Annotated in this window: 39 protein-coding genes (1 of these 39 running past the window's edge); 16 read left to right on the top strand and 23 right to left on the bottom strand. The window is 33.9% G+C overall.

Annotated features, from left to right (window positions below; translation table 11 throughout):
- Positions 1-249 (top strand): integrase core domain-containing protein (locus BM024_RS09600; RefSeq protein ID WP_143077752.1); only part of this gene is annotated, 249 nt, incomplete at its 5' end.
- 536 nt (positions 250-785) lie between these two features.
- Here BM024_RS09600 and BM024_RS09605 read toward each other — a convergent pair.
- The 7 genes from BM024_RS09605 to BM024_RS09635 form a co-directional block, all read right to left on the bottom strand.
- On the bottom strand, positions 786-2654 hold the full coding sequence (locus BM024_RS09605) for a tetratricopeptide repeat protein (RefSeq protein ID WP_090679657.1): 1869 nt from the start codon (positions 2652-2654) through the stop codon (positions 786-788).
- Between the two features lie 274 nt (positions 2655-2928).
- Complete coding sequence (locus BM024_RS09610) at positions 2929-8283, bottom strand: choice-of-anchor J domain-containing protein (protein ID WP_090679659.1); 5355 nt, start codon at positions 8281-8283, stop codon at positions 2929-2931.
- A 415-nt stretch (positions 8284-8698) separates the two neighbouring features.
- Positions 8699-9463, bottom strand: a complete 765-nt coding sequence (locus BM024_RS09615) for an N-acetyltransferase (RefSeq protein ID WP_090679661.1) — start codon at positions 9461-9463, stop codon at positions 8699-8701.
- 92 nt (positions 9464-9555) lie between these two features.
- Positions 9556-10479, bottom strand: coding sequence for a DMT family transporter (locus tag BM024_RS09620; RefSeq protein ID WP_090679663.1), 924 nt, complete (start codon positions 10477-10479; stop codon positions 9556-9558).
- Between the two features lie 568 nt (positions 10480-11047).
- A complete protein-coding gene (locus BM024_RS09625) occupies positions 11048-11890 on the bottom strand; it encodes a hypothetical protein (RefSeq protein WP_090679665.1) in 843 nt (280 codons plus the stop codon).
- A 44-nt stretch (positions 11891-11934) separates the two neighbouring features.
- Entirely contained in the window at positions 11935-12342 is a 408-nt protein-coding gene (locus BM024_RS09630; protein WP_090679666.1) for a DUF2752 domain-containing protein, read from the bottom strand.
- Between the two features lie 3 nt (positions 12343-12345).
- The gene (locus tag BM024_RS09635; protein ID WP_090679668.1) at positions 12346-12696 is read right to left on the bottom strand and encodes a CD225/dispanin family protein; all 351 of its coding nucleotides are present in this window, start codon (positions 12694-12696) and stop codon (positions 12346-12348) included.
- Between the two features lie 133 nt (positions 12697-12829).
- Here BM024_RS09635 and BM024_RS09640 point away from each other — a divergent pair, with 133 nt between their 5' ends.
- Both BM024_RS09640 and BM024_RS09645 read left to right on the top strand, forming a co-directional pair.
- Positions 12830-13696 (top strand): methylated-DNA--[protein]-cysteine S-methyltransferase, encoded by an 867-nt coding sequence (locus BM024_RS09640; protein WP_090679670.1) that lies wholly within the window; start codon positions 12830-12832, stop codon positions 13694-13696.
- Position 13697: 1 nt separating this feature from the next.
- The gene (locus tag BM024_RS09645) at positions 13698-14312 is read left to right on the top strand and encodes an alpha-ketoglutarate-dependent dioxygenase AlkB family protein (RefSeq protein WP_090679672.1); all 615 of its coding nucleotides are present in this window, start codon (positions 13698-13700) and stop codon (positions 14310-14312) included.
- 92 nt (positions 14313-14404) lie between these two features.
- Here BM024_RS09645 and BM024_RS09650 read toward each other — a convergent pair whose 3' ends face one another.
- Positions 14405-14986, bottom strand: a complete 582-nt coding sequence (locus BM024_RS09650; RefSeq protein WP_090679673.1) for a PhnA domain-containing protein — start codon at positions 14984-14986, stop codon at positions 14405-14407.
- 266 nt (positions 14987-15252) lie between these two features.
- Between BM024_RS09650 and BM024_RS09655 the strand changes: the two genes are divergently transcribed.
- Positions 15253-16920, top strand: coding sequence for a formate--tetrahydrofolate ligase (locus BM024_RS09655; protein WP_090679676.1), 1668 nt, complete (start codon positions 15253-15255; stop codon positions 16918-16920).
- A 48-nt stretch (positions 16921-16968) separates the two neighbouring features.
- Here BM024_RS09655 and BM024_RS09660 read toward each other — a convergent pair whose 3' ends face one another.
- Positions 16969-20016, bottom strand: coding sequence for an AAA family ATPase (locus tag BM024_RS09660; protein WP_090679678.1), 3048 nt, complete (start codon positions 20014-20016; stop codon positions 16969-16971).
- 51 nt (positions 20017-20067) lie between these two features.
- The gene (locus BM024_RS09665) at positions 20068-21282 is read right to left on the bottom strand and encodes a metallophosphoesterase family protein (RefSeq protein ID WP_090679832.1); all 1215 of its coding nucleotides are present in this window, start codon (positions 21280-21282) and stop codon (positions 20068-20070) included.
- A gap of 290 nt (positions 21283-21572) precedes the next feature.
- Between BM024_RS09665 and BM024_RS09670 the strand changes: the two genes are divergently transcribed.
- The 6 genes from BM024_RS09670 to BM024_RS09695 all read left to right on the top strand — a co-directional run bounded on the left by BM024_RS09670 (position 21573) and on the right by BM024_RS09695 (position 29964).
- On the top strand, positions 21573-22247 hold the full coding sequence (locus BM024_RS09670; protein WP_090679680.1) for a response regulator transcription factor: 675 nt from the start codon (positions 21573-21575) through the stop codon (positions 22245-22247).
- A gap of 4 nt (positions 22248-22251) precedes the next feature.
- Positions 22252-23601, top strand: coding sequence for a HAMP domain-containing sensor histidine kinase (locus BM024_RS09675; RefSeq protein WP_090679682.1), 1350 nt, complete (start codon positions 22252-22254; stop codon positions 23599-23601).
- A 105-nt stretch (positions 23602-23706) separates the two neighbouring features.
- Complete coding sequence (locus tag BM024_RS09680) at positions 23707-24987, top strand: TolC family protein (RefSeq protein WP_245753883.1); 1281 nt, start codon at positions 23707-23709, stop codon at positions 24985-24987.
- Between the two features lie 19 nt (positions 24988-25006).
- Positions 25007-26110 carry an efflux RND transporter periplasmic adaptor subunit gene (locus BM024_RS09685; protein ID WP_090679684.1) on the top strand — a complete coding sequence of 368 codons (1104 nt, stop codon included), beginning with the start codon at positions 25007-25009 and terminating at the stop codon, positions 26108-26110.
- Position 26111: 1 nt separating this feature from the next.
- Complete coding sequence (locus BM024_RS09690; protein ID WP_090679686.1) at positions 26112-29195, top strand: efflux RND transporter permease subunit; 3084 nt, start codon at positions 26112-26114, stop codon at positions 29193-29195.
- A 364-nt stretch (positions 29196-29559) separates the two neighbouring features.
- Positions 29560-29964: a hypothetical protein gene (locus tag BM024_RS09695; RefSeq protein WP_143077753.1), complete on the top strand. Its 405-nt coding sequence runs from the start codon at positions 29560-29562 to the stop codon at positions 29962-29964.
- Positions 29965-30052: 88 nt separating this feature from the next.
- Here BM024_RS09695 and BM024_RS09700 read toward each other — a convergent pair whose 3' ends face one another.
- The 3 genes from BM024_RS09700 to BM024_RS09710 all read right to left on the bottom strand — a co-directional run bounded on the left by BM024_RS09700 (position 30053) and on the right by BM024_RS09710 (position 34449).
- Complete coding sequence (locus tag BM024_RS09700; protein ID WP_090679689.1) at positions 30053-32089, bottom strand: dipeptidyl-peptidase 3 family protein; 2037 nt, start codon at positions 32087-32089, stop codon at positions 30053-30055.
- 84 nt (positions 32090-32173) lie between these two features.
- Positions 32174-33508, bottom strand: coding sequence for a peptide-N-glycosidase F-related protein (locus BM024_RS09705; protein WP_143077754.1), 1335 nt, complete (start codon positions 33506-33508; stop codon positions 32174-32176).
- Between the two features lie 188 nt (positions 33509-33696).
- Positions 33697-34449: an NYN domain-containing protein gene (locus BM024_RS09710; RefSeq protein WP_090679693.1), complete on the bottom strand. Its 753-nt coding sequence runs from the start codon at positions 34447-34449 to the stop codon at positions 33697-33699.
- A gap of 230 nt (positions 34450-34679) precedes the next feature.
- Between BM024_RS09710 and BM024_RS09715 the strand changes: the two genes are divergently transcribed.
- Entirely contained in the window at positions 34680-37082 is a 2403-nt protein-coding gene (locus tag BM024_RS09715; protein WP_090679695.1) for a TonB-dependent receptor, read from the top strand.
- 42 nt (positions 37083-37124) lie between these two features.
- Here the strand turns inward: BM024_RS09715 and BM024_RS09720 are convergent, their stop codons facing one another.
- The 4 genes from BM024_RS09720 to BM024_RS09735 form a co-directional block, all read right to left on the bottom strand.
- Complete coding sequence (locus BM024_RS09720; RefSeq protein WP_090679696.1) at positions 37125-38090, bottom strand: alpha/beta hydrolase; 966 nt, start codon at positions 38088-38090, stop codon at positions 37125-37127.
- 30 nt (positions 38091-38120) lie between these two features.
- Complete coding sequence (gene cls / locus BM024_RS09725; RefSeq protein WP_090679697.1) at positions 38121-39596, bottom strand: cardiolipin synthase; 1476 nt, start codon at positions 39594-39596, stop codon at positions 38121-38123.
- 58 nt (positions 39597-39654) lie between these two features.
- Positions 39655-40032, bottom strand: coding sequence for a nuclear transport factor 2 family protein (locus tag BM024_RS09730; protein ID WP_090679699.1), 378 nt, complete (start codon positions 40030-40032; stop codon positions 39655-39657).
- A gap of 838 nt (positions 40033-40870) precedes the next feature.
- A complete protein-coding gene (locus BM024_RS09735; RefSeq protein ID WP_090679701.1) occupies positions 40871-41479 on the bottom strand; it encodes a hypothetical protein in 609 nt (202 codons plus the stop codon).
- Positions 41480-42289: 810 nt separating this feature from the next.
- On the opposite strand from BM024_RS09735, the gene BM024_RS09740 reads away from it, so the two are divergent.
- From BM024_RS09740 to BM024_RS09760, 5 genes are all read left to right on the top strand, one after another.
- The gene (locus BM024_RS09740) at positions 42290-43018 is read left to right on the top strand and encodes a carboxypeptidase-like regulatory domain-containing protein (protein WP_143077755.1); all 729 of its coding nucleotides are present in this window, start codon (positions 42290-42292) and stop codon (positions 43016-43018) included.
- A 191-nt stretch (positions 43019-43209) separates the two neighbouring features.
- On the top strand, positions 43210-43929 hold the full coding sequence (locus tag BM024_RS09745; protein WP_090679704.1) for a carboxypeptidase-like regulatory domain-containing protein: 720 nt from the start codon (positions 43210-43212) through the stop codon (positions 43927-43929).
- 155 nt (positions 43930-44084) lie between these two features.
- The gene (locus BM024_RS09750; protein WP_090679706.1) at positions 44085-47120 is read left to right on the top strand and encodes a SusC/RagA family TonB-linked outer membrane protein; all 3036 of its coding nucleotides are present in this window, start codon (positions 44085-44087) and stop codon (positions 47118-47120) included.
- A 10-nt stretch (positions 47121-47130) separates the two neighbouring features.
- Positions 47131-48522, top strand: coding sequence for a RagB/SusD family nutrient uptake outer membrane protein (locus tag BM024_RS09755; RefSeq protein WP_090679708.1), 1392 nt, complete (start codon positions 47131-47133; stop codon positions 48520-48522).
- A complete protein-coding gene (locus BM024_RS09760; RefSeq protein ID WP_090679709.1) occupies positions 48512-51052 on the top strand; it encodes an alpha/beta hydrolase family protein in 2541 nt (846 codons plus the stop codon). The genes BM024_RS09755 and BM024_RS09760 overlap by 11 nt, the downstream gene beginning before the upstream one ends.
- Before the next feature lie 37 nt (positions 51053-51089).
- On the opposite strand, the gene BM024_RS09765 is transcribed toward BM024_RS09760, so the two are convergent.
- The 6 genes from BM024_RS09765 to BM024_RS09790 form a co-directional block, all read right to left on the bottom strand.
- Positions 51090-51446: a DUF6520 family protein gene (locus BM024_RS09765; protein ID WP_090679711.1), complete on the bottom strand. Its 357-nt coding sequence runs from the start codon at positions 51444-51446 to the stop codon at positions 51090-51092.
- 122 nt (positions 51447-51568) lie between these two features.
- Positions 51569-51925, bottom strand: coding sequence for a DUF6520 family protein (locus BM024_RS09770; RefSeq protein ID WP_090679713.1), 357 nt, complete (start codon positions 51923-51925; stop codon positions 51569-51571).
- Positions 51926-52029: 104 nt separating this feature from the next.
- Positions 52030-53487 carry a DoxX family protein gene (locus tag BM024_RS09775; protein WP_090679714.1) on the bottom strand — a complete coding sequence of 486 codons (1458 nt, stop codon included), beginning with the start codon at positions 53485-53487 and terminating at the stop codon, positions 52030-52032.
- 349 nt (positions 53488-53836) lie between these two features.
- Positions 53837-54916 (bottom strand): phytase, encoded by a 1080-nt coding sequence (locus BM024_RS09780; RefSeq protein ID WP_090679716.1) that lies wholly within the window; start codon positions 54914-54916, stop codon positions 53837-53839.
- A 2-nt stretch (positions 54917-54918) separates the two neighbouring features.
- The gene (locus BM024_RS09785; protein ID WP_090679836.1) at positions 54919-55914 is read right to left on the bottom strand and encodes a purple acid phosphatase family protein; all 996 of its coding nucleotides are present in this window, start codon (positions 55912-55914) and stop codon (positions 54919-54921) included.
- 26 nt (positions 55915-55940) lie between these two features.
- On the bottom strand, positions 55941-57671 hold the 3' portion of the coding sequence (locus BM024_RS09790) for a TonB-dependent receptor (protein WP_090679717.1). It continues 1101 nt past the right edge of the window; 1731 of the gene's 2832 nt are visible here — the last part of the coding sequence; its start codon lies beyond the right edge, outside the window — the gene reads right to left on this strand; its stop codon occupies positions 55941-55943.

A 57671-nucleotide genomic window follows, 5' to 3' on the forward strand; every position in this document is an offset into this window, starting at 1 on the left:
GCTGTAGCCGAGAGGGTCAATGGAATCATAAAAGGTGAATTTGATTTAAATTATTCAAATCTGGGATATCAAAAAACAAAACAGATACTAAAGGATAACATAGAGGCATATAATAGTCTTAGACCACATAATAGTTGTGACAATTTAACCCCGAACCAAGCTCATTTAGAAAAGGGTTTTTTAACCAAGAGATGGAAGAACTATTACAAGATAAAACAACTAAAAAAAGAAGATGTACAGCAATCTTAGGACTACTAAATTACATGTACAGTTATAAGCAGGATTAATAACAATAACTGTACAGCTATACTAGGACGAGACACCTCCATATATTTCATAGACTTTGAGTGGACCTTGAGTGGACTTTCAGTGGACCTTGAATGGACCCTGAGCACACTTTTACAAAAATACCCTAGCTTCGGCTATAAAGCTGACTTGGGTTTTAGCAGGGTATGTTCTATATATTATAACCGATAGCCTCCTTTATATAAAGAGGAACTTATTTGTTTTTCAAATGGTGGACTATAAAAAAACATTCTAAACGTACTCCTTATATATAGTAGCCGTTTTAGCATACACTTTGTAATAACTAAACCTAGTTAGTTTTTTTAAACGCACTCATAGATGGTGCGTCAAACAAGTACAAGGAAATACCTAGAATAAAACTCTATCAACAAAACCCTTAACCAATACGACTCTCTAATAATAAAATTCAAAACTCAAGCCACAATAAGTACCAGGATTAAAAAGATCAAACTACATAATTAATAACAAAACATATGAAATCACATATCACGTATTATCTCATCTAAACTATCTGAACGACTTAATCCCATCTTTTTACGAATATGATATCTTGTTCTTATTAAACTTTGATGACTTATATTTAAAAGATTTATAATTTCATCATTACTCATTTTAACCATAATGTAAATACAGACCCTAACTTCTGTTTTGGTCAACTCTGGATATCTAAAACGAAGTGTTTTCAAAAAGCCGGGATGTATCTTAATAAACACCTCTTTAAACTGCTCCCAATCTTTCTCTTGGTTTCGCTTACTGCGTATAATTTTCTGTAAGTCCACAACAACTCTTTCCGCATCAACATCCTTAATTATATCTTCAATTTCATTTAGCAAATCGTTTTTAGAAAGCAATTGTAAATTTATAGCTGTTAACTTTCTATTTTTAAGTTCAATTTCTAAATCGTATTGTTTAGATTGCAATAATCGCAGCTCTTTATTTGCTTCTTTCTCAAACTCATATTGTTGTATTTGTAATGTCTGTAAATCATTGTTAGACTTCAACTCTTGTTCGTATTGCTCTGATTGTAACTTTTGGATTTCTTGTTCTGCCTTAACCTTCTCTTCTAACCTTCTATTTTCAATTCTACTAATTTGATACGACTTATTTTTATGGCGATATAAAAACCAAATAAACACAGCAATAGACATAACTGAACCAATGCTAAACAAATAAATATAAAATTGTTTATTATGTTTTTCTTCTTCAATTACCTTTTCATACTCGAATTGCTTAAATTGATTCTCATATTTCATAGATTGAATCCTATTCTTCACTTCTTCGCCTTGTATACTATCTTTAATGCGATAGTAATGCTTTAGATAAGAATGTGCTTGTTCGAAATTTTTACGCTCCAGAAAAATATTTGAAATAACTTCTAAATTCTCATAATCCACCTGAAGGTCCTCCTGTGTCTCATATCCTTTGAGATAGTATTTTAATGCCTGACTATAATCTTCATCTTTGGCAAATATTGCTCCGTAATGCAACTGTATATGCTTTTGTAATTTTTCATTATCAAAATATGATGCTAATTCATTAGCTCTACTTAAATAGTCTTTTGAAATTCCAGAGTTTCCTTGAAGATGCTCTACATCTGACAAAAACATCAAAACAGTGATAGTCGAAAAAGTATCCTTTACGGATTCAAACGTCTCTAACGATACCAATAACTGTTTTCGAGCCTCATCGTACTTCTCTTGTTTTAAAAGTATTTTACTAACATTTGTATAATAAACAGCCTTATCTATCGGCTCATTTTTCTTACTAAATATCTCATAAGCTTTTTCATAATAATTAAGCGCTTGTTCGATATCATCTAATCTAAAATATATTCCAGCCAACTTGTTGTATACAGCTGCTAGTCCCCTTTTATTCTCACTCTTCTCAATAAGACTAGAAGCTTTTAAGAGGTAATCCATACTAAGAGGTAAATTTCTTTCAGCGGAATAGTAAACACCTAACTCATAATTAATCTGTGCTTTCAACTCTATATCTTGAGAATTAACAGAATAATCCGATGCCCTTTCTAAAAAAAACAGAATACTGTCTCTTTCTTTCCTATAATTTACCCTATCTCCAATTGCTCTATAAAGATTTGAATAAGCTAAATGCACTGAATCCTTTTTCTCCTTTTTCGTTTTTATATAAAACTTAGAAATTTCTATATCCGCACGATTCAGATCATATTTTAATAATGAATCTAAAACACCTATATACTCTTCATTAACACTCTTCTCCTTTTGATATTGAGTTTTATAAATAAAATAAGACACTAACGCCCCAACAGTACCAATTGCAACTATTAGAATTACAACTCTTTTTATTTGTTTTACTCTATTTAAATACATTTTATCCTCATTATTAAATTTCCTAGTAGGACTTTTTATTTTCCAAAAACCACATAACAGCGGTCTAATAGCTACCTATAGTACTATTCATATTAAAACAGAGCGTAATATACTATATTTTCCATGTTCAAAAGAATCTAACAAAAAAAGAGGCCCATCTAAAAGACAGCCTCTTTTCAACATTCAACCAATCTTAATATTAAAACGAATATGTAATTAAAATATGTTCAAAAACCTCATTCGTATCCTCTTAAAATATCATTTCGAAAACACATTATTTATTCACCTGTACCCATCCTGTTCTTTCTTTGTTATTAGCTATAACAATATAATAGTAAGTACCATCTGGTAAAACATTTCCATTCCTATCCTGTCCATTCCACTGATCGGTATACCCATACCCAAAAGTATAAACTTCAACTCCGTATCGATTGTAAATTTTTAAACTCATTACTCCATGTCCACTTAAATCAAAATTATCATTAAGTCCATCTCCGTTAGGTGAAATTCCTTTTTGTATTGGACAGTCTTCATAATCTATAGAAAAACTACTTTCATCTACACACAATCCATCTTCAGAACGAGCATACACATAAATTGTTCTAGGTTTTTCGATTTTTCTTCCAGGAAACAACTCATCACCCTTCCCATTTGGTTCGGTATAATATCTATTGAAATCTGAAAGAGGTTTTAATTCATACAATTCACACTTTAAAGTTCTATCTTCAAAATTATCAGCTATTATTTTAGCTGTAATTGTGACAGTAAACTTTGTCTCTTCAAAGCACCCCTCTTCATTATTCAATTGCAAGAAATAAATACTATTTTCTCCAACATTAGTCAATACATCTCCTTCTTTATACTTTTCCCCCATTCCCCCTGCTTGAGTAAAATAATCTCCATTCGCTGTAGGAAAAATATATTCTCCACATACTGCAACATCATTTATCTTTCCTGGTAAATCACCTGGACTAACAATAATAGGAATCGTAAACAGTTCTGAACAACCAGTTTTTTTATTTAATATTAGCATATATAAACTTGTGGATTCTGGTCTTTTTCCAAATGAATATTTCTTAGAATCTTCAATTTTATTCTCAGCTAAATCAGCATCTGCTTGGCTCTTATAATACTCAACTTCATAATCACTTCTTTCAACATCCTTAAACATATTTTCCTCAACCATAGTAAGATCAACAATAATATCATTTAGTGATTGTCTGCATATAACAATATCATCAGCCGAATGGACCATTTTCGAAATAGAAGGATACATTTCCACCAAAATTGTCCCTGATGATTCACATTCCAATTCCGCAAATCTCACTAAAACCTTATATTCTCCGGAATCAGTAACTACGAGATTCGAATCAGTCGCTCCTGGGACTATAACCCCATCTTTATACCACTCTATTTCTGTCTTTAACTCATCAGATAAAACAATTCCTGATTCAATAATCACAGAATCTCCCTCACATAGTGCATTATTTGTATCAATCAACAAATCGGCCCCTAAATCCAAATTACCGATATCAAAGCTTCCTCCTTTAAAAAACACCGCCGATGAATGGGCTACTACTGGACAAAAATCCATTACCGCAAGTTTAATATGATATTTTCTCCCTGGAATTACAGCAATTGTTTTAGATTTCATAGCCTCCGTAAACCCAATAAAATCGATTGGCGCCTCTAACGGATTATCAACCCCTTTATCATAGTGCTTCCAATAATATTCCTCATTTCTGCTATCACATGAAATCCCAGACTTCTTAGCATCTCTAATGGTATTCACGGCAACTGCTGTTTCGGTCCCCTCAACCTTTGCTAAGTTTTGACCTCTACCTGTTTTAGTATCTACCAACCATGCTGCGAAAAGAGCAGCATTGCTACAAGCGTAGGAACATCCCGAAGCATAACTATTCGATGCAAATAAGTAATCGAATTGTATTGAATCCTTTATAGGAATAAAATCAAATTCTAGTTGTGTAACCCTCATAACTGGGTTAGGGGAATAAGCCATAGGATGTCCACCCGCATCATTAATTGCTTCTTTCAAATCATCATCACCTCCCCATCTAAAATTATTGGTTCCTCTTTCACTAAATTGACCTCTGAATGGCCCAGGAACGAATTCTACCTCATTCGTAGACAACACTATTCCTTCTTCAAAAGGAAATATTGAATTTTCTTTACTAAAATACCCCAATGTATTCATAGTCTTTGTTGCTGCACTACCGTCCCCTACCTTATACTGCACATTACTCACTAGATTACACTCTGATTTAATCAAAACTGATTTCACCAATTCTTCTTCATTGTACTTTTCATTATTCGGACTCACTTTAATTGCCAAATCACCAGAAGCCGTGGTAATACATACATTAAACAAATAATCTGAAAAGGCTGTTGAACTTCCAAAACGCACATAGTATTTTTTACCTGGAACCAAATCTCTCAACATCCAATAATTACTTGCACTTTGTGAAAAACTTCCATAACAGCCTAAAGAATTAGTCATACTTACACAAGGCTGATCATATATTTCGGCATAAATACTTGGTACCGAACTACCTGAAATACTCCCAAAATCCATCAATTCCAATTTATGCGAAGAAGCAAGCGCAGTAAACTCAAACCAAGCATCTGTTTTACCAGCATATCCATTATTACAACTAGATTTAGGATTTGCTGAACTCGTAGCACCGTTAAGAGTTCCCGAAACAGTTTTTACACACTCTAATGTAGTATTTACAGGTATATTAATAGCCCCTGAACACTCGTCATTCCCAGCAACACTAGTTGCTGTGTTTAACGGTGTAGACCAATCACTTTTAGTTAATTTGTCCGAACACTTTCCTCTAACATAAATAGTATAAGGTACCCCTGGATTAAGACCAGTTATTGAAGTCTTAGGAGTTCCAGTAACAACTGTTGTTTTTAAAGGGATTGAAGTTTCATCTTTTCCATAATCCACAACTATAACCTCCCATTCATCAACACCTCCATTTTGTTGCCACTCAATATTTATGCTAGTTGAAGTCGTACCAGTTACGGTTACGTAATAAGGTTCTGGACAATTTTCTACCTTTTTTAAAGAAACATCATCTAAGTAAACATAACAAGAACTCATCGCATTAACATGCCATGCCAAATTCACATCTCCAGGAACTCCTTTGAAGAAAACCACTCCTTCTTTCCAATTCGCTTCTTTATAGATCTTAGTCGGTAAAAGGGTAGTGTTAAAATCTACAACATTCGTTCCATTAGAAGACAATAATATCTCAAAAGAACTATTTTGGGAAGCTATGGCACTAGTTTTATAATAATATTTTAAAACATAATCTTCTGCTTCCATTTTGAATGTAGGAGAAATTAACCAATCGTCATTTTGTTTTCCTGCAGCACCATAAAAATACATACACTGCTTACCTGTTTTCACACCACTAGTATAAGTACGCCATATATAACTACCTGTTGGTGAAGTAGAATCCCCATTTCCATCTACAATAGTCCAGCATCTATACGTTTTAACCGATTCTTCAAAACCTTCTTCAAACGGAATGTCATAAACACTACAGCTAGTAGTAAATCTAAAAGGACCTTGCCAAATACTTTTTTTCCCATTTGCACAATCTGTACGCACATAAAATTCATAGTCGGTATTTGGTTCTAAAGAATCACCATTAAACTCTTTAGATACAATATTCTCTTTTTTATTTGCTACAACACCAGCAGTCGCAGGTACTTTTCCACCTGTTTTTTGCACATAATATTCCCATCCTTTGGCTCCAAAATCATCTTCCCAATAAATGGTAGCTTCGTCTTTCTCCAAATCTTTCACCCCCAATTTGATTGGCTCCGCACAATCCATCACCTCCTCAATAAACACATTATCTATTGATAATTGAGTCGCAGTAGCGCTAGTAATACGCCAAGCTATATTTACATCACCATCTACACCAGATATAAAGACAATTTCCTCAATCCAATCACTTCCATATTTATACTTTTCCTTAGGTACTACTATAGTAGAAAACTTATCTACGTTAACACCTGCTTTTGACAACAAAACCTCAAATTCATAATCGTATGAAGCTACTGCACCCGTTTTATAATGATATTTTAATCTATAGGTTTTGTTTTTTTCAAATAACATTGTTGGTGAAACTAACCAGTCATCTTGTAGTTGCCCACCCACTCTAGCGGTACCATTAAACCACATTCCACTTATCCCTTCATAGGAAATACTATGAGCCTTCCAGATATTATTACTCGTAGGACTAATTGCATCTTGATTTCCATCAATAATGGTCCAGCAATAAATCGTTTTTGAGTCTGGATTAAAACCCTCCCAAAGCGGTGTTTTTAAAACAGCACATGAAGTTCTAAATTTAAAAGGTCCCGACCATTCCCCTAACAATCCATTTCCACAATTTGTTCGTGCATAAAATTCATATTCTGTATTGGTGTCTAATAAGCTACCATTATTTTCCTTTGAAATAACAACCTCTTTATTATTCGAGACAATACCTGAAGCTGGTGGGGCTCCGCCTGATTTTTGCACAGCATATTCCCATTTACTCCCAAAGTCATCACTCCAAAAAATAGTAGCACCATCGGACTTTACATCTTTAACACCTAGTTGTACAGGTTCTGGACAAGCGATTTCTTCCAAAAAGAGATTGTCGATTCCTAAAGAAACAGGAGATGCTATCTCATTTTTTATATGCCATCCAATATTAACTTCTCCTTTAGTTTTTCCAATTACAATTTTTTCTTCATTCCAGACACCTCCATTATTTAAATGATCTTTCTTATATAGTAATATTTTTTTAAAATCCTTAGGCTCTATTCCTTCCTCAGATAAGACAACATTAAAACTACTCTTATAAGCTACACTTGTTATAAAATTATATTTTAATCTATAATATTTAGTATCATCCAACTGAAAAGAAGGAGACACTAAAAAATCATTGAAAGGCCCAGCAGCAACTCCTCCAATAAAAATCAAATATTGATTCCCTTCATAAGGAGCTGTATCAAAACTGTTGTTTACTCTCCATATTTTACTAGTATTTGAAGGAGCTATCGACTTGTTATTCTTATCTATAACAGTCCAACATCCAAGAGTTGATGAAGTTGCATTAAAACCTTCCCAATATGGTAGTGGTTGTACGTCACATAATGTTTTAAAATGAATAGGTCCTATCCATTCAGTTGTTGAGCTTCCTTCACAATAAGTACTCAACCAAAATTCATATTCTACATTAGGCATTAAGGAGCCCCCCCCAACACCACTTACATTAGTAATTGTAATTGAATTAGTTTTAACAATAGTCCCACTCCCGGTAGGTTTTGTACCTCCAGCAGCTAATTGGACATGGTATTGCCAACTCGAGTTAGCAGGATCATTCCATACAAACGTAACTTTATCCTTCTCTAAATTTTTATACGTGATTTCTTTAATATTGGGAGGTGTGCAAGTATTAACCATGTTAGCCTTATACAATTGCTCTAGGATCCATTCATTTCCTAAATGTCTACTAAAAGAATATACCTCTAATTGCTGAAAGGAATAAGCTAAAGCCATTACAAACAATAGTATGAAAGTGTATTTATTTTTCATCATAATCAAAATATAAATATTAGTTGTTTTCCCAACAGCTTATTTTCTCATAACAAACACCTAGTAAATGTGTTTATATAAACAGCTATTGCAATTCAACCAAAGATATAGACATTATGATATTTTAAGCAAATATTAACAATGCCTAAATACTGCATGTTAACTAACACTTATTCTTTAACATACCCCACAAAAATATTGATTACCAGATACTTGTAATTTTACAATAATACCTATAAATTTATAATTACAAGAAATACGAGAGAGACTCCTCACTAATAGTTAACAGTAAATAAAATTTACCAACAGTACAATAGACTGATAACTTAATAGAAAAAATAATTAGCAATTAGAATAAACAAATTTTTAAAACTAATGGAATCATTCTACTAATTACTATAGAAGCTTCATGGGTAGGTTATAAAAGGTACCTCATCCAGACATTGGGTTCAATATAGATTCCATTTTGAACAGTTAAATCAACCTGAATAGGATTTAACAAAAAAGGAAGTATATAATTTCCTGAACTTTGAAAACATAAATTCGTCCATAGCTCCCATTCTCGAATACTTCCTGAAACATACATGGATCTTTCACATACTCTAACTATTTCTGCTCCATTCTTCACATGTGTACGAATCCAAGCATCGTATGGCAACCCAATTTCATTGGTCCATTTAATATAAGACTCCATAGGTATAAGAGGAAACTGACTTTTTTGATTCGGACGAATAGGAAGTATAAAAGACTTAAAGTTCTTTGACAAAGCAATATTCTTCATACACACTATCAACTGACTACTAATTCCTTTTCCTTGATATTCTTTATTCAGTCCTATTTGTAAAGCGCATAATGCATTTGGTTCAATGCCTTTTTCTCTATCTAAGAAAGCTTTCTCCAATGCCCAATCCCAACCACCATCAGGTAAATAAGCATTCTCTTCTTTTGATAAATGTAAAGGTACACAATTACCATTCCCAACAACTTTCTCCCCATTTATCAAAAAGAACTGATATTCAGGAAATTCAGAATACAATCGTTCCCAATATTGCTGATTAATTGTATCTGCCAATATGTAATCAGGCCAAATACTAAATGCATCAACTTGAGCATTCAAGTTTTTACCTCGAAAAACGTCTATTTCGGAAAGAGTTTTAAAAGTATATGTATGCTGATTAGCCATGATTTAAAGTTTTGAATATTTTATAGATAGCTAAGTTACACAACCTATTTTATTAACATATTTAAGGTATTTAAACACTTAAATAACACTTCTTAACATTGAGTATCTATTTTTGGTTTCTTAAATCTTCTTTTAATAAAACTCATATCTCTTCTACCAAAATAAAGTCCAGTTACAATCATGACTCCTCCAAAAACCTGAAGCATACCAAGAACCTCATTATCTAAAAGTCCCCAAATAAATGCAACTATTGGCATCAACAATGAAACCGAAGATGCAAATGCGGCATTCGTATCACGGATTAACTTATAATAAAAAATATTTGCTAAAACGCTTCCAAACAAGGCTAGAAGAAAGACAAAACCCACACCTTCTAAGGCTTCAGGATGTTCTAAAAGCACCTGGAAGAAACCAGAAGAAATTAGAACAATTAAGGCAGGAGCCAATAAAACCAATTCAATAAAAGCAGTCCAAACCAATGGAGAGACACCTCCCATATATTTTTGAGTTAACAAGCCACTAAATGCATACATAATCGCAGCTACGATTAATATCATATAATAAAACCATTCATACGGTACTGCAGTATGACTATCTGGAGTTTGCAATAGAAGTATTACTCCTAAAAAAGAAAAAGCAACACCAATTACTTCCCCTATGTTTGCTTTATATTTAAAAAACAAAGCACCTAATACAATCACACAAATAGACATTAAGGCATTCAAAATACCTGCAATAGCGCTATTTAAATGAACTTCTGCAATAGGAAATAAAAACATCGGAATAAAACTACCTACCATAGCGGTAAGAAATAACCAAGGAAATGTTTTACGTTCCAGCTTTTTGATATGTTTAATGGAAGTTGGTAGTAAAAACAGTCCTGCTAGAGTAACTCTAAGTGCTCCTACTTGCATTGGAGTAAAATATTCTAATCCCTTTTTAATTAAAATAAAGGAAGATCCCCATACGAGCGATAAAACGATAAGAGTTACCCAATGTTTGAACTTTATATTCACGATATGAAACTTAAATTTTTAAGGCTGCAAAGGTACAAAAAGTCGACTAATTTACGCAGTAGTAATTTACTTAATAACACCCCTTAAAAAACTGATTAAGTGACGCTTTAACACTATATCTAATAAACTATTTCAATGGAAAAGATGCATTATATAACATTCTAATGTCGGTTTACATCGTGTTTAATGAAAAGGTTTCGAAATTTCATTACTAAATTTAGCAAGTAATTAAACCTCTATTTATCTTTTGATATCCAAATAGTGGGGATATCATCGTCAAAAAACATTTTTTATTTACCAATCCAATCTTCTGGCAGATTGACACTTAAATGAACATTTAGAAATAAAACACCTTTTTATTAAAAAACTATGTGACTTTATACCTACTTCGGTGTCTCAATAACAGAATAGCTTAAAACGTTTCACTTGAAAATTGCTATGAAAAGAGAACGTTAATAATTAATTGGTTTGTTGTTTAAGGTTTTTAATACTTAAGCTATTCTGAAAATTCTATGAAAAAGTTGAAGACTCCTCTCGAAAGATTAGGAGTCTTTTTTGTATGTATTTTTTATTTGCTAGACACTACTTCCATTTTGTAATGCAATTGCAAAAACTTCATGCCCCAATACCAAAATACATGGTCTGTGCGTAAAACATTATTCTCATCTGTATAAACATGGATGAGCTCTTTTAATGGAATGAACTTATACCTTATCTTGTCATTGCTCATCACTTTAACTCTATAATAACCTGCACCACCTGGTTTCTTTCCATCGGAAATCAATTTAACCGATCCATCTTCCTGTACTTCAACTCTCAATAAAACAGTAGCACTTCCTTTTGGTAAGGGAAATACTACGCGAATAAAAGGTTTATCACTGATTTTAACTATGGAGTAAAATCCAGCATAGACCACCTTTTGGGTTAATACTGTCTTCCGAAGCCAACAAGCCATTACCTGATTCTCTTCCTTATCAATTAAACCGATCACTTCATTACTCATTCCTCTACTGGTCTCTAAAGGACTCAGTGGAATATTGAGCTGATCAATTCCAGAACTTACAGTTCTGATTAAAACATGAGCAAAATACTTTACAGGATGATACCATTCCGACCAAACATCCAACTTATAATCACTAGTGTTTTCATAAAAATGTTTTACTCTTTCTTGCAATCTATCCTTATTGCTGTCATCATCACCTAAAACACTAGTAAAATCAACTACTAAACCGTTTGGTTGTCTTTCAATACAACCAAGCTCTTTCTTTTCTGCAAATTCTTTATAAAACTCTTTTCCAATATGTCCATTTTCTCCAAACGGCCCTGCTAACCAAGGAACATCCTCTAAGTTTTTCTTATAACCTGTTAGTCCTACCCAACTGTTGATTAAAGAAGATAAGATATAATTCATAGTATCTGAGTGTTATAAAAAAGATGAAGTAATATACTTCTTATTTAGGGAACCAAAAGTGTAAATGGATGAAAAGGCAAGTTTCTAAGCACGAAAAAGACACCTAGAAGAGCCACTAATAAATATCCGAAAAAAGAAGGGATTTGAAATTTAGAACTCCAACTGCTATTCTTTATCCAATATGTTTCAACAAGAATAAAATAACAATAAAGCAATGTAGGCACGAGAATAAAGATAAGAATATTATTACTCGCTGCGGTATGAAAGTCACCGTGTAATAAAGCTTTAAAAGCACGTTGACCACCGCAACCAGGACAATGAAGCCCAGTATATTTATTGAAAGTACAACTTATTCCCCCCATGCCTATCTTTCCGAAGAGGTTCGCGTAAAAAAACACTACTCCTAAAGGTAAAAGATAGGCACAGAAACGAATAAATATATTTTTAAGCATATTTTAGTTACCAGCTTGCGCTTGTTCGAGTATTTCTTTGTACTCTTCTATAATATTATCCAATCCATAGGTCATAATACTATATGCTGAAACAGCAATTCCTAAAACAAATAACCCAATAGCAATTAAAGACAAAAGCTTAGAGGTCTTAGCTGACTTCAATGCTCCTTCTACATCACCATTCTCAAATTTAGATTTTACTTGTGACGACATTACAATTGCAATAATTCCAAGAATTAATCCAGTGCAATAAAAAGAACATAATCCTAAGACAGTTGCAATAATTGCTAATGTCATGTTGTTTTTTGGCATCTCAACTTCTTGAGAGAATCCCGATGTGTTTGTTACTTCCATTTCAATAAATTTTGTTTGCAATTTAATAAAATTTTAAGATTTAAAAAACTACCCTTAAAATTATAGTCAAATTCGCAAGATTCGGATTTCAGGTATTAAAATGTTTCACGTACTTTGTTTCAAACTTTGAAGTATGAAAGACAATTTTTCCTATCAACACGAAAACTATCAGCGAATTGCAAAAGCGATTGCTTATATACAAGTTCACTTTAAAGAGCAACCTGATTTGACTACTGTTGCAGACTATTTACATCTTAGTCCTGCACACTTTCAACGTTTATTTACAGAATGGGTGGGCACAAGTCCTAAAAAATTTCTTCAATACATTACATTAAGCTATACAAAATCACTTTTAAAAAAAGTAGAATCTCCTAGCCTATTCGATACTACATATGAAGCTGGCTTATCAAGTACGAGTAGATTACACGATTTATTTATACAGTTTGAAGGTATGACTCCTGCCGAATATAAAAACGGCGGAGAGAAATTAATCATTAGTAACTCTTTTCATCAAACTCTTTTTGGAACAGTTCACATAGCTTCTACTGAAAAAGGAATCTGCAAATTAAGTTTTATAGAAGATAAGGGAATTGCATTACAAGAACTTTTGGAAGAATACCCTAATGCAAGTCATCATGAAGAAGTTAAAGACATTCATTTACAAGCACTAAAGCTTCTTCAATTGAATACGGAAAATATAGATTTACCCTCTATTAAATTACACTTAAAGGGCAGTGAGTTCCAATTAAAAGTATGGGAGGCTTTGTTACAAATACCAGCTGGAAATCTAAGAAGTTATAAATTTATCGCCGATCAGATCGGAAGTCCAAGCGCTTCCCGAGCAGTTGGTAGTGCAATTGGAAAAAACCCTATCGCTATTCTCATACCTTGTCATAGAGTATTGCAAACATCAGGGCGATTGGGAGGATATCGTTGGGGTCTTGAAAGAAAAAGTGCTCTTATTGGATGGGAAGCAGTAGCAATTAATAAAGAAGATTAGAATGGATTTATTTACAGATTTAAACACCGCATTACACAACTTGCTTCCTTATGACGGAACAGTGTTTTATTACGGTCTTGTTTATGACACATTAAAATCTGAAGAAATTTTCCAAACGCTATTGATCGAAATAGAATGGAAAAATGACGAAGCAATAATATTTGGAAAGCATATACAAACCAAACGAAAAGTAGCTTGGTATGGTTCCCATCCCTTTGAATATACCTATTCAAAAATCACCAAAAAAGCACTTCCTTGGACACCATTACTACTTGAACTCAAAGAAGAAGTAGAAAGACAAACTGGAGAAACTTACAATTCGTGTTTGCTAAACCTATATCATGATGGTTCTGAAGGAATGGCTTGGCATTCAGATGGGGAAAAAGATTTAAAAAAGAATGGAGCAATTGCTTCTTTAAGTTTTGGTGCATCAAGAAATTTTGCTTTCAAGCATAAAAAAACTTCAGATAAAATATCTCTTTTATTAAACAGTGGTAGTTTATTAGTCATGAAAGGAGAAACACAAACTCATTGGTTACATCGTCTTCCTCCAACCACTCGTGTTAATAGTCCAAGAGTTAATTTGACTTTTCGAACAATTGAACTCAATGATTAAAAAATATAAAGTACTAGAAAAAAAAATGCCCCAAATAGTCTATAACTCTTTGGGGCATTTCTATATATTGGCTTTTATTTATTTGAAAGCAATTATCCTTGTTTCTTTACAAACTTGGTAAGAATAACTATTTGCTGTCCGTCAATTTTACCTTCAATTTGCTCTATATTATCATGAACTAAACGGATGTTTCTAACAGCTGTTCCAATTTTCGCATTTAAAGTAGAACCTTTAACATCTAAATCTTTAATTAAAGTAACGGTATCCCCACCAACTAAAATGTTTCCATTACAGTCTTTGTGTAATTCAATACTTCCATCTCCTTCATGGTCACCTGTTGCTTTAGCCAACTCCATTAACTCATCATCCAAATACATCATTTCAATGTTATCAGCTGCCCAGCTTTCACTTCTAAAACGATTTAACATTCTCCATGCAACAACTTGTACCATTGGAACTTCACTCCACATAGAAGTTGTTAAACACTGCCAATGTTTAGAATCTAATTCTTCTTTTTTATCAATTTGTGAAAGACACGTATCACAAATGTATATTTCTCTATCCGTTTCATTTGCAGAAACTGGTGGTACCTCATAAACATTCAACTTCCCTGTAGATTCACACAGTTCACATTTATTACCACTACGTTCTTGCAATTGCGCTTCTGTTTTCATAATTATTTATTATAAATCGTCTTAAAAAGCCGTAAATATACGGTTTTAAAAGCAGATCTTCACAATATGCTTCTTACCATTGAATAGTCGTCATAAAAAACAGGAAATCAAGATTAATTACTTGCTGCATTTAAATTTATAAATCCCTATATTTATTCCTTATTTCAACTATACCCCAAACTACTAAATGTGGGGATAAAAAACGATTAATTTAAATACCTAATAGACATCAGTTTTAACTTTGTTTAGGCTTACAAAAATCTAACATGAAAACAGACATTCAAATTGCTCGTGAAACGACTTTAAACAGTATACAACACATTGCTCAGACCATCGACTTGAAAGAAGATGCGTTGATTCCATATGGGAAACACATGGGAAAAGTTCCTTTAGAGGAACTAAATCCAGAAAGAGCAAAACAATCTAATCTAATCTTGGTAACTTCAATTACTCCAACCAAGGCAGGAATTGGTAAAACTACCGTTTCTATTGGATTAGCATTAGGCTTAAACAAAATAGGAAAAAAAGCAATCGTTGCATTAAGAGAACCCTCTTTAGGTCCTTGTTTTGGAATGAAAGGTGGTGCTGCAGGTGGAGGTTATGCACAAGTTTTACCTATGGAAAATATTAATTTACATTTCACTGGAGATTTTCATGCCATAACAGCAGCTCACAATACTATAACAGCATTACTTGATAATTATCTTTATCAGAATAGAGGCACAGAATCTGTTTTAAAAGAAGTAGTATGGAAACGCGTGTTAGATGTAAATGATCGTAGTTTAAGAAATGTAGTCACTGGTTTAGGAGGCAGTGCAAATGGAGTACCTCAAGAGTCTGGTTTCGACATTACACCTGCTTCGGAAATCATGGCAATTCTATGTCTATCAGAAAATATCGAAGATTTAAGAAATCGTATAGAGAATATTGTTTTAGGCTATAAAGCAGATGGTAGTATGTTTACAGTAAAAGACCTAGGAATAGCAGGTGCTATTACAGTTTTATTGAAAGACGCGTTGCTACCAAACCTTGTTCAAACGACTGAGAATACAGCTGCCTTTATACATGGAGGTCCTTTTGCTAACATTGCCCATGGTTGTAATTCTATCTTAGCAACAAAAATGGCCATGAGTTATGGAGATTATGTAATAACAGAAGCAGGTTTTGGTGCTGATTTGGGCGCAGAAAAATTCTTCAACATCAAATGTAGAAAAGCTGGAATAACTCCAAAACTAACTGTTATAGTTGCTACAGCTCAAGGATTAAAAATGCATGGTGGTGTTCCAATTGAAAACATAAAGAACCCAAGTGTAGAGGGTATGACTAAAGGATTACAGAATCTTGAAAAACACATACAAAACATTCGAAGCTTTGGACAAAGTATCGTAGTTGCATTTAATAAATACAACACAGACACTGAGGAGGAAATAAGAGTTATCGAGAGTTATTGCAAAGAAAACAATATTGGTTTTGCCATCAATAAAGCATTTAGTGAAGGTGGTGAAGGGGCTATAACCTTGGCCGAAGTGGTGACTAAAATCATTTCAGAAACTCCTTCTAAAGAATTAAAATTCACTTATGAAGAATCTGACTCTATAAAAACGAAGTTTCAAAAAGTTGCCCAAAATATCTATGGTGCTAATCAAGTTACTTTTGGTCCTCTTGCCTTAAAGAAACTCAAGCAGTTGGAAACTTCTGATATGAATGGTTTCCCTATTTGTATAGCCAAAACTCAATATTCATTTTCAACAGATGCAAATGCATTTGGAGTAGCGCAAGATTTTGACTTACACATTCGAGATTTAGTTTTTAATAGAGGAGCAGGATTCATAGTTGGAGTTGCAGGAGATATTATGCGTATGCCTGGACTTCCTAAAGTACCACAAGCAAATCATATAGATTTAGTGAACGGATTAGTGGAAGGTTTAAGCTAAACAGCAAACAAAAAAATAGGCATTGAAAAAATTCAATGCCTATTTGCTTTATAATTCATAACTCTTTTGTATTACACTTCCTTTTTCCGGGTCTTTTATAACCGTTAAAGAAACTGGTATTCGTTCTTGTAGTTCTTCCACATGGGAAATGATACCAACGATTCTATTTTCTTTATGCAGATTTTGCAAGGTTTCAAAAACTATGTCTACAGATTCAGAATCCTGAGTACCAAAACCTTCATCTATAAAAAAGAAGTTACGGTTTGATTTAGACAAACTCTGTACGCTTTCTGCTAATGCTAATGCTAAACTCAAAGAAACCTGAAAACTTTGTCCTCCGGATAAGGTTTTAACGCTTCTTGTTTTTCCATTATTCAAATAATCTAATATTTCAAAATCATTGCTTTCATTAAGTTGCAAACTCAACTGATTTTTAGTTAATCTATGAAAACGAGTATTGGCGCGTTCACAGAGGTTTTTCAAATAGATTGCAGACACATAATTAACAAATCCACTTGCCTTAAACATATTGCTCATTACTTGTATATTAGCAGCTCGTTTTTGAAGTCTATCTTGTTCTAGTAACAATTCTTTCTTACGCTCAAATTCTTCTTTTAATCTATCTAATGTTGTTTTGAGCTGAATGCTTCTTTCTCCTGTTTGTTTAACACTAAGCTCTAGCTCTTTTACTTTTGATTCCTGATTTTTAAAAACAGCTTCATCATAATTTGTTATAGCTAATTTTTCCTTAAGAGTCTGTACCCCATTTCGAAGTGTTCCCAATTCAATTTTAAACGTCTGAATTCTACTTCTAGATTCAACAGTATTTATAGTTTTCTTTAAAATATCCTCCACCTCATTGATCGTTCCAAATCCTTCAACTTCCAACAAACTGTTTACTTTATGTTCCAGCGACTCTCTTTGTTGTTGTAACAATTCACTATCAACTCTTATTTTCTCCAATAATGCTTTTTGCGAAGCTAATTTAGGCTGTAAATCAGCTATGTCAGTTAATGCTTTTTGATATTCCTTTTCTATGTTTTGTATGTTCGCTTCTAAAAATGCTCTAGACTCTTCTATTTCAACAGCAGTTTGTGTCTTATAATCCTCCCATTTCAAAACGTCTAATTGCTTTTGAAAAGCTTGGATTTGCATTTGCCATTCCAATTCTTCTTTTCGGATTTTGTCTAACTCTTTTTCAAATAGCTCTTTCTTCTTTTCTAGCTTTTCCTTGTTCTCTTGTTCTATTTCAATAGAGTTCTCTAGCGTTTCTACTTCTTTTTCTAATAAAGCTGCTGCTGTTCTAGTGGTTTGATAGCCTACTTCATCATCCTTATTAAAATCACCCCAACTAAAAAGCTTATTATGTACCTCTAACTGAACTTCTAATTTCTTTACACTTTCAATTAGCTCATTATACTGTACTTCATACAATCGAATGCGTTCAGAAATGGACTCCATTTCACGTTCCACCTTTGTATGAGCGTCCATCAAAACTTTATGGTTTTGTAGCTCTTGTTGATTTTTCATCAGTTCTTCCGAAACATCTCCATGATTAGCAATGTGTGGGTGTTCCAACGAACCACACAATGGACATGCTACTCCATCATGTAAAGCCGAAGTATATTGACTTAACTGCTGAGCGACTTCTAACTGATTCTTTTGTTGAACTAGTTGCTCTTCCTTCTTTTTAAGTAGATTTGATTTATCATTTAAACTTTCTCTCCACGTTTTTTCTTCTAATTCGTATATATTTCTCTCTGCCGTAATACCTTTAATTTTTTCTTGTGTTGCATTACACTTTTCACGTTCGTGAATCACTTGAGTCTCCAAACGATTTTTTTCCGAAAACCATTGACCAACTTCTAACAATACAGCGGTTGATATACGCTTAGATTTCTTCTCTTTCAATTCATTTCTCTTTGAGAGTAAGCTTTTTTCGACAACATCAATTCCCTCTTGACATTGTTTTACAAGAGGTTCTCCCTTTTCTAGGCGCGATACGCATTTTGCAATCTCTTCTTGTGCTCTTGTGATTGTAGCAATTAAACCCAATTCAAAGACTTGCTTTTTATCGGATTCGATATTCTTATAAGCAGGTTCCCATTGTTGCAATAGTAACGTAGCTTCTTGAAGCTCTTTTTCATATTGCTGACAAAAATCATTTGCCAACTGTCTATCTTTTTCAAACTTTGCTTTGCGTTCCTCTATGTTCTTGAATTCGGATAAAGCTTGTCTAAAGTTCTTTTCAACTCTTTCATAAAGAGCGAGGTCTTCTTCTTCTCGCAAAATACTAGGTTCTAATCCTTCTAAAGATTCAAGTTTTACTTGTAGTTTTAAAAATTCTTCAAATGTTTCTTTTACAACTTTTAATTGTTGCAATAATTCATTTTCAAAAACAAATAATTTTGATTGTTGTTCATATTTTGTAGCCTCCTCCTGCCATATTCTCTCTGACTCTTTGATATGTTCAACTGTTGTAATTTCATAAGCTTGTAGGCTTCCCTCCAACCTATCTAAACTCTCCTTATTACTCAGATACAGTCGTCTAACTTTATCAGCTAAATCATATCGCTCTAGTCCAAACAACTCCTGCATCATTTTAGTTCGAGCAGTTCCCCCTAATTCAATAAACTCTTTAAACTTACCTTGCGGAATAATTATAGTTCGCTTGAAGTTCTCATAGCTTAAACCAACTATTTCTTCTGCATTAACATGGTCCAACGGCTTCCATTTTTCATCTGTCCATTCATAAAAAACTGCCTCTGTTCTCTTGACATCTTCAAAACGTTTGGAATTTCGTTTAAACTCTCGGAAAACACGATACTTTTTCTCTTCAAAATTGTAAAACTCAAAATCAATAATCGAACGATTCGATTTCAAATTCATCATGTTATACGCCCTATTGTCCTTTGCGTTTAGTCGTTCAGTTTCTCCATAAAGCGCAAAACTAATTGCTTCTAATAAGGAAGATTTACCTGAGCCAACTTTACCAAATATTCCAAATAATCCAGCTTCTATCAATGTATCAAACGAAATTGTTTGACGATCTTGGTAAGAATACAGTCCTTCTAGGGTTAAAGAAATCGGTATCATAGTAATTTTATAGAGTGTGATTAATGGAGTTTAAAATAATATTAGAAAAAATTATTGATTCATTAGTTCATCAAATAAGTCTAATAATTCATCGTTTGGATCCTGTTGATGTTTATACTTAAAATAATCAACAAATAATGCTTGTATATCTTGGTCGAGGTTCACAGAAACAGCATCCTTATTTTCAGAACCATTTACTCGTATTTTAGGTATAATATACACTATACCATCATGAGCATTCCGAATATTTTTTAAATCATCTGTAGCTAGGAATGTATCACTGATTAAAGTTAACTCAACCAAAGTGTAAGGATTTTCATGTAACCAAGCAATTGCCTTTTCTACGTCATCGAAAGTTTTCTTACACAATGCTCTTCCTGCCTGTAAGAGAATCTTTTTATAACTTGCTGTAGTATTAGGTTTAACCTCAACCAACATTGCATATTTCTCTTGTCCTGCTTCACTAAAACTATAACACAAAGGACTTCCTGAATAAACAACAGGATGAGTCTCTCTTCCAATTTGATGATGTCTATGTAAATGGCCAAGTGCTGTATATTGAATTTGTGTTGGAATAGCATCACTGTAAATCACATCTGCATTTCCTACTTTTATAGCTTTTTCTCCGTCCGGTTCTTCTAATAATTCACCATTTCGCTGCATCATAAACAAGTGGGATATTAAAAGATTCACTCCTTTTTCATCACAATATTTAGTTGCTATTGACTCCCATTTTTCTTTTAAGTTTTCATGAAGTGCCGTTCCTTTATCCTCAATACCTAGGAACTGCTTTAAGCGTATTTCGTTGGCATAAGGTGTATGAATAACTCGAATAGGAAATTCAATATGGGGTAATTGTAACTCCAAGAAACTTTCATCTGATTGAGTTATCTTAAATCCGTCTTCTAACTCAAAAGGTTGAACAATAGCATTAGGATGTCCTATTAATAAAATTCCACAAGCTTTAGCAAGAGGATCTGTTGCATCAACCCTATCAGGACTATCGTGATTTCCGGCAATAGCTATGACAGGTCTTTCTCCATTTCTTGCTAATCGCTTTAGAACTCTATAAAACAACTCTATAGACTCTACAGGAGGATTAAAAGTATCAAACAAATCACCTGCTATCAATACTAAATCAACATTTTCTGCATCGGCTATTTCACAGATTTCATTTAATACATTCAACTGTTCTTCCATTCTACTGATAGAATCCAAGCGTTTTCCTAAATGCCAATCTGCGGTATGTAATATTTTCAATCCCATTTTTATTCGTTGATGTACAAAGATACGCAAGCAATCACGATTGAGCAATGCTTTTAATTTGTGGTCGTTACAAAATACGATTCTAAATTCTAAAAAAATGTTTACAGCAGAATAATCTTTTGTTCCTTTATTCATAAAGCCACTAATTATGATTTCTATAAAGCATATCACTTCCAATTTTCCTTATATTTATCACGATTCAAGAATAAGAACTTATCTTAGGGATAGAATATCGCTTAATTTATGTTGTCAAAAGCTTCATAAAGACTAATTTATAAAATTTTATATACGTGACTATTTTAGTAGTAGAGGACGATTTACAAATAAGCAACTTTATAATAAAAGGTTTGGAAGAGCATGGTTTTTCAGTACACTTAGCCAAATCTGGTGAGGTTGCTCGAGAAATGATTCAAGATACTGAATGGGACTTAATATTATTGGATATTATGTTGCCTGGAATTGACGGTATGCAATTGATTCAATTTATTAGATATAGAAAAATCTATACTCCTATTCTTGTCCTAAGTGCTTTAAATGCGACAAGCGATAAGACTCAAGCTTTAGACTATGGAGCAGATGATTATTTATCTAAGCCTTTTCATTTTGAAGAACTACTATCTCGCATTAAAGCTTTAACAAGACGTGCAAAATTTAATTATGATAGTCTGGAAGAAAGTCATGTTTGTGGTGCACTGAAAATAAATCCTGAGGCACATTTAGTGACTTTGAATGAAATTCCTATAACCTTATCTCCTAGAGAATATAAGCTCCTATTATACTTAATGGAAAATAAAAACAAAGTAGTTTCTCGCACTCAAATATTAAATGCTGTTTGGGGTATTCAGTTCGACAACAATACCAATGTAGTGGATGTATATGTTTCTTATTTGAGGACTAAATTAGATGGTAGTTCAGAAAAATTAATACACACTATTAAAGGAACTGGCTACATACTTAAAGACTAAATATATGAAGTTACGAAATCGACTTACCTATTTATCTTCTCTTACTTTTGGAATTGTCTTTATCTGCACTTCTTTGCTGGTGTATATTGTGTTCTATAATAGTTCAGAAAAAATGTATTTCGATAATTTAAAAAGTACGAGTTTACTAACTGCTTTTTACTATTTAGAAAAAGATGAATTACCTCAATCTCAACACTCTAGTATCCGTAAAGACTTTCAGAATACGGTAAATAGTTCTATGGTAGCCATCTACAATAGCAGAAATGAAATAGAATATGGAGCTCTCTATAACGATTCTAATATCACCGTAGAAGATTTAAATAAAGTTCGAAAACTTCAAAAAGCGCAATTTAAAAGAGGCGGTAATTTTTACTATGGCATATACTATCCTGACAATCAAGGAGATTTTGTTGTCTTCGTAAAGTCGTCATCTGAGGCCTTTCAAAAACAAGCAAACAATCTACTTCTTATTATTCTAACTGTTTTATGTCTAGGACTTACACTAATCTATTTGCTGAGTAAGCGATTGTCGAAGCTAGCATACAAACCGATCCAACAAGTGGTTCATCAAATTAATCAAATCGACTATTCAAATCTCAAACAAGGAATAGCGACTACCAACACGCATGATGAGGTCGATGAATTAATCCAAACATACAACCAGTTAATTTCTAGACTATCTGAAAACTTTCTAATTCAGAAAAATTTCATCAATTATGTTTCTCATGAATTCAAAACTCCTCTTACAGCTATATCAGGAAATTTAGAAGTCTTTGCACAAAAAGAAAGAACTGCAGAAGAATATCAAAAAGTAGCAAAAGATGCTTTAGAAAACGTTTATAAGATAGAATCCATATTATCGAATTTATTACTTATGTCTGGATTAAGTCAGGTAAACACTTCTAAAAGTACTTTTCGTATTGACGAAGTACTTTGGAATATTCTGGACATTTTAAACAATCAAAGTATAACTAATCAAGGTCGACTAAATGTTGACCTACAAGTTGATAATGCAGTTCTATTAGAGTTTCAAGGAAATGAAACGTTACTGCAACTAGCTCTATTCAATCTTGTTGAAAATGCCCTAAAATACTCACTGCCCAATGTAGTTGTTATCACTTTACAAGAGCTTAATGGTAAACTTCAGATTCAAATACGCGATGAAGGAACTGGTATTTTGGAATCCGATTTAGAGTTTATTGGTCAAACCTTTTTTAGAGGTAAAAACGTTAAAGACATAAAAGGAAATGGTATTGGTCTTTCTTTAGCAAAGCTTATTTTTGAGCAGCATCACATATCATTTCACATTCAATCCACCTATGGAGTTGGAACTACTATCACTCTATTATTTTGAAGGAAATAATTTTCTAATCAAACTCTAATCTTGCTTTAATCGTCTTTTAATTTCACTCGAAGTTTCTTGTAATCTTCCAATGGTACTTTTGGAATCTAAAACAAGATGATTTTGAAAAGATTATTTACAGTAGCCATCACCTTAGCAGGTATTTTAATTGCAGCTGCACAGCCTAAAGAAAAGCTTCTTTTAACCAAACAAGAAGCAGAATCCCTCTTTTTACACCAAAATTTAGAATTATTGGCTTCTAGGCTAGAAATATCACAAGCAGAAGCACAGCTACTTCAATCTAAATTTTGGCCTAACCCTACTTTTTCTATCAGTGATGTTAACTTATGGAAAAATAGTACTGTTGAAGAACAACCTCCTATTATAAATGAATGGGGTAAAACAACTCAGTTCTCTTTAGAGATTGAACAAATTATTCAAACAGCGGGAAAAAGACGCAAGAATCTAGCTCTAAAAAACCTTACAGTTAAGGAAAAAGAATATGAATTTGAAATTGTTTTAAGACAGCTAAAATTAGACTTGCGAAATACTCTCACAAAACTTCAATTTCAAAATGCTATTCAAATACTGTATAAAGAACAAATTGTATCAACAGATAAATTAATACAAGCTTATCAATCACAATTAAAGCAAGGTAATATTAGTCAAGCTGAATATATTCGATTAAAAGCTGCTGCGATGCTCTTTAAGAAAGAGCTTACAGAGGCTACGAAAGAATATGAAAGTGCATCAGCTAATTTAAAAACTCTTTTAGGCCTTTCTTCAAATTATGACATTGAGATCACAGAATCTTTAGAAATACCAAAAACGAAAGTATCTGAAATAGAAATAGAAAACTTGACCCATCAAGCAAACGAAAGTCTACCCGAGATCTTATTGGCAAAAAACTTCGGATTACAAGCAGATAAACAACTAGCTATTGAAAAAGCAGACTGCGTCCCAGACTTAGCTTTTTCTGTTAGTTATGACCGAGCCGGAAACATCATGCAAAACTTTGTAGGTGTTGGTCTTTCTTTTGACTTACCTGTATTCAATAGAAACAAAGGAGCTATTAAAGAAGCGCAACTAGAAATTGAAAAACAGGCTTTTGAATATGAAAACAAAATCATTCAAAACTCCAATGACATTCAAGAGGCTTTTAACCACTATAAACAATCTCTTGAACTCTACACTAGTATTGAACCAGATTATGAAGCAACACTAGATCTATTGATTTCTTCATATCATCAGAATTTCATAAATAAAAATGTGAGCTTGATTTCTTATTTGGACTTTGTTGATGCCTACCTAGAGAACAAGACACTTATTCTTGAAACTCAAAAAGACCTAATAGACAACTTTGAACTGCTAAAATTTACCACTGGTAAAGAACTTTAAATCCTTTATATCTCAGATTATGTTAAAGAAAAAAATACTATTCTTTGGTCTTATTGCTGTATTAAGCATCTCTTGTAAAAAAGGAAGTAGTGTATCTACTCCTACTACACTAGCACCATATTGTATCCCACAGGCCTTAAAAGACGAGCTACAATTTGAAAAGATTAAAAAGCAAAAAGTAGAACAAACGCTTACACTTTCAGGAACTATTCAATACAATGATAACAAAACAATTCCTTTTGTAAGTTTACAAGATGGGGTTATAACACAGACCTATTTCTCTTTGGGTGATTTCGTTAAAAAAGGGCAACTTCTAGCAGAGTTAAAAAGCTCTTCTTTAAATGAAATGTCCGACCAAATTAGAGGTCTGAAGTCACAAATAGAAGTTGCTAAACGCAATTACACTGCAACACTAGAAATGTTTAATGATGGAATTTCTTCACAAAAAGAATTGATTGAGGCACAATCTGATTTAGAGGTTCTTAAATCGAATCTTATCACATTAGAAAGCAATATGGATTTATACAGTGCAAACGAGTCTAAATCTGTTTTTCAGGTCAAGTCTCCTAGTGATGGATATATTGTTTCAAAAGACATCAATCCAGGTATGTCAATTCAGGCTGGAGAATCCACACTATTTACTGTTGCTAATTTAGATGAAGTATGGATTATGGCAAACATATACGCTTCATATGCACCTTTAGTACATACAAATCAAACAGTTAAAATAAAGACATTAGCGCATCCCAACACTTACTTTGAAGGGAAAATTTCTTTTGTTTCACAAGTTTTTGATGAAGAAGAGCGCGTTTTAAAAGCGCGTATTGTAATGAGCAATCAAGAAGGTAAATTAAAACCAGGAATGTCTGCGGATGTTATTCTCAATATAGAAGCTACAAATGAAGAGGCTATAGCAATACCTATGGAGGCAATAATTTTTGACAACAATCAAAGCTATGTTGTAATCTACCAAGACGATTGCAATCAAGAGGTTAGACTTGTTGATAGTGTGGCTAAAAACGAGTTATATATGTATGCAACAAACAATTTTAAAGAAGATGAAGTTGTTATCACGACCAACGAGTTATTGATTTTTGAAGAACTAAATTCTAGAAAAAAGTAAGATGCAAAAATTAGTAAAAAACATTGTCGCCTTCTCCCTCAAAAATACTTTCATCATTCTTTTTGGTGTGATATTACTATTGTTTGGAGGAATCTACAGTTACATTCATACACCTATTGAAGCGTTTCCAGATGTGACCAATACAAGAGCTAGAATTATAACACAATGGCCAGGGAGAAGTGCAGAAGAGATTGAAAAATTCATTACGCTTCCCATTTCAAAAGAAATGAATACCATTCCAGATAAAGCAGAAGTTCGTTCAATATCTTTATTTGGATTATCTGTTGTAACGGTTTTATTCGATGATAATGTAGAAGATTTTTATGCACAGCAATACGCTTCAAACAGAATGGGAAGTGTATCTCTACCAGAGGGTGTAGATTATGAAATTGAAGCTCCATCAGGAGCTACAGGAGAAATTTTCAGATACATAATTGAGAGCGATTTACCTATAAAAGAGGTCTCCGCAATACAAGATTGGACTATTGAACGAGAATTATTATCTGTACTAGGAGTTGCTGATGTTGTAAGTTTTGGAGGAGAAGAAAAAATATTCGAAATTCAGATTAACCCCACTGAACTACTTCACTACGATATTTCCCCTTTAGATGTATATGAAGCTGTTGAGAAAAGCAACATTAATGTGGGTGGAGATGTAATTCAAAAAGGAAATCAATCTTATGTAGTTCGAGGAGTTGGGCTATTAGATGATATAAAAGATATTGAAAACATTCTAATTGAAATAAAAGGGAGCACTCCTATCCTAGTTAAACATGTAGCAAAAGTTGTAATAGGTGCAAAGCCAAGGCTTGGACAAGTAGGTTATCAAGATGAAAATGATGTTGTTCAGGGCATTGTAGTAATGCTTCGCGGCCAAAACCCCAATGAAGTAATAGAAGGTTTAAAAGCTAGAATATCGGATTTAAACGAGCGTATTCTCCCACATAATGTAAAGATTGTTCCTATCATAGATCGAACAGAATTAGTTAATACAACGGTTCATACAGTAACAAAGAATCTAATTGAAGGTATTGTTTTAGTTTCTATTATAGTTTTTGTTTTTCTATACAATTGGCGTACTACATTTATTGTAGCTTCAGTAATTCCACTAGCCTTCTTATTCGCAATTGTAATGCTTAAAATTCAAGGTTTGCCTGCTAACCTTATTTCGATGGGAGCTCTTGATTTCGGTTTATTATTGGAAGGAACTCTGGTCATTGTCGAACATGTTTTTGTAGGCCTCGAAAAACAAGCCAAGAATGTAGGAATGAAGCGATTCAACAAAATGTCTAAGTCAGGTATTATTAAAAGAAGTGCGGGTAGTGTAGCTGGTTATATATTTTTCGCCTTATTGATATTAATCGTTGCATTACTTCCAATTTTCTCTTTCCAAAAAGTAGAGGGTAAAATGTTTTCTCCACTAGCCTTTACGTTGGGATATGCTTTATTGGGTTCTTTGATATTGAGCTTAACCTATGTTCCTGCTATGTGTAAATTGTTATTAACTAAGAATATTGTGGAAAGAGAAAATATTATCTCAAGGTTTTTTAGAAAAAACATTTATCGCATGTTTACTTGGAGTTTCAAACGCAAGAAATTCACTATGATTGGTTTTGGAATACTATTGGTCCTATGTGGTATAAAATTCCACTATTATGGTTCTGAATTTCTTCCCAAACTAAATGAAGGAGCTATTTATGTGCGAGCTACCCTTCCGAATAGTATACACTTAGATGAATCCGTTCGTTTAACTCAGGAAATGAAAGCCGACTTACAAAACTTTGAAGAGATTAAATTTATAATGACGCAAACGGGTAGACCTAATGATGGAACAGACCCTACTGGATTCTTCAATATAGAATTTCATATTGAACTAAAACCAGAAAAAGAATGGAAACGTTCTGTATCTAAAGAAGTTATACTAGCTGAGATGCGTGAAGTTTTAGAAAAATACCCTGGTATTAATTTTGGTTTCAGCCAACCTATTCAAGATAATGTAGAAGAATATGTAGCAGGTGTAAAAAGTTCTTTAGTAATTAAGATTTTTGGAGATGATTTGTTTGATCTTGAAAAAATGGCAAATCAAGTAGCTCAATCTATCGAAAGCGTTGAAGGGATAACTGATATTAATGTTTATAAAAATATTGGACAACCAGAGCTACGAATTCAATTACACGATTCAAAAATGGCGCGTTATGCTGTTACTACTGCCGATGCACAAGCTGTTATAGCTATGACTATCGGTGGACAAGCTGCAACAACACTATATGAGAATGAACGCCAATTCGATGTGGTCTTACGCTTTCAAAAAGAGAGTCGAAACACTGCAGAAAAGGTTGAAAATATTCTAATTCCTACACTTGATGGAAAACAAGTTCCTCTAAAAGAAATTGCGACTATAGATTATCACACAGGTCCTGCATTTATTTATAGAGAGGGTAATAGTCGTTATATAGGTGTTGGATTTAGTATAGAAGGCAGAGATTTAGGTAGCACTATTGCAGAAGCTAAAGCTAAAGTAGCTCAAGAAGTTAAACTCCCTCCTACTAATAAAATGGAATGGGCAGGTGAATTTGAAAGTAAAGAACGCGCTACCAAACAATTGATGATAGTGGTTCCTATTTCTTTAATTCTAATCTTAATGTTATTGTATTTTAATTTTGGTAAGGTAAAAGAAACGGTTATCTCTGCTGTTACTATCTTATTTGCTTTCATTGGAGGTTTTTTATCCCTATGGATTACAGGAACTACCTTTGGAATCTCTGCTGGGATTGGATTTATAATTCTATTTGGTGTAGCTACGATTGATGGTATTTTATTAATCGGTGTGATGAAAGAAAATTTGAGACACCGAATGTCATTAGAGCAAGCAATATCTGAGGGGGTTAGAAGTAGAATTCGTCCCGTTATAATGATTGCATTAATGGGTGCAATGGGTTTACTTCCTGCTGCTCTCTCAAATGGTATGGGTTCAGAAATTCAAAAACCACTTGCAATAATGATTGTCGGAGGTTTGCTTATTTGTATGGTTTTATCATTTACAGTATTACCTCAAGTTTTTTATTGGGCGTATAGAAAGAAATAGTTTTTTATTAATTTGTTTTTTAAGTTGATTAAGAGGGTTTTATATTTTAGAGCCCTCTTTTTTAAATATTGAAACAACATCATCTGATATTTTGTAATAAGACAAAAAAATTAAAATATAATGAAAGTGATTTTTCTGTTGACAAAATTGATTTATGTTATTTGCTTTTTAGAACAGTCTGAATTTTTACTACATTTATGAAGTGAAACAACAAACAACGTCTTAATATCATAAGCTGTGACCATTTTAGTAGTAGAAGACGATTCGCAAATAAGTAGCTTCATTATTAATTGTCACGACAATCTATACGTTTACCTCAAAGTTCACTTGGAAATGGAAATACTTCACTAATAATCAGATGAAAATGAAACTAAATTTAAAAAACGTGTTTTTATATTTGAGCGTTTTAACTTTTATAATAAGCCTATTCTTACCTGTCCATCTTATTTTTACTACTCCTCATGATTATTTTGGATATATCTATGCTTCACTGGGATGGATGTCATTTCCAAATTTAGATTTCTTTTGTTGGATTAGTAACTTTACCTTGCTCCTAGGGTGGTTTTTCTATAAAAAAAAGATAGGACTTATCTTTAACCTATTAACTCTTATTTTGATGTCTTTATACGGTATCAATCATATTTTAGAATTAGATTTTTTTATAATAGATGAATATTCATTACCCCTATTTGGTTATTGGTTTTGGTTGCTTTCTCCTGTTTTTCTATTGGTTTCTCAAATAAAGCAACACAACAATGGCTTGTTTTAATATTACAGAGAAACGAATTCTATTAAAAATATAATCATAAAAAAAGACCGCCTTTAGAGACGGTCTTTAATTTTAGATGTAAACAGTTTTAGTTCACTTCTGGTAAGAAGTTGTATGTTTTAGAATAATACAACATTTGTTCCTCAAATGATTTAGGTTGGTTGATTTCAAATCCTGTAATTTCCCCTGCTTCATTTGTAATAGGTGAAATAACTGGATTCACAAATCCTCTATAAGCAGCAGATTTAAACTTAGAATTTCTGCTTAATACTTCTTTGTGAATAGCTTGATCAACTTTTACTCCGTAGTTCTCAACTAAAGCTTGTGCAGCTTTATAATCTCCTTCAGATTTGATACGTTGTGTTTCTTGCAATAGCTGTCCAAATAAATCGTGTAATTTTTTATAATCAGTTATGTTGAAATACGTTTTTCCATCACGAACCACTTTTTCAATCACATTATCCTTTTTACCTTTTTCAAACACCCATGCACTCACCCATTGACGATTTCTCATATGAGCCTCTTCGATATCAGCACCTGGTTCTAAACGAATTAATTGAGTCATCAATCCATTTCTAATATAACCATCATAGGCAGCTTTACCAACATTTTCCCAGTTATCAACCAATCCTAATTCCTGTAATTTAGGGCTGTATAAATAGAAAAGTCCTACTAAGTCAGCACGTCCTTCTTCCAAAGTAGAAGCATAACTTTTAAGTGTTTCTTTTGGTGAACCAACTCCAGGGTTTATTTGTCCAGATGCATGTCCAACAACTTCATGAAGTGCTGTATGTAATTTATCTGATATTTCTCCGTATTTCTCTTGTAATGCAATCTCTTCTTCATCATTTGCAAATTCTTTCAAACGGTCTGAACCTCCTGCATGATTATAAGCATCAATTATATTACCTAATGAAATAGATTTAGAACCATGTTCAGCTCTAATCCAATCAGCATTTGGTAAGTTTACTCCAATCGGTGTACTAGGAGAAGCATCTCCTGATTCAGAAGCAACTACAACTGTTTTATATGATACACCTACTACATTCTTTTTCTTATGAGCATCTAATAAAGGTGAGTTATCCTCAAACCATTGTGCTTCTTTAGAAAGTACTTCCATTTTTGCAGACATATCAAAATCTTTGATTTGTACTACACTTTCATAAGAACCTTTATGTCCTAATGGATCGCTATATACTTCAATGAAACCATTATTATAATCAATATTTCCTTCCGTAGCTTCTACCCATGCAACGTTGTATTCATCCCAAACTTTTAAATCTCCTGTTTTATAATACTTGATTAACAATCCAAGAGCATCTGCTTGTTTTTGATTTTCTGCAACTGTTTGTGCTTTTTCTAACCAATAGATAATTTGATCGATAGCTTGTCCATACATTCCTCCACTCTTCCATACTTTATCTACTAATTTTCCATTAGCATCACGTACAAGTTTAGAGTTAAGTCCTGTAGAGATTGGTCTTAAAGGATCATTTGGTAAGTTTTTATAATACTCATCTGCTTCTTCTTCTGTAATACCTTCTCCATAGAAGTTTACTGCTGAACCTTTTAAAAGTCCTTTTGAAAGATCTAGATTTACTTTTTTAGCGTCTACATCATTAAAAAGAATTGCAGCAATTCCTTTATCTAAGTCTGTCTTAGTTTCCGTTAAAAGTTGGTTGAAATAGCTTTCTGAAAAGGCTGGTTTAATCTTGTCATTTGAATAATGATGGTGTATTCCATTAGAGAACCAAACTCTTTTTACATAGACTACGAAGTTTTTCCAGTCTTCGTTTTCTTTGTCTCCAGCATAATTTACATAAATGTTTTCTAAAGCTTTTCTGATTTTTAAGTTGTGCTTGTAGTTTTGATCCCAGATAATATCTCTACCTGCATAACCTGCTTGACTTAAGTAATATACTAAAGTTTGTTCTTTCAAGCTTAAGTTTTCCCAACCTGGAACTTGATAGCGCAATACTTCAATATCAGCGAATTGGTCTACACTAAACTCAAAGTCCCCAGTGTTCTCAATAACTTGCTCTTTCGTTTCTTCTGTTTTGTTTTTGTTACATGCCATTAACATAGTAGAAGCGAGTACTATGCAAGCGATTGTATTTAATTTCATCTTGATAATTTATTTGGTAATCCAACAAATATATAAAATTTTATAAACGTTCTTTTTGAAAACAGGTGCAATCTCTAAGTGCGTTTAGTTTTTAACTACTCTCTCCGTAGTTTTAACGCCATTTCCGAATTCTATTTTTAAGATATAAATTCCCTTAGCTAATTCTGATATATTTAATTCCTTCTCATTAGTCGTCAGTACTATCTGCCCTAAATTATTTATTACGGTTGCACTTTTTAGAATCTCTGATGATTGAATATAAAGTAAATCTGAGGTAGGATTAGGGTATACACTATAACTAGTTTCTTTGATTTCATCAATGGCTAAAGTGCCTAGTTTGTATTTTGAATACATGTATAAAGACAATGGAAAATTACCTTGATTATCTACAAAAACAGCATCAGGAACAGTAATTTTAAATGTATGAGTACCTGCTTCTAAATCTCCAACTGCAATATATCTGTTAGGGATAACATCTCCAGGACACCAGTTGTTCCAATCCATCCACCAGCTATCGCTTTGTTTTGTAGATCCATAAATACCATTACCCTGTGTATTATATTTTCTAAAAGGTTCACAGCTTTTCCCTCCAGGTGTATAGGCCAAGACTTCTTTATCATTAAAATATACAAAATGTTCTCTACGTACATATTCTTCTCCACCTGCATTAGCTCCGTGATTTGAAGTTATTAGATGAAACATCGTCTCAGGTAGATTTTCATTTAATGTGATAGTATATATTTTGGTTGTAGTACCAGGGACATCTGTATTTGTATGTTTATTGAAATTTACATAGGTTGCTATAGGTTGCATATAAAAATCAGCAGCAACATCTCCGCTATCGGAAGTTACTAATGATAATGTACCTTCAAAAACGTCTGTTCTTCCTGCGCAACCTGACACTTCCTTATTAGCTGCATATGGAACACCAAATACAAATAATTCAAACCAAAAATCGTGGTCCTTATTAAAATCAATCGATTTAAAAGCAGCAGCTAGATGAGAAACATCAAACTCATACGGCACTACCGCTGGTTGTTTATTCTTATTCATAAACGGTGTGATGAAACGTCCCACTTCAATACGTTTAGCATTTGCAGAAGTCACAGAATCACCTTTAGGCACTATATTTAAAAACACTCCTCCAATTCTATCGTAATTATCGCAAAGGGCTCCAATCTCAACTTTCATTTTTAATGAGTTTAGAATTTTAGAACGATCCGAATCAGATAATTTAGTTGCATATCTAGTATTGTCTATACGATCTACTCCAGTGGGTACAGAAGCACTAACCGTTTTTGCATATCCATCATAAAAGACTACTTTGTTTAGCAGATTTATTGTTGTTTCTGATTGTCCCCATAGCATTATAGGAAAGCATAAAAAAAAGAGTGTTTTAATCCAAGTAGTTTTGCTCATAGTATTTGTTTTAGGTTAACTGTTTTAAGAAGCTAATATAAGTTTTATTATAATTTTTTCGTAAAAATAATTCAACTCAATATAAATCCTCAGGATAAAACATCAATCAATAAGACAAATCATCTATAATATCAAAATAAACTAACTAATAAACAACACTCCTTCTATTGAACAACTCTATACAACCATTAGATTTTTCGAACTAATGGATGATTCAATCCTTTTACTTGATTATTGACAATCTCATATCCTTTTAAACTGGAAAACATTTGAGTTAGGTTTTTAAATCCGTAAGCACGAGGGTCAAAACTAGGTTTAAGCTTTCGAAGGTTTCCTCCTACTGTTGAAATATATGCTTCAATTTCTTCATCCACAGACATATCGAAAGCTCTATCTATAAGTTTCAACTCACTCTTGGTTAGTTTTTTAACATCCTCATCAAGTGCACTAGCCTTTTTCGCATTACTTCCTGAGCTTTTATCTGCTTCATCTCTATTCTTCACTGAAATTAAGTTCTCACAATAGGTGAAGATTTCACAGGATTGTACGAAAGCATTTGGTGTTTTTCTTTCTCCAACTCCCATCACAAATATTCCTTCTTCACGGATTCGCTTAGCTAGTCCAGTATAATCACTATCACTTGAAACAATGCAAAAACCATCTACCATCTTATCGTGTAATATATCCATAGCATCTATAATCAAAGAGCTATCTGTAGAGTTTTTCCCAGTAGTATAATTAAACTTTTGTATTGGTGAAAAAGACAAATCATTTAATAAATCTTTCCAACTATTCATTTGAGGAGCTGTCCAATCTCCGTAAATTCTACGAACAGTCACCTTGCCATATTTAGACACTTCTTCTAAAATTAGTTCTAGGAGTTTTGCTTGCGCATTATCACCATCAACTAGAATTGCTATATTATTATTCTTATTTTCCATTTTTATTATTTTTAATCCAAAATACGAAAAAACACCTATCTTTTTTTAGAAGAGTGATTGTTTCTCCAAGAATCTTGTTGTTATTTTTTGGTTTTTAACTTGCTATACATTCTTTATTCTTCGTAAAAGCTTTGAAATCTAAGGATATTCTACTTCTAATTTGTAACAAAAATCGATTAAGTACTACTTACTGTATAAATACATTAGTATTATTTTAAATCTCCCATTTTATGAAATCAAAATTACTTTTATTTTTCGCTCTTAGCTGTTTCAGTTTTAGCTTTGCGCAATCTAACGGAAAAGTAAACGGAATTGTATTAGATGCACAATCTAATGAACCTATTTCTTATGCAACCATTACCCTTAAATCTGGTGACACTGTTATTACTGGTGCCCTTTCAGATGATTCTGGAAAATTCTCCGTTGACAAGTTGGCTTTACAAGATTATATAGTAGATGTTCAGTTTATAGGATATACTACTAAAGAATTTAAAATCACTTTGAATGAAGAACAGTCCCAATTAAACTTAGGAACTGTAACCCTAACTCCTGCCTCGACTCAATTAGATGAAGTAACAGTAGTTGCTGAATACTCGACTGTTGAACAGAAAATAGACAGGCGTATTATTAATGTTGGACGAGATTTAACGACTGCAGGGGCTACTGCATCTGAAATAATGAATAACATACCGTCTGTGAATGTAGACCAAGATGGTAAAATATCGCTTAGGGGTAATGCTAATGTTCGTGTCTTGATTGACGGTAGACCAACTAACATTGAACCTTCACAGCTTTTAAAACAAATTCCTTCTACTTCAATTAAGAAAATAGAATTAATTACCAATCCTAGTGCTAAATACAATCCAGAAGGTATGTCAGGTATTATAAATATAGTGCTACATAAAAACACTTCTGACGGATTTAATGGTTCTATCAGTTCTGGAATCACATTAGCTGAGAAAATAAAAAACAACAATACATTGGATATGAATTACCGCAAAGGGAAGGTAAACTTCTTTGGAAATGTTGGGGGTAATTTTGGAGACTATGTAAACGGAGGAGAAGTAAATCGTTTAGATCAAAACTCAAAACAACGTATTGATATGTTAAGTGGTAACGATTCATATCTTTATAAAATAGGAATGGATTATTATATCAACGACAAAAACACTTTGTCGGTTTATACAAATCAGAACAAAAGTAAAGGAACGATGAATGCTGATACGGATATTACTTATCCTATAGGTAGTTTTGACCGTATCCAACAAGCTTCTGTATACGATACTGATAATTTAAATAGTTCTTATAACTTGGCGTTTAAGCATCTTTTCGAAAAAGAGGGGCACACTTTAGATTTAGAGGCTAATTATAATACTGCTACTAATGACCAAGAGGTTTCTTATTTAAATACTATAGGCAACCAGGCTCCATTTAAATATGGAGATGCAACAGATGGAAAAGATGATTTAGTTACTATCAACTTAGATTATGTAAATCCAATTGTAGATAACGGAAAATTAGAATTAGGTATGGAAGCTAGATTGTCTCGCAATGACAATGACTATTCTACGAGTAACCCAGCAGTAGCAGACCACAGTACTTCCAATTATACTTATGATACAGATATTTATTCTGCTTATGCAACCTTTGGCCAAAAGTTCAATAAAATCGGTTATCAAATCGGAGGTCGTTTCGAAAGCTATAAAGTAAATTCAACGTTTGACGGAGAAAAAGGGTTTAAGGATGATTATATTACTTTATACCCTTCTGCTTATATAACTTACGATTTAACAGCTAAAGATATGTTTCAATTGAGTTATAGTAGACGTGTAGACAGACCTGGTATATGGCAAACTAAACCTATCCGTCAATATTCTACTCCTACTATCACTAATATTGGTAATCCTGAGTTGGAGCCTCAATTCACTAACTCTGTAGAATTAAACTATACACGTATGCTATCAAAAGGTTCTTTTACAGCAGGGGTGTTTTACAGAAAGATAAACAATGAAATAAATCATTTGATTTATGATGATTTAGATACAGAGAATCCAAATGATATGATTATGACCTATGGTAATTTCGACACCAATGAATCATATGGTTTTGAATTATCTGCAAATTATAAAATCAATTCATGGTGGGATATTCAACCAGCGATTGACTTTTCAAGTATAAAACAAAAAGGAATTCTATTTATTGTCAATGAACAAACGCAACAATTAGAACCATTCCAACGCAATGTAGATATCCAATCTTTTAATGCTCGTTTAAATTCGAATTTTAAAGTGACGAATCAACTTCGTTTAAATCTATTCGGATTTTATAAAGGAAGTACGGACGGTCTACAATTTAACTCTGAGGAGATGTATAAAATCGATGCAGGTGCTCGTTACACTATGTTAAACAATAAATTGACATTCAGTCTGCGTGTAAACGATATTTTTGACACTATGAAGTTTGCCTTTAAAAGCGACCTACCTTACCCTCAAACAGGTGAATTCACATGGGAAAGTAGATCTGTTTATTTTGGCGTGAATTATATGTTTGGTTCTGGAAAGAACAAATCCCTACAACGTAAATACAGGGATTCTAATACCAAACAAAACAGCAGTTCTGGAGGTTTATTCTAAGCTTCCAACTATTTTTTTCAATTTTACTCAAAAAAGCCACTTCTAATTAGAGGTGGCTTTTTGCATTGTATCTTGTTTTTTCAAAAACGTTATTGTAGCTTCTAATGCTTGCATTCTCGCCTTTTTCTCTGATAGAAATAAGTCATGCATTCCTCCTTTTACTACACATTGCTCTACTTGATTGCCCATTTTCATACCAATACTATGAATATGTTTTACGTTTAGAACAACATCTGTTTGTCTCGCTATTGCAGTGAGTTCTTTAGGTTTAGACGAATGATCTGAATGCATCAATAAGATGGGAACATTAATCTTAGAATGTGCAACCAATCTTTGTGCTTTATAAACGGCTTGAATCCAAGCTAAATATGCCGGAAAAGAGTCGATAGGTTTCTTAACTGTATCAAATTCCCATTCACCGCCATATGTTTTTAATAAACTTTTCCCATAAACTGGTGAAACCCCACCGCTAAACGCCAGATAAGGGTGTAGTTTTAAACCAAACCACATTAACCATGGGATATTCTTTCGCAACAAATAAGGCAAGTTAAACTCCAAAAAAGGAGAGTTCAAAATTAAACCGTGTATACTGTCTTTCTTATCACCTATTAAAGTGTAATAACTCACCAATAATCCACCCGTGCTATGTCCTAAAAAGTACAATTGCGTATTGGGATTTTTATTTAATATAAAATTGATTCCATATTCTAAATCTTCAAAATACTCTGTCATCGACTTACAAAAATTTGGGTGTTGATGACTTAGGTAAGAACGTCCACATTTTCGCAGGTCAATTGCATAAAAATTTATACCATGAGATCCATAAAAATCCAGGAGCTCTAATTGAAAGAAATAATCGTTAAATCCATGTACATATAACAAGGTTTGTTTCGCAAATTTCTTATTTGCTTTAGACTCTATTAGTGTTGTAATCACTTTACCTTCATAGTCTTTCTTACATGTATGTTGATGAGTGATATATTCATCGTGAACAAGGTGTATTGCCATATATTTTTTGTTAGAGGTGTCCTATATTTGTTATAATAACGGTGATAATAATCGAATAAAACTATTTTTAAAACGATGCCATACAGAGCGTTTATACCAACGATTGTAATCAAAACGAGTTGCGTGTTTACAGTCTTCATGAAACATTGCTCTCATTTCATTTGCAACTTCCTTGTCATATATTACAGCATTTACTTCAAAATTCAAATCAAAACTTCGATGGTCTAAATTACAGGTTCCTATAGAGGTTACATCTGAATCGGTTACCAAGGTTTTTGCGTGGACAAATCCTTTGTTGTATCTAAATATCTCTACTCCTACTTTCAATAGTTCTTCAAAATAAGATTCAGAAGCCAATTTCACCAATCTAGAATCGGATTTACCTGGGACCAATATCTTTACCTTTTTTCCACTCATTGCAGCCATGATGATTGCTTGTTGCAAAGACTCATCGGGAATATAATAAGGGGTTGTAATTAGTATTTCACTTTTTGCATGATGTATGGCTTGTAATACGCTGTACAAAATACTTGGTAAATCAGAATCTGGGCCTGATGATATAATTTGCACTGGTGTTTTCTTATTTAGGCTATTGGGGATAATTGGAAAAAACCTTTCAGATATCACTAAATTCTGTTTACTGGAAAAGTTCCAATCACATAGAAAAGCATGTTGTAATCCATAAGCTCCACTCCCATCGATTCTCATATGTGTATCTCTCCAAAACAAATTGTTTTTTTCCTTTTTCCTATTGTCATACTTATCCGATATGTTGATTCCTCCGGTATAACCTATACATCCATCTATTACCACTATTTTACGGTGATTTCTGTAATTCATTCTATTGGCTAGTGCTATCCAAATGATTCTGTTGAAGGGGAAAATTTCTACTCCCGCCGCTTTTAATTTTCTAACAAGGGTTTTTCTAATTGTTCGGCTACCAAAATCGTCATAAATGAATCGTACCTCAACTCCTTCAATGGCTTTCTGTATTAAAACTTCTGCTACTTCGTTTCCAATCTCATCATCTTCATAGATATAATATTCTATGTGTATTTGTTTTTTAGCTGCTTTTAGGTCTTCCAATAAACGGGGAAAAAACACTTCTCCATTTTTGAGTATCTCAACTTCATTTTCAATTAAAAGGGGGCTTTCACCCATATTCACATTTGATAACATGCGAATCAAATCTTTATTTTCTTCTATCAGATCACTACTAGCTTGTTTAAATTCTTGATGAATTGCTTGTAATCGCTTATTTAAATTTTTCCCATATACATCATCTGCTTTTAGCTTTTTAGAATACATCTTACGCTTTCGATAGTTTATACCAAAAGAAAAATAAAAGAGTACTCCCAAAATAGGAACAAAAAAAATGAGCAATAGATATGCTAGAGCTTTAGAAGTAGAATGTGAATCATAGATGATTCGCAGAGCTACTAGAATGAGAAAAAGCAAATAGATTAACTCTACATAAAGCAGCCAATCAGTTAGTATAATTTGCATGAATGATAAATCAAATTTCGAGTGAGAATTACTATTCTCTCTCCTTGTTAAAAGCTAATTAAAAAACACCATCTTCATTCAAGAGTGTTTTAGGTAAGTTTTGCTTAACCTCCCAATATTCATTGATAAGATGTTCTTTAAAGCGAAAAATAAAAACTGCCACATATTCTTCTTTTGATACTGTATTGCAGATTCGAATATGGGCCATAACCAAATCATTCTGTTCTATCAGTCTTAAAAATTGATGCTTGATTTTTTCCTTTTCTAAACTACATTCCTTTAAGTAAGCGATTAAAGCTGTTTTTCCTTTTTTACATTCAACAGTATGATGAATGAACTCAGGTGCTGTATAATTAGCAAAGGCTTTTTCTATAGCGCCTTCAAAAACCAAGTTTACAAACTGTTTCGCAATATCTCTTTTAGGTGTAAATTCCATAGTGTTGCTTTTTGGTGGTACAATAAGTCTAATAAACCTATGTAATAGTCCTATAAATTTACTAAACAATTGTCAATAAGTGGCTATTCGTGTTTTCTTTTTTAATTGGGGATTTGTTGATTCGTAGATATTCAAAGAAGCGAAGAAGCAAAGGGGCTAAAAGGTGAAGGTGGACTTAAATTAGAAAGAGATTGTGGGTCAAGCTAGCAATGACAGGATGAGTGGATGAGTGGATGAGAAATGAGGGAATTCATAGCATTTATACTATTTTCTAGAGTATTAAAAAATATTTTAAAAAATATATCACTACAATATTGTTTTGTAAAATTATATCACTACATTTGAATCGTATTGAAATAGAGACTACTAAGTATTCTATTTCTTTAGAACGTTTGTTTTACACTTAAGATAGGGATTACTTTAAAACAGTAATGCTCTTAGTTTCAACTTGAGCTTTTCAAGTTATCTATTATTCTGAAAGCAAACACTTTTGCAAATTAGGAATATTATTATTTTCACAAGAAATCAATTGAGATTTCATCGCCTTCTTCTTTAGAGTGGAATAGCTTTTGCAAACAACCGCTAACCTCTAAATCCTTTCACAACACGGAGTAAGTAAACACACTTGCTTTAGATTCAAACTTTTTACAATCCGCCAAAATGCGAGCCCAAGTCTTTTATGTATTTTTTCATGGATAGTATTTCTTTTACATTGGCCCTTTATAGCTAGAGTTTTGTTTGACAGACATCCAATGTAAGGGCGGATTGTTTTACATCTCTTTAATCCAAATTGACAAATTACAGTTCATAGTATTGAAGTAATAGAGACTGAAAACAATTAAGTGATGTCGTATTCGTCTTCTTGTTCTTTTAATATTTTTTGAATTTCAGATTCATCCTTTTTCAAATATTCTGAAGCTACATTTTTATCTATGTAAATGGTTTCACGAACTCTTTTAAACGGCATCTTCAAAAAATTATTCATCCTTTGTTCATAGGCGAGTAAACTAGTGATTTCAGTACTTTTTCTTCCTTTAGTAATTGCAGGATCAATTTGAGCAAATAGAATTTTGGAGGTAGTTGGACGCAACAATGCTCCCTTTTCTATAAGAGCCTCAAGAGCTAAAGCCATGCTGTTTGTAAAATCCTTGGTTATTTTACCTTTATTAGCTCTGTTTTTGATGATTTTTTGTGTCTCCTCAGGTAAGTCTTTCAATTTAGGAAGTGGATAATCTGGGTCTGCAAACTTATAATAAGGCAATCCAAAAATTGATGCTATAGCAGTCATTTTGTCAAAAGAAAACGTGATTTCACCTTTTATTAATTTGCGCACATAGGTGCTATTGGTTTTTAAATTGTCGACCACATCAACGATTTCAATTTCGTAGTGCTCTAAATAACGTTGCACTTGCTTACCAAACTGCTTTCTAGATTGCTCTGTATCCATATCAGATTAAATTAAATCATCGAACTGCTTACAGCTTACGCCAACAAATGACTGTTGTACTTATAAAAAAGGCATACAATAGTACTCTTATAGAAAATATATAAATATTTCTACGACAGTACATTACCTTAAAAACAAGGCTACCAAGTCATTAACTGAGTATAAGAAGTAAATACGATGATTGTTTCAGTGTGAAAATAATTATTTTCTTAATATTATCCAAATGAATATATAAAAAAGCATTTTCTAATTTAGAAACTAGTTCTTTTTACTTATTAAACTTTTCAAAGTAAAGAGCACATTTTTTCTCTTACTAAAACATCCACAAGTCTTCGCTATTATTCCCATTCTGTTCAACTGTTTATGAAGTCTTTTATCAAGCAGGAAACACGAATAGATTGACTTATAACTAAGATTCAACGCAGCATGGAAAGCAGTATTTATTGCTATCCATCCATTCCCTTTTTACACTTGGTTTCGCCGAGGAAAAGAAACTTAAAACGAACAAAATTCTTTAACTCTAAATTGTCGCCTATGAAACAAACTTGTTGCGAGGTTTTATCAATTTTAAATAGTTTATCACACATCTCTTAGAAGTAAAACAACCTCCTCTTATGTGAATATAGTATAGGTGAATCATTTGTTAGTTACTAGTTTTAGACCTTTCACATAAGAACAAGACTCCTCTCCTCATCGCGATCTTTCACAACAGCTGAAAACGCGTACCGCTTTTTTATTCTTCTCTTGTTTAATCAGGAGAAGAATAGATTTCAAAACACTAATAGCCGAAATTCAAACAAATCATAGCGAATGAAAACACGTACAGCGTTTTTAAAAACCATTAGCACTACCCTATTATGCTTGCTTTTAGCAATAGGCTATGCACAGAAAAAAGAAACCGTTACTATCAAAGGGAAAATAACCGTTGAAGGAACCAATAAACCACCCATAGGAATAATCAGTCTCATTGAAGTAGGCGCTGCCGATTATTTAATTAAAGGATCCCAAGTGGGACAAGAAAAAGATATTATAGGAACTAACCGCCACACCTTTGTTGAAAAAGATGGCAGTTACTCGTTCACCGTACAAAAAAATGCTACGGTATATCTCCGAGATTTTGGCAATAGATATATTCCCGTAAACTTAGAGAAAATCAATGCTAGCCAAGAAAAAAACTTCAAACTCAAAGAAGTAAAAGGCCCTGAGTTTGAAACTTATAGAAAAAATTCTCCTTTAGACAAATTAAATGCTAAGGAGAAAAAAATTGATATCCACAAAAAAGTAAAAGTATCTGGAAATATCGTCGATGCCAATAATAAGATTATAGACAACGCCACTATCATGCAATCTATTTTCTTCAACCAAGATGGAACCCCCTCTTTTACCCTGAGTGACAAAAATGGAAATTTCGAATATAAAGTTCAAAAAGGAAGTACTATATATATTAATTCTCCAGGGTTAGAAAATAAAGAATACACTGTTTTTTCCGATACAATACTAAAAGTAAAACTGCTGAAAGAGAATCCTTTTAAAAAATAAAATCCTAGAATATAATCTCAATACTTAGCTGTAGACCCTGACCTGGACAACAAACTAAATCTAAGCAAATTCTCTGTCGGACTCGGTGTTTGCAGTTAGGAGCTCCCCATTCTTTAACAGCAAGGTTGGGAATGGGGTATTATTCTAAACTATACCCAACAAACACATTTATCCTATTAAAAACAACAATCATGAAACAGTTTAAAGCGTTTTTAAAAATCGCACTTAGTTTATACATACTTCTACTGGCAGGAAGCCCCATAATTCACGCACAAGAAATTACTATCAAAGGAAAAGTAAGCGTGGAAGGAAAAAACAAACCACCCGTTGGAGTTATCACTATCTATGAAGTTGGCGAAGCTGATTATTACTTCATATTAGACGGTGAAAAAATAATAACTTCCAATCACCACACCTTTGTAGAAAAAGATGGTTCCTATGAGTTTAACATAAAAAAAGGCAGCAGTATTGCACTTAAAGGAAGTGGAGCACGATATTATCCCATAAAAAAAACAGAAAGCCTGAAAACCAGCCAAACCAAAGATTTTGTTTTAAAAGAGATATCCGATGTGGTATTAGCCAATAAAGTACTGAGAAAAAACAATCCCTTAGACCAATCCAATGCCGAGGAAAAAAAATTCGACATTCATAAAAAAGTAAAACTATCGGGAACCATAACCGACAGTAGCAATAGACCCCTTAAAGATGCTTTTGTACAACAACCGCTGGTTGCTTGTGAAGACCCATGGACTACTTCTTCTGTTGTAACCAACAACGATGGAAAGTTCAACTTCAATGTTCAAAAAGGATCTAGAATCTTATTTCTTAAGACAGGTTATCAATATCAATCCTATGAAATTTCATCAGATACTATTGTCAACATTAAATTAAAATTGGAGAATCCTTTTTGATTATACTCATAGGGCTATTCCTTATAATTTTAGGAATAGCCTAATCTTGATTTTAATACTTTTTTTACATCCCCTTCTCCTTCTTGTTACGAGTTGGAGGAAGGTTTTATTTCCCTTCTTTCAAATTCCTATTCCAATCTTAAACACTATATACTATGAAACACCTTTTACTAAAAGTTGTGTCTCCATCCCTATTGTTCTTATTATGGGGGTTATTTTTAACACTGCCCAGCCTAGCAGCTACGCACAGCTTTACCCCCATACAAAAAACTTGGAAATTGCGGGGAGTAGTCCGCGATGTGGACGGTCCTTTGCCCGGCGTAATTGTCACTTGTAGTGCTGGAGCTGTAATAACAGACACCAACGGGAACTATGTCATCGACACTCAAATTGGAGATGTGGTCTTTTTTTCCTTTGTTGGATACAGTACCCAACAAGTCTTCATAAAAAACCAAACCATCTTAGATATCATATTAAAAACAGATGTTACTCAATTAGACCAAATTACGGTTAACACGGGGTATTATACCGTTAAAGACCGAGAACGCACGGGAAACATCGCCAAAGTAACCGCTAAAGACATCGAATTTCAAGCCATCACCAACCCCTTACAAGCCCTTCAAGGACGTATGGCAGGAGTAGATATCTCTCAAAACAGCGGTTTAGCAGGTGGAGGATTTCGAGTTAAGATACGCGGTAGAAACAGTTTACAAAATCTTTCAACAACTTCTGCTAATGAACCCTTATATGTGATTGATGGAGTTCCTCTCCTTCAAACGAATGGTAAGATTTCTGGTCTATCCCTTGAGGTTTTAAGGAATTCCTTTAGTGCTCTGAGCGCCATTAACCCCAATGATATTGAGAGTATAGAGGTTTTAAAAGATGCAGATGCCACCGCTATTTACGGTTCTAGAGGAGCCAATGGAGTAGTATTGATCACTACTAAAAAAGGAAAAGAGGGTAAAACCCAATTTAGCTTAAATGCATCTACAGGATTCTCTAAAGTAGGATCGTTTATGAAGATGATGAACACCCAAGAATTCAACAAATTGCGAGACGAAGCCTTCGCCAATGATGGTATTACCACATTCCCTGCTAATGCTTATGATATGAATGGAGCTTGGGACAGAAATCGCTATACGGACTGGCAAAAAGAGTTGATAGGAAAAACCGCTATAGACAAAAACATTTCCTTTGGTATGCGAGGAGGGAATGAATACACACGCTTTAACTTCAACCTAGCCCATGGCGAAAACAGCACTGTTTTTCCGTCTAGCAAAGGTTATGCGAGAAACTCCGCCTTAATTAGTGTAGATCATCAAAGCAAAGATGCTAAATTAAAAATACAAAGCTCCACCTCCTATTCAGCTCAAAGTAATGATTTGCCTGCTGCAGACTTTACAACCCCTGCTTTAAACCTAGCACCCAATGCACCTGCCTTGCATAATCCAGATGGCAGTTTGAATTGGCAAAATGGAACCTTTAACAATCCTTTATCTCAATTAAACAAAACTTATAATAGTAATACTCGCACACTTATACTCAACACCCAGGTTTCGTATAGCTTTTTTCCAAACACCTTTTTAAAGGTGAATGCAGGTATAACCACCAATTCCATCAAGGAAATGCAATTAGCACCACATACCATTTATAATCCTGCTTATGGTTACACAAGTGCTTCTTCTCAATCGACCCTAAATGATTATAGTTCTGACTCCTATATAATAGAACCCCAATTCCATTGGAATCAAGATTGGGGACTTCATGAAGTGAATGCTTTGGTGGGAGCGAGTTATCAAGCAAGCACTACTGATAACTTCGGAGCCTTTGGATTTGGCTTTAGTTCAAACGCCTTCATTACCAATTTAGCAGCAGCAACATATCAATATATATTAAACGGAACAAATAGTGAGTACAAATACGCTTCTATATTTGCGCGTTTGAATTATGGCTATAAGGAACGTTACTTTTTAAACCTTACCGCAAGACGGGATGGATCAAGTCGTTTTGGACCTGATAAAAAATATGGAAATTTCGGAGCTGTTGGAGCAGCATGGCTTTTCTCTGAAGAACTTCTATTCAAAGACCATCGCTGGTTGAGTTTTGGAAAATTAAGGGGAAGCTATGGAACAACGGGTAGCGACAATATAGGGGACTATGCCTATTTAGACACCTATTCTTCTGGTTACCAACAAATTTATGACGGCATCAGCGGACTTGCTCCAACCAAATTGTTTAACCCAGATTACGGTTGGGAAAAAACGGACAAACTGGAAGCTGCTGTTGAATTGGGTTTTTTGAAAAATCGCATCAACACCAGCGTTTCTTGGTATCAAAACCGTTCGTCTAACCAATTGTTAGACTATTCACTGCCAAACACTACAGGTTTTTCAGGGATAAACAGTAACTTTCCTGCTACCATCCAAAACAGCGGTTGGGAGGTCACTTTCAACGTCAGTCCCATCCAATCCAAAGATTGGAATTGGAGTACAAACTTTAATATCTCTTTTCCTAAAAACGAGCTTCTGGACTTTCCCAATATAGAATCTTCTCCTTATAGAAATAGCTTGATAGTTGGAGAAAGTGTGAATATCGTTAAACTCTATCACTATGAAGGAATGGACCCAACCACTGGGCTTTATAAATTTAAAGACTATGACAACAACAACATCATCAATGCCGCTGACAAAAAAGCCTTTAAAAGCATAGAAACTAGTTTCCACGGTGGTTTTCAAAATACGATATCCTACAAAAATCTACAATTAGACTTTTTATTTCAATTTGTAAAACAAACGAATTACAATTTTTATCAATTAATATCCAATCCTCCAGGTTTCTTAAATGGAACTCCATCCATTATGACCGATCGTTGGACCCCTGAAAACACACAAGCTCTCTTTTCTAAAGCGACCACACAATATAACCAATATTCAACGCAAGTTGCAACTATGCGAGAAAGCGACCATGCTATTGGCGATGCTTCTTATATACGTTTGAAAAACATTTCTATCTCTTATAATTTTGTTATTCCAAAAATGCCGAACACCAATATTCGCGTTTATCTACAAGGACAGAACTTATGGAGTTGGACCAATGATTACTTCGGTATGGATCCGGAATTCAATTTTGATAACTCACAACAACTTCCCTCTCTTTGCAGCTATGCCTTAGGCTTGCAACTCAACTTTTAATATTATACTCATGAAAAACCATATCCGCCTACTAAAAGCAAGCTTTATAGCCTTACTGAGTCTTTTCCTTTGCAGTTCTTGTGAAGAGATACTAGAAGTGGACTTACCCAACAGCCAAGTCAATAGACCTGATGTGTTTGAAGACCCCGCCACCGCTCAAGCCGCACTCGCTCAACTCTATTACGATTTTGGAGAATCCGCTTTATTTAATGGAGGTATAGGTTCTCTCACTTACAGTATGAGTCTTTATACCGATGAGTTGACTTCTTATTTCACAGCAGGCACTTCGGATTACAACCTCACATTTCCTTTCTACAACAATGTACTCAGTGGAAATGATGCTTCACCTCAACATCCTTTTTGGAATACTAGTTTTCAATATATATACAGAATCAATGCGCTTATAGAAGGCGTTAGTAGTTCCACTAAATTAACCGACGCTATTAAAACCACCTATTTGGGAGAAGCCTATTTCTTAAGAGCGATGTATTATCAACATTTATGTCAGTTATACGGGGCTGTTCCTTATGTTACAACTACGGATTATCGCGTGAACAGTCGTATAGCTAAAATTCCTTATGAAGCCGTTTTAAATAAAGTAGAAACAGATCTATTAGCAGCTTTGGAACGCCTCGCACCCGATTACCGAAATCTATCCCGATTTTACCCCAATAAAGCGGTAGTAGAATTAGCATTGGCGAAAAACTACTTGCTTCAAAAAAACTATACCGAAGCAATAGTCTATACCCAAAAAGTGTTGGACAATCCCTTATACCAATCCATGAATGACCTAGACCTGGTATTTAAGAAAACAGCGACGAGCACCCTTTGGCAATTATATAAGTTCCCCCCAGACGGTTCGGACGAAGGAGTTGCACATATACTAACGAGTGTGCCTCCTATAACCGCAAGTTTAAGCGCAACGCTCATTCAAAACTTTGCTCCAACAGATGCACGATTGGAACATTGGACGAATCATTTGAGCGATGGAGTCAACACTTATTATTATGCTTATAAATACAAAAACCAATTTATAGGTTCTGATGAATGCACTATTGTATATAGAATAGAAGAAGCCGCTTTTATCAAAGCGGAAGCTTTAGCCTATCAAAACAAAACCGATGAAGCAGCAGAAACTTTGGACGGTATTAGATTGCGCGCCAATCTGCCCATCATAGCACGAAATTTAAGCAAGGAAGCTTTTATAGATGTATTAGTAGCAGAAAGCCAACGAGAATTTTTCACCGAGGGAGCACATCGCTTTTTTGATTTAAAACGCAACAACCGCCTTCACCTTTTAGAAGATAGCAAACCCAACTGGAAACCACAACACCGCCTTTTGCCCTATCCAGATAAACAGTTATTGTTAAACCCAAACTTAAACCCACAAAATGAATTTTAGAATTTTCATTATCCTTTTATGCTTACTGCCAAGTCTATCCTCCTATGCCTTTATAGAGCGAGACAGTCTTTCTATAGATCCACGGTGGAGCACTTGGACTCCACGTGAGATTTCAGGTGATGGTAAATGGTTATTGACAGAAAAAATATTTGGAAACCGGAAACAACCTAACGAGTCTTATGCTGTTAACACTCAAACAGGACAGCGCGTGTTGCTCGATAATAATGCTTCTCGGATTTTACTCGACCAAAATCGAGTTTTAGTAAAAAAAGCACCTAAATGGGAATGGGAATTAGTAAATCTCTTAAACCCTACAGAAAGGACCGTTTTGAAAGAGGTGAAAAGCATTGAAAATATTTTAACCTTAAAACGCTATCTGTGCTTTACAAACAATTCCGAATTGCAATTGTATGACTACACAAAAAAAGTTCCTCAATTGATTTGGAACACAACCACTGTTCAAGAATATACCTTCAACCCTTCCAAGACCACTCTAATTTACAGAAAAGGAGAGAAAACCAGTGACTTGTATGTTTTGGATTTAAAAAGCCTGAAAGAAAAAAAGTTACTCACTGAATTCGAAGGATTGACCAACTTTCTATGGACGTGGAATAGAGACGAAACAGCCCTTGCTGTAATCCTTAAAGATCAGCGCATCTTATTTTTGGATTTAAAGACTAGCAAAACCAAAGCGATAGAACTTCCCCCTTCTGAAGAAGCACGAACGAATCCAAGTTTTAAATTCTTTGACAATAATGACCTCTATATTCAATATCAAATTAGCAGTGGCATCATTGATAAAGACAAAGGATTGTTGGATGTTTGGAACGGGAATGCACGAGATTTACACTTAAAAAATTCTTGGTGGCTTTATTACGATGCTACCCGAAGTGACATTCTAAAAGCTTTTGTATATTCACAGGAGAACAATCGTTTTTTGGAATTGGAACGCAACCGAAATAAAGAATATTTACCAATAGGGGTTTCCAACTATATATTGAGTTATGATCCCTTTGAAAAAGATCCCAATATGGAAGTGCCAGGAATGGGACTAAATCTTCGTTATACCTTAGAGCAAATTGACCCCCATAAAGTGTTAGGAGAACTCACCACCGCCTTCCAAATGGATTTCTTTTTAAACCGATCTCCAAAAGGAACGGCTATTGTATATCCGAAAGGAGATTTTTGGGAGCTCTATGACTTTGAAACCCATCAAAAGACAACTATTCCTCAAAAACTCTCTAACGATCATGTGTTATGGTCGTCCGATTCTAAAAGTTTATTTTTCAACGATGGGCAAAATGCGGTGCAATACGATATAGCCTCAAAAACAACCAAAGCTTTGACAGATCTTCAGGAATCTAAAGATGGTTTAATTCGATTTAGCGGATATATTAACAAAGGACAGTCATATTATTTAGACATACAAAAACCCATTGTATTAAGCATTCGTCATCAAGATTTTGGTTATTCCCTTTACAGCTATTACAAAAACAAACTGACCAAAATTGTAGATCACAGTCCGAATAAGATTACGGTAATGAACAGCAATTTTTATACTAAAGCTACTCATTTGATATGGACAGAGCAAAATTTCAATCTACCGCACACAATTATGGCGAGACTCAATGGAAAGACAAAAACAATTTTAGCATCTGACATTCCAAAAGAGCTCTATTCATGGGAAAAACAAAAACTCATAACCTTTACCGATAAATATGGCAAAAAACTAAATGGAATACTATACTATCCCAAAGATTTTGATTCGAGTAAAAAATATCCCATGGTTGTCAATATTTATGAGTCTTTAGGTTTTATGAGAAATAACTTTGACGTGATGAGTTTGTATAATCCGTTTGGTTTTAATATTTCATTATTAAACGATCAAGGCTATTTTGTCTTTTTACCCGACACTTATGTATCGGATGAAGGACCTGGGCTTTCAGCTGTAGAATGCGTTACTAAGGGAATTGAAGCTATTACCACAGAAGAGCCCGCCATCAATTCTAAAAAAACAGGAATTATAGGGCAATCCTTTGCGGGTTATAAAACCGCCTTTATCGTCAGTCAAACCAACTTTTTTGCTGCAGCTATTAGCTGTTCAGGCCCACAAGATTTAGTCAATTTTTATTATGAATATAGTTATTCCCGTAATTCCCCAGGTTGGTATATGTTTGAGAAATCGCAATACGGTATGAAAACTTCTTTTGGAGAAAATCCAGAAAAATATTTGAGTAATTCCACTATCAATTACGCCCATCAGATAAAAACACCTTTATTGCTTTCCGCATGTTTAGATGACAAAAATGTTCCCTGGGAACACACCCGTCATTTATATATCGCACTCAAACGCTATCAGATCCCAACCATTGCGTTCTTCTATAAAAATGAAATTCATTCTTTAGATGGAATGGACGCTCAGGAACATTTTACGTATAAAACCATGGATTGGTTTGATTATTACCTTAAAGACAACAAAAACATTCCGTGGATTACGAAAGGAGTGGATTATAGTACTTATTCTTATTAAAGAGGCTATCCGAAAAAGATAGCCTCAATTTAGAAAGTTAACTAATAGTCAATAATTTTGTTCTCTTATATAAAGGAGCAACACATATCCATTGACCGGGATGTGCCAAATCTGGAGTACAAGCTCTTAAAAGCACATTTCCAACACCTTGTATATTAATAATACATGTAATTGATGTTACAACCAAAGTACAATTCACAGTTACTGGATTTAGACCTGGTACATTGGTACATGCACCTGTGGTTGGATGGATATAACAAAAAGCACCCGTATACAAAGGTTGTGTTAATTCTGGTGCTGCCGATGTTGAAGGAGTGTTCATTGCAAAGGCACTAACGACTGCCACTACAAATACCGCTAAAGGTAGTAGGGCTTTTTTTACAAATTGTTTCATGATAAAAAGTATTAAGTTTTAGTTAGAATTTATAATCATCATTGTTTCAAAAAACAACTAAAAAACATTATTCATAACACTTAAAAAAAGACGCCCTTTCAGGCGTCCATTAAAAAATTAAACTAAGAAGCTCTCAACACCGTGCGCTTATACAAAGGCGCAACACATATCCATTGACCTGGATGCGCTAAATCTGGAGTACATGTCCTTAAAAGAATATTATTTCCAACACCATCTATATTAATAGTACAGGTAGTTGGGGTTTCAACTAAAGTACAATTCATAGCAACTGGCATTATACCAGGTAGATTGGTACAAGCCCCCGTACTAGGATGTATATAACAAAACGCTCCCGTATATAAAGGTTGGAATTGTTCAGGAGCTGCCGATGTTGATGGAGTGTTCATTGCAAAGGCACTTACGACTGCCACTACGAATACCGCTAGAGGTAGTAGGGCTTTTTTTACAAATTGTTTCATGATAAAAATTATTAAATTTACTTGGAGTGCTGAGACTCGTTCTCAACGCTCCTTTTTTTTGAGCTTTTACGAAAAAGATCGAAAATTGCATTTTAATAGTTCATCTAATTAGCTTCTAGCCAGTTTGGCAATGCAAACCGAATCATTTTTTGAGCAAACAACCCATATAGGTGGGTGTCTGTGACCGCCATATCGAATAGTTTTATACCGGATTGATTGTTAACATAAAAACTTCCGATATAGCGATTGTTGTCTATTTCGTAAACATCTACGACTGTTACTTGTCTCCATTCTTTGTGGGATTCTTTTTTCCCCATCACATTTGAGATATTAAACAAGAGGTCGCGGTGTACTACGGATCGGCTATTCACCGATACATCTGGGTTGGTCATTTTAATTTCACCCTTTTCAGTTCGTTGACTGTTTATTTTGGCTACGCTGGTGGTGTCTATAGTTGTACCCGTGCGCATGAGTTTCATATTGGTGTCCATTACTAAATATTGGTTGCGATAAACGTAGGAATACACTAACTTTTTACTTTTTGGAGAAAAACTAAACATCCCATCGACATCAAAAAGTCCATCGACTTGTTTTTTTAATAATTCTGGAAATGGGGTTAATGGTTGTTCTGCGTTTATATCTAAAATTCCCAACTCGCTTTGCTCGGTTAGACCATTTACACCTCGCAAGGCAAAACGACTACTATCCATAGGCATAAAAGCGGTGAAATACGATTGATTTAAACTGATGGTTTTTGCATACCATTCACCTAATTTCCCTCTTAAAACTACTGCAGAGACACCATCTGCTAGATAAAAATAAGGTGGTAAAACTTTAGTTTTTAAAGAATAGAATTGCAAATCCTTATCGTCGATATCGACTATATGGGTGGTTTCCTTTTTGGTATTCATATCGACTTCTATTATTACAAACGGAGAGTCGTAATCACCTAAATAAATTTTATCTCCATCTACTCCTGCTATATAGAAGGAATTTTTTTGAAAAACCATTTCTGAATCTATTTCTAATGGATCTGATAAAAAGGTTCTTGTAAAGTCTTGTTGTTGGGCACTTTCGTGTTTAGAGGTAAAGAACAATAGTGCCACTAAAGCAATTCCTGCTAAAACAGTTCCTATCACCCATTTTAGAGTTGCTTTTTTGTTGGTTGTTTCTAAATAAATTCCATAAATTCCTAAGATTACAAATCCTAAGTTAAACCAGAGGTGAGTTTCAAAACTCATCTTTTCAAAAATACCCGTACAGGCACATGTGCTCATAGAAGTGTGATGCAACACCACGTATATATAAATCGTAAAGGCTGTCATGATGAAAACGCTGAGGTAAAGTGCTACCAATCTCGTTTTGGGAATACACAAGGCAACTGCCACTAAAAGCTCCACTATTAAAATGACATAGGACAAGAAACCGTCATAGCCATGCAATAAGGTAGATTGTCCTAATTGAACTTGAAATTCACTAAAAGTTAGCCACTTGTTTAATGCTGCATATGCAAACAACAAAACGAAGAGATACTGGATAATTTGAGAGATGATTTTTTTCATAATTACAGCCTTTTTATATGAAATTCGAAATTATTTCGAATCCCTTTTATCAAAGCTAAATCATTAAAAAACAAAAAAAAATACGTATAAATACGTAGTCGACCCTCTGGGAAGCCCCGAAAGTGTGTTAAAATTTAACATTTGGCAAAATGGTGTCGGCGCGCGGAGCCCTTTTTTGGAAAAGTGGACGCTTATTTTTTGCAAAAACGACATTCTAATCATCAAAAGGTCTAAATGACATCTAAAAAGGTGTCTTTTATGCTACAATATTCTATAAAAAAAGAGGTCTTGATAAAAATATTTTATCAAAACCTCTAACTACTAACCATTTATAATAAATTAAAAAAAATTAATTCTTGGGCTGCTGTATTGCTGCATCAATACGCGCTTGTATATCTTCCCATTTGTAATAGTGAAAGACATTTCCATTGCTCATCGCTACCAACATTCCCTTTTCAAATGGAGGTCCAAAATTCGCATTACTCGCGTCTGCTCCGTCACATTCAATCGTTGATACTGGTATTTTAGCTAACAACTCGTGTTGGTGGAGATTTCCATTGTTTCCTTCTCGTGCATAGACCAAAAAGTTGTTCTCTTGTTGGTCTGATACTAAGATATATCCCGTTTGAGCTCCAGTTTTATAAATAGCTATTCCTTCATGGTCGCGTTTGGCGTCTGTGGTTGCAAAGAATGCAAGCTCCTCGTTTCCTTTGAATGGGTCTGCATAATATTTTCGAACTCCTGCCATTTCATCTGAATAATAGATATATCCTAATTCGTTATCCACTGCTATGGCTTCTATTTCTTTTTTTCCGCTATAGGTTCCAAAGGCTCTTACTTTCTTTGCTTCTACCGTGCCGTCTTCTTTTCCTTTTATTTCATATTGCCATAGATAGTTTGAAGAGGGTCCTGATTTTCGTCCTACTACTGCATAGATTTTTTGTTCTTCTGTTCCTTGTTGGTGGGTGTAAAGTGCAATTCCCATCACATCTCTATAGTCTTCTTCTGTCTCTCCTTCAAACATCGCCAATCCACCGCCATCAATAGGTTTTAAATCTGGCATACTGAAAACGCGTAATTGGTTGGAATTTCTCTCGGTCACTACTGCTACGTCTATCACAGCATCTCCTACTTTTAATCCATATGCGATATCAACATTATTTGGTCGTTGCATTCCTATGAATTTATTTACGATTTTTCCGTTTAAGTCATAAACATACACTCCTCCTCCTACTTCTTTATCGGTTCCAACTATTAAACTTTTAGATGGATTGCTTGGGTGAACCCAAATAGCTGGGTCATCTGTATCATTGGGTGTTGGTTCTGTTATTACAGTTGCTTTTATTGCGTCTGCTGCAACAGGTGCTAAACTGTCTTTACAAGACAATAGCATTAAAGCAACAGTAAGGGTAATTATAATTCGTTTCATCTTTACTTTCTCTTATTAATTTTCTGCGTGTTCAACAGTTTTACATTTTTTCCATCTGCTTGCAATGTTTGTACTAATAATTCTGTATCGGTTATTGAAAAAACCATAAATCCGGGTACTGCTGCTGCAAACAATGTTCCTTCTCTGCTTCCTGAATTGCGAATCTCACTCCCCGCTCCTGTTAAAAATTGAGTTGTTTTTGCTCCTTTGGGTTGAATGATTTGCAAGTCGTGTTCGTGTCCGCAGATGTATGCATCCACTCCATTGGCATCGAAAAGCGCTCTGAATTTGTCTTCTATCAACTTGGTATTTGGATCGTTCTTTCTCTTCCCTCCGCTATACAATGGATGATGTCCTACGACTATTCTCCATTTTATTGTTGGGTCTTTTATCTCCAATTGTTCTTCTATCCAACGGTATTGCTTGTCTCTATCTTGTTGGGCTAATTCTGGATATTTTTCTGGTTCTGCTACATAATCATCTATAAAGACATTGGTATCTATAAATAAAAACTGTGCTTTCCCTCCTTCTTCCAACTCCCACACTTTGCTGTAATATGGGCTTGGCATATGCCAACGTCTGCTCTTTTTACTGTAATCTAATTGCGCTTGCACACTTCCTCTGTAGTCGTGATTTCCCAATATCACATACCAATCTTCAAATAGTGTAGGATGGGTATAGATTGATTCATAAGAGGCTTGCCAGTGATAATCTTCTGTGCTTTGAACTCCGTTTGGATAGAAGTTATCTCCTACTGAAACAATGAAATCTACTCCAAATAATTCTCCTACTTCTCCCATCGCATGGGCTACTTCTTTTTGGAAATAACCTCCTGCTCTTCCAAAATCTCCCATTGCTATAAAGGATAATGCGTCTTTTGGAATTTTTAAGTTAGCTACTTCTATAGTAGGGGTTTTGGGTGCTTTATACAGATTTTCTTGAGCTGGAGAATAGGCAAAGCACAATGCCATTCCCAACGTATATAACAGTTTTCTCATTTTTATTCTTATTGTCTTATTCATCCTTAAAAATCGAACTTCACTCCTAAATTAAAACGAGGTTGGTAATATTCCATTTGCATTGTTTGTTGCTTGACTCCTTGATAATAACGCAATGCTTGATTGGTTAGATTATTTGCTTCTGCAAAAATGCGCCATTGTGGTGTTATTTTATAGGATGCGTTTGCGTCTAAGAATAACTGTTTGTCGTAATAGCTGTCTTCAAATTCATTTCCTCCTAATACATCTACATAATCCGATGTATAGTTCAGAGATATTCTCGCTGAAAAGCGGCTATTTTCCCAAGATAATGAGCTATTAAACATATGCGGAGCTGTTCCGGGTAATTTTACATTATTTCTCATGTCTCCATCTTCATTGGCAATTCCCTTAGCTTTTGAATGGGTATATGTATAGTTCACATAAACTCCCAATCCTTTCCAAAAAGCTCCAGGTATGAAATCTAATTGTCTTTGCAATGCTACTTCAAATCCATAAAGATTCACATTATCTCCATTTCTTTGTTGTACAAAACTCCATTCTTCTCCAGCAGGAATTGGGTTTACTTGGTCTGGGAAATCGGTTGCAAACATGTCTTGGCTATACTTCTTATTGCTATACGTATAAATGAAATCCTTTAAGTTTTTGTAGAAAAATCCTCCTGACAAAATACCTACTGATTTAAAGTATTGTTCTGCCATTAAATCGAAGTTATAGGCATAGGTGGCTTTTAGGTTTGGATTACCAACTGCTATATGTGTGTCTTCTGAAAGAACACTTACATAAGGTGCTAATGCATAATAATCAGGTCTTGCTAAAGCTGTACTGAATGCCGTTCTCACTACTAAATTGGAATCATTTGCATATCGAAATGAAAGACTTGGCAATACATTCGTGTAATCATTTTTATTGTTTACCTCTCCGATTAAGTCTTCTTCATCCATTACATAATTTCCTTTGTAATCAATTTTAGTGTGCTCTACACGTGCTCCTACAATCATTGACAAACGTTCATTGAAATCTTGGTCCCAACGAATATAACCTGCATATACTTGTTCTTTTGCTTTAAAGTTCTGTGCTAAATATTCTGATGGGTCTAATTCTTCTTCGAACAATGCTCCATTCTTGAGGTCTAAGTTCCCTAAAAACTCGTTGGACACAAAGGTTCCTGGTACGTAGTTACTTCCTGCTTGGAAATTCTTTCCATCGAAATATACTGGGTTTACTTCATTTAATTTTCCAAAGTCTTCTATTGGGCTGTATTTGTAAAAAATATTGTCGCGTTGCTTATCTTTCAAACGCATTCTCAATCCGAAACGCAAACGTCCTTTTTCATCTTCTATCACCGAGAATGGAGTTCTAAAATTGATTTTCGCTCCGTATTCTGATTCATCTGTATAATTGTGATTCTCAGTAATGCTTCTCAATGAAAAATCAGAGTCTTGCGCCAACGGTGCTGTCATATATGGTTTTTCTTTGTCCGATATATTTTGAGTCATAGTGACTTTCTTTGCATTGTAATCTATATATCGTTCATTTGGTCTGTCTTCTGATGCCGTTGCATAATTAAATGACCAATCCATATCTAATGAACTTCCCAATAGGTGTTCCCCTCCAATCGCATAATTTTGAATGCGTTGATCTTCTAATCGTGCATTTTTATTTCTGCTGTTATTGATTCCTCCTTTTGTTTCTCTACGTATTTCTCCGGTATAACCAGAGATATTATTGTCTCCATCCAAAATAGGTTCTAATCC

This window comes from Myroides guanonis (assembly GCF_900114085.1).
GTDB lineage: Bacteria > Bacteroidota > Bacteroidia > Flavobacteriales > Flavobacteriaceae > Flavobacterium > Flavobacterium guanonis.

Excerpts from the sequence above, each read along its gene's own strand:
- BM024_RS09645 (WP_090679672.1), top strand. The coding sequence starts at position 13,698 with ATGGATTTATTTACAGATTTAAACACCGCATTACACAACTTGCTTCCT.
- BM024_RS09630 (WP_090679666.1), bottom strand. The coding sequence starts at position 12,342 with ATGCTTAAAAATATATTTATTCGTTTCTGTGCCTATCTTTTACCTTTA.
- BM024_RS09710 (WP_090679693.1), bottom strand. The coding sequence starts at position 34,449 with ATGGAAAATAAGAATAATAATATAGCAATTCTAGTTGATGGTGATAAT.
- BM024_RS09605 (WP_090679657.1), bottom strand. The coding sequence starts at position 2,654 with ATGTATTTAAATAGAGTAAAACAAATAAAAAGAGTTGTAATTCTAATA.
- BM024_RS09685 (WP_090679684.1), top strand. The coding sequence starts at position 25,007 with ATGTTAAAGAAAAAAATACTATTCTTTGGTCTTATTGCTGTATTAAGC.
- BM024_RS09675 (WP_090679682.1), top strand. The coding sequence starts at position 22,252 with ATGAAGTTACGAAATCGACTTACCTATTTATCTTCTCTTACTTTTGGA.
- BM024_RS09660 (WP_090679678.1), bottom strand. The coding sequence starts at position 20,016 with ATGATACCGATTTCTTTAACCCTAGAAGGACTGTATTCTTACCAAGAT.
- BM024_RS09735 (WP_090679701.1), bottom strand. The coding sequence starts at position 41,479 with ATGGATACAGAGCAATCTAGAAAGCAGTTTGGTAAGCAAGTGCAACGT.
- BM024_RS09615 (WP_090679661.1), bottom strand. The coding sequence starts at position 9,463 with ATGGCTAATCAGCATACATATACTTTTAAAACTCTTTCCGAAATAGAC.
- BM024_RS09655 (WP_090679676.1), top strand. The coding sequence starts at position 15,253 with ATGAAAACAGACATTCAAATTGCTCGTGAAACGACTTTAAACAGTATA.
- BM024_RS09640 (WP_090679670.1), top strand. The coding sequence starts at position 12,830 with ATGAAAGACAATTTTTCCTATCAACACGAAAACTATCAGCGAATTGCA.
- BM024_RS09635 (WP_090679668.1), bottom strand. The coding sequence starts at position 12,696 with ATGGAAGTAACAAACACATCGGGATTCTCTCAAGAAGTTGAGATGCCA.
- BM024_RS09700 (WP_090679689.1), bottom strand. The coding sequence starts at position 32,089 with ATGAAATTAAATACAATCGCTTGCATAGTACTCGCTTCTACTATGTTA.
- BM024_RS09695 (WP_143077753.1), top strand. The coding sequence starts at position 29,560 with ATGAAACTAAATTTAAAAAACGTGTTTTTATATTTGAGCGTTTTAACT.
- BM024_RS09755 (WP_090679708.1), top strand. The coding sequence starts at position 47,131 with ATGAAAAACCATATCCGCCTACTAAAAGCAAGCTTTATAGCCTTACTG.
- BM024_RS09730 (WP_090679699.1), bottom strand. The coding sequence starts at position 40,032 with ATGGAATTTACACCTAAAAGAGATATTGCGAAACAGTTTGTAAACTTG.
- BM024_RS09610 (WP_090679659.1), bottom strand. The coding sequence starts at position 8,283 with ATGATGAAAAATAAATACACTTTCATACTATTGTTTGTAATGGCTTTA.
- BM024_RS09665 (WP_090679832.1), bottom strand. The coding sequence starts at position 21,282 with ATGGGATTGAAAATATTACATACCGCAGATTGGCATTTAGGAAAACGC.
- BM024_RS09745 (WP_090679704.1), top strand. The coding sequence starts at position 43,210 with ATGAAACAGTTTAAAGCGTTTTTAAAAATCGCACTTAGTTTATACATA.
- BM024_RS09690 (WP_090679686.1), top strand. The coding sequence starts at position 26,112 with ATGCAAAAATTAGTAAAAAACATTGTCGCCTTCTCCCTCAAAAATACT.
- cls (WP_090679697.1), bottom strand. The coding sequence starts at position 39,596 with ATGCAAATTATACTAACTGATTGGCTGCTTTATGTAGAGTTAATCTAT.
- BM024_RS09650 (WP_090679673.1), bottom strand. The coding sequence starts at position 14,986 with ATGAAAACAGAAGCGCAATTGCAAGAACGTAGTGGTAATAAATGTGAA.
- BM024_RS09785 (WP_090679836.1), bottom strand. The coding sequence starts at position 55,914 with ATGAGAAAACTGTTATATACGTTGGGAATGGCATTGTGCTTTGCCTAT.
- BM024_RS09720 (WP_090679696.1), bottom strand. The coding sequence starts at position 38,090 with ATGGCAATACACCTTGTTCACGATGAATATATCACTCATCAACATACA.
- BM024_RS09765 (WP_090679711.1), bottom strand. The coding sequence starts at position 51,446 with ATGAAACAATTTGTAAAAAAAGCCCTACTACCTTTAGCGGTATTTGTA.
- BM024_RS09715 (WP_090679695.1), top strand. The coding sequence starts at position 34,680 with ATGAAATCAAAATTACTTTTATTTTTCGCTCTTAGCTGTTTCAGTTTT.
- BM024_RS09740 (WP_143077755.1), top strand. The coding sequence starts at position 42,290 with ATGAAAACACGTACAGCGTTTTTAAAAACCATTAGCACTACCCTATTA.
- BM024_RS09750 (WP_090679706.1), top strand. The coding sequence starts at position 44,085 with ATGAAACACCTTTTACTAAAAGTTGTGTCTCCATCCCTATTGTTCTTA.
- BM024_RS09625 (WP_090679665.1), bottom strand. The coding sequence starts at position 11,890 with ATGAATTATATCTTATCTTCTTTAATCAACAGTTGGGTAGGACTAACA.
- BM024_RS09770 (WP_090679713.1), bottom strand. The coding sequence starts at position 51,925 with ATGAAACAATTTGTAAAAAAAGCCCTACTACCTCTAGCGGTATTCGTA.
- BM024_RS09780 (WP_090679716.1), bottom strand. The coding sequence starts at position 54,916 with ATGAAACGAATTATAATTACCCTTACTGTTGCTTTAATGCTATTGTCT.
- BM024_RS09680 (WP_245753883.1), top strand. The coding sequence starts at position 23,707 with ATGATTTTGAAAAGATTATTTACAGTAGCCATCACCTTAGCAGGTATT.
- BM024_RS09775 (WP_090679714.1), bottom strand. The coding sequence starts at position 53,487 with ATGAAAAAAATCATCTCTCAAATTATCCAGTATCTCTTCGTTTTGTTG.
- BM024_RS09705 (WP_143077754.1), bottom strand. The coding sequence starts at position 33,508 with ATGAGCAAAACTACTTGGATTAAAACACTCTTTTTTTTATGCTTTCCT.
- BM024_RS09760 (WP_090679709.1), top strand. The coding sequence starts at position 48,512 with ATGAATTTTAGAATTTTCATTATCCTTTTATGCTTACTGCCAAGTCTA.